This is a genomic window from Streptomyces sp. HUAS YS2, from assembly GCF_033343995.1.
GTDB classification, from domain to species: domain Bacteria; phylum Actinomycetota; class Actinomycetes; order Streptomycetales; family Streptomycetaceae; genus Streptomyces; species Streptomyces solicathayae.
In genome coordinates this window covers 2,219,405-2,262,500 of record NZ_CP137573.1, presented here as the reverse complement: position 1 = coordinate 2,262,500, position 43,096 = coordinate 2,219,405, and the positions used below count along the sequence as shown (strand labels likewise).

30 protein-coding genes, 1 tRNA gene and 2 rRNA genes are annotated in these 43,096 nt (G+C 71.2%); 19 read left to right on the top strand and 14 right to left on the bottom strand.

The features are described 5' to 3' along the window. Positions 1-91: 91 nt before the first annotated feature. From R2D22_RS10120 to R2D22_RS10110, 3 genes are all read left to right on the top strand, one after another. A 23S ribosomal RNA gene (locus R2D22_RS10120) occupies positions 92-3,206 on the top strand. Positions 3,207-3,279: 73 nt separating this feature from the next. After that, positions 3,280-3,396: ribosomal RNA gene (rrf, locus tag R2D22_RS10115) — 5S ribosomal RNA — on the top strand. A gap of 5 nt (positions 3,397-3,401) precedes the next feature. Continuing rightward, positions 3,402-3,474: transfer RNA gene (locus tag R2D22_RS10110), tRNA-Thr, on the top strand. A 113-nt stretch (positions 3,475-3,587) separates the two neighbouring features. Here the strand turns inward: R2D22_RS10110 and R2D22_RS10105 are convergent. Beyond that, positions 3,588-6,242: a SpoIIE family protein phosphatase gene (locus tag R2D22_RS10105; protein WP_318102762.1), complete on the bottom strand. Its 2,655-nt coding sequence runs from the start codon at positions 6,240-6,242 to the stop codon at positions 3,588-3,590. A gap of 286 nt (positions 6,243-6,528) precedes the next feature. Between R2D22_RS10105 and R2D22_RS10100 the strand changes: the two genes are divergently transcribed. The 9 genes from R2D22_RS10100 to R2D22_RS10060 all read left to right on the top strand — a co-directional run bounded on the left by R2D22_RS10100 (position 6,529) and on the right by R2D22_RS10060 (position 20,767). Further along, the gene (locus R2D22_RS10100) at positions 6,529-12,018 is read left to right on the top strand and encodes a HAMP domain-containing protein (protein ID WP_318102761.1); all 5,490 of its coding nucleotides are present in this window, start codon (positions 6,529-6,531) and stop codon (positions 12,016-12,018) included. A gap of 322 nt (positions 12,019-12,340) precedes the next feature. Beyond that, positions 12,341-13,015: a response regulator gene (locus tag R2D22_RS10095; RefSeq protein ID WP_318102760.1), complete on the top strand. Its 675-nt coding sequence runs from the start codon at positions 12,341-12,343 to the stop codon at positions 13,013-13,015. Between the two features lie 125 nt (positions 13,016-13,140). After that, positions 13,141-15,954: a DNA translocase FtsK gene (locus tag R2D22_RS10090; RefSeq protein WP_318102759.1), complete on the top strand. Its 2,814-nt coding sequence runs from the start codon at positions 13,141-13,143 to the stop codon at positions 15,952-15,954. Positions 15,955-16,168: 214 nt separating this feature from the next. Continuing rightward, entirely contained in the window at positions 16,169-16,990 is an 822-nt protein-coding gene (locus R2D22_RS10085) for a helix-turn-helix domain-containing protein (RefSeq protein ID WP_318102758.1), read from the top strand. A gap of 131 nt (positions 16,991-17,121) precedes the next feature. Continuing rightward, positions 17,122-18,612, top strand: coding sequence for a 30S ribosomal protein S12 methylthiotransferase RimO (rimO, locus tag R2D22_RS10080; protein ID WP_318102757.1), 1,491 nt, complete (start codon positions 17,122-17,124; stop codon positions 18,610-18,612). Then, the gene (gene pgsA, locus R2D22_RS10075) at positions 18,609-19,286 is read left to right on the top strand and encodes a CDP-diacylglycerol--glycerol-3-phosphate 3-phosphatidyltransferase (protein WP_318102756.1); all 678 of its coding nucleotides are present in this window, start codon (positions 18,609-18,611) and stop codon (positions 19,284-19,286) included. Before rimO ends, pgsA begins: the two co-directional genes overlap by 4 nt. Further along, entirely contained in the window at positions 19,283-19,792 is a 510-nt protein-coding gene (locus tag R2D22_RS10070) for a CinA family protein (RefSeq protein WP_318102755.1), read from the top strand. The genes pgsA and R2D22_RS10070 overlap by 4 nt, the downstream gene beginning before the upstream one ends. A gap of 109 nt (positions 19,793-19,901) precedes the next feature. Further along, a complete protein-coding gene (locus tag R2D22_RS10065) occupies positions 19,902-20,285 on the top strand; it encodes a helix-turn-helix domain-containing protein (protein ID WP_318102754.1) in 384 nt (127 codons plus the stop codon). 212 nt (positions 20,286-20,497) lie between these two features. Next, positions 20,498-20,767 (top strand): hypothetical protein, encoded by a 270-nt coding sequence (locus tag R2D22_RS10060; RefSeq protein WP_318102753.1) that lies wholly within the window; start codon positions 20,498-20,500, stop codon positions 20,765-20,767. Here R2D22_RS10060 and R2D22_RS10055 read toward each other — a convergent pair. Genes R2D22_RS10055 through R2D22_RS10045 form a run of 3 tightly spaced genes read right to left on the bottom strand, consistent with a single transcriptional unit; the run spans position 20,715 to position 26,966 of the window. After that, a complete protein-coding gene (locus tag R2D22_RS10055; RefSeq protein ID WP_318102752.1) occupies positions 20,715-21,479 on the bottom strand; it encodes an SDR family NAD(P)-dependent oxidoreductase in 765 nt (254 codons plus the stop codon). The two genes, R2D22_RS10060 and R2D22_RS10055, sit on opposite strands and share 53 nt — an antisense overlap. Before the next feature lie 36 nt (positions 21,480-21,515). Further along, positions 21,516-22,322, bottom strand: coding sequence for an Fpg/Nei family DNA glycosylase (locus R2D22_RS10050; protein WP_318102751.1), 807 nt, complete (start codon positions 22,320-22,322; stop codon positions 21,516-21,518). Positions 22,323-22,340: 18 nt separating this feature from the next. Continuing rightward, positions 22,341-26,966 carry an ATP-dependent helicase gene (locus R2D22_RS10045; RefSeq protein ID WP_318102750.1) on the bottom strand — a complete coding sequence of 1,542 codons (4,626 nt, stop codon included), beginning with the start codon at positions 26,964-26,966 and terminating at the stop codon, positions 22,341-22,343. A gap of 97 nt (positions 26,967-27,063) precedes the next feature. On the opposite strand from R2D22_RS10045, the gene R2D22_RS10040 reads away from it, so the two are divergent. The 3 genes from R2D22_RS10040 (at position 27,064) to R2D22_RS10030 (ending at position 29,055) form a co-directional block, all read left to right on the top strand. Then, complete coding sequence (locus tag R2D22_RS10040) at positions 27,064-27,894, top strand: AraC family transcriptional regulator (RefSeq protein WP_318102749.1); 831 nt, start codon at positions 27,064-27,066, stop codon at positions 27,892-27,894. A gap of 103 nt (positions 27,895-27,997) precedes the next feature. Then, on the top strand, positions 27,998-28,741 hold the full coding sequence (locus R2D22_RS10035; RefSeq protein WP_318102748.1) for an AzlC family ABC transporter permease: 744 nt from the start codon (positions 27,998-28,000) through the stop codon (positions 28,739-28,741). Continuing rightward, positions 28,738-29,055 (top strand): AzlD domain-containing protein, encoded by a 318-nt coding sequence (locus tag R2D22_RS10030; RefSeq protein ID WP_318102747.1) that lies wholly within the window; start codon positions 28,738-28,740, stop codon positions 29,053-29,055. Before R2D22_RS10035 ends, R2D22_RS10030 begins: the two co-directional genes overlap by 4 nt. A 30-nt stretch (positions 29,056-29,085) precedes the next feature. Here the strand turns inward: R2D22_RS10030 and R2D22_RS10025 are convergent, their stop codons facing one another. Continuing rightward, complete coding sequence (locus R2D22_RS10025; RefSeq protein WP_318102746.1) at positions 29,086-30,039, bottom strand: hypothetical protein; 954 nt, start codon at positions 30,037-30,039, stop codon at positions 29,086-29,088. A gap of 80 nt (positions 30,040-30,119) precedes the next feature. Between R2D22_RS10025 and R2D22_RS10020 the strand changes: the two genes are divergently transcribed. Beyond that, the gene (locus R2D22_RS10020) at positions 30,120-30,314 is read left to right on the top strand and encodes a DUF3046 domain-containing protein (protein WP_318102745.1); all 195 of its coding nucleotides are present in this window, start codon (positions 30,120-30,122) and stop codon (positions 30,312-30,314) included. A 247-nt stretch (positions 30,315-30,561) separates the two neighbouring features. Next, complete coding sequence (locus tag R2D22_RS10015; RefSeq protein WP_411977132.1) at positions 30,562-31,704, top strand: AI-2E family transporter; 1,143 nt, start codon at positions 30,562-30,564, stop codon at positions 31,702-31,704. A gap of 33 nt (positions 31,705-31,737) precedes the next feature. Here R2D22_RS10015 and R2D22_RS10010 read toward each other — a convergent pair whose 3' ends face one another. The 5 genes from R2D22_RS10010 to R2D22_RS09990 form a co-directional block, all read right to left on the bottom strand. Continuing rightward, positions 31,738-32,502: a cytochrome d ubiquinol oxidase subunit II gene (locus tag R2D22_RS10010; protein ID WP_318102743.1), complete on the bottom strand. Its 765-nt coding sequence runs from the start codon at positions 32,500-32,502 to the stop codon at positions 31,738-31,740. A 12-nt stretch (positions 32,503-32,514) separates the two neighbouring features. Then, positions 32,515-33,801 carry a cytochrome ubiquinol oxidase subunit I gene (locus tag R2D22_RS10005; protein ID WP_318102742.1) on the bottom strand — a complete coding sequence of 429 codons (1,287 nt, stop codon included), beginning with the start codon at positions 33,799-33,801 and terminating at the stop codon, positions 32,515-32,517. Between the two features lie 142 nt (positions 33,802-33,943). Continuing rightward, positions 33,944-34,609, bottom strand: a complete 666-nt coding sequence (locus R2D22_RS10000; RefSeq protein WP_318102741.1) for a response regulator — start codon at positions 34,607-34,609, stop codon at positions 33,944-33,946. Beyond that, positions 34,606-35,811 carry a sensor histidine kinase gene (locus tag R2D22_RS09995; protein ID WP_318102740.1) on the bottom strand — a complete coding sequence of 402 codons (1,206 nt, stop codon included), beginning with the start codon at positions 35,809-35,811 and terminating at the stop codon, positions 34,606-34,608. The genes R2D22_RS10000 and R2D22_RS09995 overlap by 4 nt, the downstream gene beginning before the upstream one ends. 138 nt (positions 35,812-35,949) lie before the next feature. After that, positions 35,950-37,977 carry a calcium-binding protein gene (locus tag R2D22_RS09990; protein ID WP_318102739.1) on the bottom strand — a complete coding sequence of 676 codons (2,028 nt, stop codon included), beginning with the start codon at positions 37,975-37,977 and terminating at the stop codon, positions 35,950-35,952. 339 nt (positions 37,978-38,316) lie between these two features. On the opposite strand from R2D22_RS09990, the gene recA reads away from it, so the two are divergent. Further along, on the top strand, positions 38,317-39,456 hold the full coding sequence (recA, locus tag R2D22_RS09985) for a recombinase RecA (protein ID WP_318102738.1): 1,140 nt from the start codon (positions 38,317-38,319) through the stop codon (positions 39,454-39,456). Positions 39,457-39,460: 4 nt separating this feature from the next. Next, entirely contained in the window at positions 39,461-40,027 is a 567-nt protein-coding gene (gene recX, locus R2D22_RS09980; RefSeq protein ID WP_318102737.1) for a recombination regulator RecX, read from the top strand. Positions 40,028-40,201: 174 nt separating this feature from the next. Here recX and R2D22_RS09975 read toward each other — a convergent pair whose 3' ends face one another. The 4 genes from R2D22_RS09975 to R2D22_RS09960 form a co-directional block, all read right to left on the bottom strand. Continuing rightward, positions 40,202-40,609 (bottom strand): rhodanese-like domain-containing protein, encoded by a 408-nt coding sequence (locus R2D22_RS09975; RefSeq protein WP_318102736.1) that lies wholly within the window; start codon positions 40,607-40,609, stop codon positions 40,202-40,204. Beyond that, positions 40,606-41,124 carry a cupin domain-containing protein gene (locus R2D22_RS09970; protein ID WP_318102735.1) on the bottom strand — a complete coding sequence of 173 codons (519 nt, stop codon included), beginning with the start codon at positions 41,122-41,124 and terminating at the stop codon, positions 40,606-40,608. Before R2D22_RS09970 ends, R2D22_RS09975 begins: the two co-directional genes overlap by 4 nt. Positions 41,125-41,206: 82 nt before the next feature. Beyond that, a complete protein-coding gene (locus tag R2D22_RS09965) occupies positions 41,207-41,278 on the bottom strand; it encodes a putative leader peptide (RefSeq protein WP_309544753.1) in 72 nt (23 codons plus the stop codon). A gap of 47 nt (positions 41,279-41,325) precedes the next feature. Next, on the bottom strand, positions 41,326-42,978 hold the full coding sequence (locus R2D22_RS09960) for an FAD-dependent monooxygenase (RefSeq protein ID WP_318102734.1): 1,653 nt from the start codon (positions 42,976-42,978) through the stop codon (positions 41,326-41,328). Positions 42,979-43,096 lie beyond the last annotated feature (118 nt).

Below are 43,096 nucleotides of genomic sequence, written 5' to 3'. Positions count from 1 at the left end.
CGATGCCGGCCCCAGTGAACTTGCTGCTTGCAGCAGGGTGATGGGTGGCTGGTCGTTGCTTGAGAACTACACAGTGGACGCGAGCATCTGTGGCCAAGTTTTTAAGGGCGCACGGTGGATGCCTTGGCACCAGGAACCGATGAAGGACGTGGGAGGCCACGATAGTCCCCGGGGAGCCGTCAACCAGGCTTTGATCCGGGGGTTTCCGAATGGGGAAACCCGGCAGTCGTCATGGGCTGTCACCCATGCCTGAACACATAGGGCATGTGGAGGGAACGAGGGGAAGTGAAACATCTCAGTACCCTCAGGAAGAGAAAACAACCGTGATTCCGGGAGTAGTGGCGAGCGAAACCGGATGAGGCCAAACCGTATGCGTGTGATACCCGGCAGGGGTTGCGCATGCGGGGTTGTGGGATCTCTCTTTCACAGTCTGCCGGCTGTGAGGCGAGTCAGAAACCGTATGGATAGGCGAAGGACATGCGAAAGGTCCGGCGTAGAGGGTAAGACCCCCGTAGCTGAAATCTGTACGGCTTGCTTGAGAGACACCCAAGTAGCACGGGGCCCGAGAAATCCCGTGTGAATCTGGCGGGACCACCCGCTAAGCCTAAATATTCCCTGGTGACCGATAGCGGATAGTACCGTGAGGGAATGGTGAAAAGTACCGCGGGAGCGGAGTGAAATAGTACCTGAAACCGTGTGCCTACAAGCCGTGGGAGCGTCGGACGTGCTTGCACGTCTCGTGACTGCGTGCCTTTTGAAGAATGAGCCTGCGAGTTTGCGGTGTGTTGCGAGGTTAACCCGTGTGGGGAAGCCGTAGCGAAAGCGAGTCCGAATAGGGCGATTCAGTAGCGCGCTCAAGACCCGAAGCGGAGTGATCTAGCCATGGGCAGGTTGAAGCGGAGGTAAGACTTCGTGGAGGACCGAACCCACCAGGGTTGAAAACCTGGGGGATGACCTGTGGTTAGGGGTGAAAGGCCAATCAAACTCCGTGATAGCTGGTTCTCCCCGAAATGCATTTAGGTGCAGCGTCGTGTGTTTCTTGCCGGAGGTAGAGCACTGGATAGGCGATGGGCCCTACCGGGTTACTGACCTTAGCCAAACTCCGAATGCCGGTAAGTGAGAGCACGGCAGTGAGACTGTGGGGGATAAGCTCCATGGTCGAGAGGGAAACAGCCCAGAGCATCGACTAAGGCCCCTAAGCGTACGCTAAGTGGGAAAGGATGTGGAGTCGCAGAGACAACCAGGAGGTTGGCTTAGAAGCAGCCACCCTTGAAAGAGTGCGTAATAGCTCACTGGTCAAGTGATTCCGCGCCGACAATGTAGCGGGGCTCAAGCGTACCGCCGAAGTCGTGTCATTGCAGCAATAGGGCCAACGCCCGCTGTGATGGGTAGGGGAGCGTCGTGTGCCGGGTGAAGCAGCCGCGGAAGCGAGTTGTGGACGGTTCACGAGTGAGAATGCAGGCATGAGTAGCGATACACACGTGAGAAACGTGTGCGCCGATTGACTAAGGGTTCCTGGGTCAAGCTGATCTGCCCAGGGTAAGTCGGGACCTAAGGCGAGGCCGACAGGCGTAGTCGATGGACAACCGGTTGATATTCCGGTACCCGCTTTGAAACGCCCAATATCGAGCCCATTAATGCTAAGGCCGTGAAGCCGCCCCGGAGCCTTCGGGCAAAGGGGAGTGGTGGAGCCGCTGACCCAAGGTGGTAGTAGGTAAGCGATGGGGTGACGCAGGAAGGTAGTCCAGCCCGGGCGGTGGTTGTCCCGGGGTAAGGGTGTAGGGCGCTGTCTAGGCAAATCCGGACAGCACGTAGCCTGAGACCTGATGCCGAGCCGATTGTGGTGAAGTGGATGATCCTATGCTGTCGAGAAAAGCCTCTAGCGAGTTTCATGGCGGCCCGTACCCTAAACCGACTCAGGTGGTCAGGTAGAGAATACCGAGGCGTTCGGGTGAACTATGGTTAAGGAACTCGGCAAAATGCCCCCGTAACTTCGGGAGAAGGGGGGCCACGTCTGGTGATGAGTCTTGCACTCTGAGCTGGGGGTGGCCGCAGACCAGCGAGAAGCGACTGTTTACTAAAAACACAGGTCCGTGCGAAGCCGTAAGGCGATGTATACGGACTGACGCCTGCCCGGTGCTGGAACGTTAAGGGGACCGGTTAGCTCTGTTTCGACAGGGCGAAGCTGAGAACTTAAGCGCCAGTAAACGGCGGTGGTAACTATAACCATCCTAAGGTAGCGAAATTCCTTGTCGGGTAAGTTCCGACCTGCACGAATGGCGTAACGACTTCTCGACTGTCTCAACCATAGGCCCGGTGAAATTGCACTACGAGTAAAGATGCTCGTTTCGCGCAGAAGGACGGAAAGACCCCGGGACCTTTACTACAGTTTGATATTGGTGTTCGGTTCGGCTTGTGTAGGATAGGTGGGAGACTTTGAAGCAGCCACGCCAGTGGTTGTGGAGTCGCCGTTGAAATACCACTCTGGTCGTGCTGGATGTCTAACCTCGGTCCGTGATCCGGATCAGGGACAGTGTCTGATGGGTAGTTTAACTGGGGCGGTTGCCTCCCAAAGGGTAACGGAGGCGCCCAAAGGTTCCCTCAGCCTGGTTGGCAATCAGGTGTTGAGTGTAAGTGCACAAGGGAGCTTGACTGTGAGACCGACGGGTCGAGCAGGGACGAAAGTCGGGACTAGTGATCCGGCGGTGGCTTGTGGAAGCGCCGTCGCTCAACGGATAAAAGGTACCCCGGGGATAACAGGCTGATCTTCCCCAAGAGTCCATATCGACGGGATGGTTTGGCACCTCGATGTCGGCTCGTCGCATCCTGGGGCTGGAGTCGGTCCCAAGGGTTGGGCTGTTCGCCCATTAAAGCGGTACGCGAGCTGGGTTTAGAACGTCGTGAGACAGTTCGGTCCCTATCCTCTGTGCGCGCAGGAATATTGAGAAGGGCTGTCCCTAGTACGAGAGGACCGGGACGGACGAACCTCTGGTGTGCCAGTTGTCCTGCCAAGGGCATGGCTGGTTGGCTACGTTCGGGAGGGATAACCGCTGAAAGCATCTAAGCGGGAAGCCTGCTTCGAGATGAGTATTCCCACCTCCTTGAGAGGGTAAGGCTCCCAGTAGACGACTGGGTTGATAGGCCGGATGTGGAAGCCCAGTAATGGGTGGAGCTGACCGGTACTAATAGGCCGAGGGCTTGTCCTCAGTTGCTCGCGTCCACTGTGTTAGTTCTGAAGTAACGAACTCCCTTTGCCGGTTGAGTTCAACTTCATAGTGTTTCGGTGGTCATAGCGTTAGGGAAACGCCCGGTTACATTCCGAACCCGGAAGCTAAGCCTTTCAGCGCCGATGGTACTGCAGGGGGGACCCTGTGGGAGAGTAGGACGCCGCCGAACAACCCGCCCTTTTAGCTCAGTCGGTAGAGCGTCTCCATGGTAAGGAGAAGGTCAACGGTTCGATTCCGTTAAAGGGCTCAGAGAGAAGGCCCCCGCCAATTGGCGGGGGCCTTTTTCGTTTTGTGCCTCCGATACGACCGCCGGCGAAGGCCGACGTCCCTCGGACGTCGGCCTTCACTCGTTCAGTCCGTTCAGTCGCCCTTGACCGGCTCCGGGAGGCGCATCGCCAGGATGGCCATGTCGTCAGAGGCCGGCTCGACCGCGAAGCGTTCGACTGCCCGGAGGATGCGCGCGGCGACCGCGCCGGCCGTCAGGCCCGTACAGGTCGTCAGGACTTCGGCGAGGCCGTCGTCGCCCAACATCCGGGTGCCCTCGCGGCGTTCGGTGATGCCGTCCGTGACGCAGAGGAGGACATCGCCCGGGTCGAGCGTGACGGTCTGCTCGTACAGCTCCAGGTCCTCCATGACGCCGAGCAGCGGCTGCGGGTCGGCGGCGGGTTCGACCGTGCCGTCCTGGCGGAGGCGGAGCGGGAGCGGGTGGCCGGCGCAGACGACCTTGAGGATCGCCGAGCCGTCCTCCTGCGGCCACATCTCTCCGTAAAGGAGCGTCAGGAAGCGGCTGCGGTCGCCCTCGTCGAGGATCGCCGCGTTGAGCCGCTCCAGGACCGCCGGGCCGCCGAAGCCCTCGCGGGCCAGCAGACGCAGGGCGTGCCGGGCGAGGCCGGTGACCGCGGCGGCCTCCGGGCCCGTGCCGCAGACGTCGCCGATGGCGAAGCCGTACACGCCGTCGCGGATCGGGAAGACGTCGTAGAAGTCGCCGCCGACCTCGTTGCCCTCGCCCGCGGCGCGGTAGATGACCTCGACCTCGACGCCCGGGATCTGCGGCATGCCGGGCGGCAGCAGACTGCGCTGCAGGGAGCGGCTGATGGCCATGCGTTCCGAGTACAGGCGCGCGTTGTCGAGGGCGAGTGCCGCTCGGCGGGAGAGGTCCTCGGCGAGTTCGAGGATCTCCTGACGGAAGTGGTCGTCGGAGGGTTTGCCGAGGGTGAGCATGCCGATGACGCGGTTGCGGGCGAACAGCGGCAGGACGACGGTCTCGCCGCCCACGGCAGCCGCAGTGGCCAGCGTCGTACCGATGCCGGAGGACAGCAGGCCAGGGTGCCCCTGGCCGAGTTCCTCCATGGACGTGGCGAGCGCGGCGCGGTGCGCGGCGTCGGCCGGTGCGTGCCATACGCGGGCGCCGGGTGTGGGCACCGGGTCCGGCGGGTCGATCGAGGAGAGCAGGGCCTTGAGGCCGTCGATGCGGTCCTCGTCCTCGTGCAGCACGTACGAGAGGGCCGGCTCCGAGGTCTGGTCGGCGATCGTGTAGACGGCGCACCAGGTGGCGAGCGTCGGCACGGTCATCTGGGCCATGAGCGCGAGGGTCTGGTCACGGTCGAGGGTGCCGGCCAGCAGGTCGGATGCCTCGACGAGGAAGCTCAGCGAACCGCGGCGCAGCCGTTCCAGCTCGCCGAGCCGGGCCGATTCGACGGCCAGCGCGATCCGGTCGGCGGCGAACTGGAGGCGCAGGGCCTCCTCGTTGGAGTACCGGCCGGAGCCTTCGGCTGCGACGCCGAGGGAGCCGGTGAGCCGGCCCTCGACCTTGAGGGGGACGGTGACGACGGAGCGCATGCCGGTGCCCTCGAGCAGCGGGACGGCGCCGGGGACGGCGGCCAGGTCCTCGTGGACGGCGGGCATGCGGGCGGATCCGTACCGGCCGGCGCCGGCCTCGACCGGGACGCGGGCGAAGCGCTGGCGGGCGGAGGGCAGGCCCGTGGTGGCCCGTACCTCCAGTTCTGTCTCGTCGTCGGTGGCGAGGAGGAGGAACGCCGAGTCGCCGTCGAGCATGTCCCGGGCGCGCTCGACGGTCCGCTGGAGCAGGCCGTCCAGGTCGTCGGGGGCGGGGGAGCCGATGAAGACCTCGAAGGGGTCCGTGGCGTGGTTCTCGGAGCCGGGGTCGGCGACCGGCGGGCGCAGCGGCGTCTGGAGGACGGCGCGCTCGTGGTCGCGTACCAGGAGGCAGACGGTGGAGGGGATGCCGTGGGTGTCGCGGACGCGGAGGTGGGAGGCGTACACGGGGACGACCCGGCCGTCCTCTCCGCGGACGCCGTAGCTGCCCTCCCAGCGGGAGAGCTGGAGGGCCTCGGCGAGGCCGGTGCCGGTGCCGGGGGTGTGGGGCCAGGCGGCGAGGTCGCCGAGCGGCTTGCCCATCACTTGCTCGGGTGAATACCCGAAGAGATGTTCGGCATCCTCGTTCCAGGATGTGATGGAGCCCACGGGGTCGATCTGCGCGACGGCCACACGGACGCGGTCCTCGGTCGAGGGCAGCAGGTCGACGGGGAGCACGGGGCCGGCGGTGCGGGTGCCCACGGCGCGTTCGGGCAGGTCGAGTTGGAACCAGACCTGCTTGTGCGTCGGGGTGTACTCGACGCCCCAGCGGCTGGCGAGCGCGGCGCAGAGCAGCAGGCCACGGCCGTTCTCCCGGTCGGGGCTGCCGAAGTTCTGGCCGCCCTGCAGCGGGATCTCGCGCTCGGGGTAGTGGTCGGAGACCTCGACGCGTACGCCGTGCTCGGTGCGCAGGCACAGCACGTCGGCGGTGGTGCCCGCGTGGACGACCGCGTTGGTGACGAGTTCGCTGGTCAGGACGACGGCGTCGTCGACGACGTCGCCGTACCCCCAGCCCTGCAGGGTGTCCCGGACGAAGGCGCGGGCGGTCGCCACGGACCGTCCGACCGGGTCGAAGCTGGCCGCAGCCCGCGCGGTGATCACAGAACTCCTCGTACGCGTCTCGACACCCGGCTCTGCCATGGTCGGCCTGCCCCTCCCGGTGCCCGGTGGTCGTGCTGCGCGTCACACTGCCCCAGCCGGGCAGCACGGGGCGGTTGGACAGTCGGATGCCAGGTTACTTACCTTCGCTGTCCGGGCGGGTGCCGGTCGTCACTGTTTCCGTCCCCAGGAGTCGGGGACGCTATGCGAAGCTGCCGAACTGTTATGGCCTGGTTCGGCTGCGGTGAAACACTGGGAAGGCTTCTGCGGACGGCGGAAGCGGTGCTGCCCCGGCGCAGCAACGGTCGACCCCTGCGGGAGGGACACGGTGGAGTCTGGCGTGACGGCGCGACGCGGCAGCGGTACGCGCGCGAAGGGCGGACGGTCCCGGAGCAGTGGGACGGTGCAGGTGGACGCGGCGGCGCTGCAGCGCCTGCTCGCGGCGCTGGTGTCGATGCGGGACGGGAACTTCCGCCGGCGGCTGACCGTGAACGGCGACGGCGTGATGTCGGAGATCGCCGCTGTGTTCAACGAGGTTGCGGACCGGCAGCTGCACCTGACCGGGGAGCTCTCCCGGGTGCGCCGGATGGTGGGCCGGGAGGGGAAGCTCTCGGAGCGGCTGGAGGTCGGGCCGAGCGAGGGGACCTGGGCCGCGGCCGTCGAGGCCGCGAACCAGCTGGTCGACGACCTGACACGGCCGGTGTCCGAGGTGGGCCGGGTGCTGTCCGCGGTGGCGGAGGGCGACCTGGAGCAGCGGATGGAGCTGCGCTCGGAGGGGCCCGAGGGAGCGGTACGGCCGCTGCGCGGCGAGTTCCTGAAGGTCGCCCGAACGGTGAACAACCTGGTCGACCAGCTGTCGGCGTTCACCGACGAGGTGACGCGGGTCGCGCTGGAGGTCGGCACCGAGGGCAAGCTGGGCGGTCAGGCCCAGGTGCGCGGGATGTCCGGTTCCTGGAAGGACCTGACGGACTCCGTCAACACGATGGCGTACCGGCTCACCGCGCAGGTGCGGGACATCGCGCTGGTGACGACGGCGGTCGCGAAGGGCGATCTGTCGCGGAAGGTCACCGTCCATGTGGACGGCGAGATGCTGCAGTTGAAGAACACCGTCAACACGATGGTGGACCAGCTGTCCGCCTTCGGTTCCGAGGTGACCCGGGTGGCCCGCGAGGTGGGCACCGAGGGCGAGCTCGGCGGTCAGGCCGAGGTGCCGGGCGTGGCCGGCGTGTGGAAGGACCTGACGGACTCCGTCAACACGATGGCGGGCAACCTGACCTCGCAGGTGCGGGGCATCGCCGAGGTGACGACGGCGGTCGCCAACGGCGACCTGTCGCAGCAGGTGCGGGTGAGCGCGCGCGGCGAGGTCGCGCAACTCGCCGACACGATCAACCAGATGACCGAGACGCTGGCGACGTTCGCCGACGAGGTGACCCGGGTCGCCAGCGAGGTCGGCGCCGGCGGCGTGCTGGGCGGTCAGGCGCAGGTGCCGGGTGCGGCGGGTACGTGGAAGGACCTCACGGACTCGGTGAACACGGCGTTCCGGAACCTGACGGGTCAGGTGCGGGACATCGCGCAGGTGACGACGGCGGTGGCGAACGGCGACCTGTCGCAGAAGGTCACGGTCGACGTCGCGGGCGAGATGCTGGAGCTGAAGAACACCGTCAACACGATGGTGGACCAGCTGTCCGCCTTCGGTTCCGAGGTGACCCGGGTGGCCCGGGAGGTCGGCGTCGAGGGCCGCCTCGGTGGTCAGGCGCAGGTGTCGGGTGCGGCGGGTACGTGGAAGGACCTCACGGACTCGGTGAACACGGCGTTCCGGAACCTGACGGGTCAGGTGCGGGACATCGCGCAGGTGACGACGGCGGTGGCGAACGGCGATCTGACGCAGAAGGTCACGGTCGATGTCGCGGGCGAGATGCTGGAGCTGAAGAACACCGTCAACACCATGGTGTCGCAGCTGTCGAACTTCGCCGACCAGGTGACCCGGATGGCCCGGGACGTGGGCACCGAGGGCCGCCTCGGCGGCCAGGCCCGCGTCGACGGCGTCTCGGGTACCTGGAAGGAACTCACCGACTCCGTCAACTTCATGGCCGGCAACCTGACGTCGCAGGTGCGTCAGATCGCGCAGGTGACGACGGCGGTGGCGCGGGGCGACCTGTCGCAGAAGATCGACGTGGACGCGCGCGGCGAGATCCTGGAGCTCAAGAACACCATCAACACCATGGTCGACCAGCTCGGCGCGTTCGCCGAGCAGGTGACCCGGGTGGCCCGGGACGTGGGCACCGAGGGCCGCCTCGGCGGTCAGGCGCAGGTGCCCGGCGTTGCCGGTGTGTGGCGGGACCTCACGGACTCCGTGAACGGCATGGCCGGCAACCTCACCGCCCAGGTCCGCAACATCGCCGGGGTCGCCACCGCGGTGGCGCGCGGCGACCTGTCGCAGAAGATCGACGTGGACGCGCGCGGCGAGATCCTGGAACTCAAGAACACCCTGAACACGATGGTCGACCAGCTGTCGAACTTCGCGGAGCAGGTGACGCGGGTGGCCCGTGAGGTGGGCACCGAGGGCATCCTGGGCGGCCAGGCCGAGGTGCAGGGGGTCTCCGGCACCTGGAAGGACCTCACCCAGTCGGTGAACTTCATGGCGAACAACCTGACCAGTCAGGTGCGCAACATCGCCGAGGTGACGACGGCGGTCGCCAAGGGCGACCTGTCGAAGAAGATCACGGTCGACGCCAAGGGCGAGATCCTGGAGCTGGTCACCACCGTCAACACGATGGTCGACCAACTGTCGAACTTCGCCGACGAGGTGACCCGGGTGGCCCGCGAGGTGGGCACCGAGGGCATCCTCGGCGGCCAGGCCCGGGTCCGGGGTGTGACGGGTACCTGGAAGGACCTGTCCGACAACGTGAACCTGATGGCCAACAACCTGACCGGTCAGGTGCGGAACATCTCCCGGGTGTCGGCGGCGGTCGCCAACGGCGATCTGACGAAGAAGGTGACGGTCGAGGCGCGCGGCGAGGTCGCCGAACTCGCCGACACCGTCAACACGATGGTGACGACCCTGTCCCAGTTCGCCGAGCAGGTCACCATGGTGGCCCGCGAGGTGGGCACCGACGGCATCCTCGGCGGCCAGGCCCGCGTCCCCGGTGTGTCCGGCACGTGGAAGGACCTCACCGACTCGGTGAACGGCATGGCCGACAACCTGACCGGCCAGGTGCGGCAGATCGCCACCGTCACCACCGCGATCGCCAAGGGCGATCTCACCAAGAAGATCGACATCGACGCGCGGGGCGAGATCCAGGAGCTGAAGAACACCATCAACACGATGGTCGACCAGCTGTCCAACTTCGCCGAGGAGGTCACCCGGGTGGCCCGCGAGGTGGGCACCGACGGGCAGTTGGGCGGCCAGGCCCGGGTACGGGACGTCGACGGTACCTGGCGGGACCTGACCGAGTCGGTGAACGAGATGGCCGGGAACCTGACCCGGCAGGTGCGTGCGATCGCCGCCGTCGCCACCGCGGTGACCCGCGGCGACCTCAACCTGAAGATCGACGGCGTGGACGCGGCCGGCGAGATCCAGGCGCTCCAGGACAACATCAACACGATGATCGTCAACCTGCGCGACACCACCCTCGCCAACGAGGAGCAGGACTGGCTGAAGGGCAACCTCGCCCGTATCTCCGGTCTGATGCAGGGCCGCCGGGACCTCGACGACGTCGCCTCGCTGATCATGAGCGAGCTGACCCCGGTCGTCTCGGCGCAGCACGGCGCGTTCTTCGTGGCGATGCCGACCGGCGCGGCCAGCGCCGCCGATCTGGGGGAGCAGGAGGAGGGCCAGTACGAGCTGCGGATGCGCGGCAGTTACGGCTACTCCGCCGGGTCGATGCCCACCTCGTTCCGGCCGGGCGAGACGCTGATCGGGACGGCCGCGGAGGAGAAGCGGACGATCCAGGTCAACGTTCCGCCGGGGTACCTGAAGATCTCGTCCGGGCTCGGCGAGGCCTCGCCGGCCCATGTGATCGTGCTGCCGGTGCTGTTCGAGGGGAAGGTGCTCGGCGTCATCGAGCTGGCGTCGTTCCAGCCGTTCACGCAGATCCAGCGGGACTTCCTCAACCAGCTCGCCGAGCTGATCGCGACGACGGTGAACACGATCAGCGTCAACACCAAGACCGAGGTGCTGCTCACGCAGTCGCAGGAGCTGACCGAACAGCTGCGGGAGCGGTCCGCGGAGCTGGAGCACCGGCAGAAGGAACTCCAGGGCACCAACGCGGAGTTGGAGGAGAAGGCGGAGCTCCTCGCCCAGCAGAACCGGGACATCGAGGTGAAGAACACCGAGATCGAGGAGGCCCGGCAGGTGCTGGAGGAGCGGGCCGAGCAGCTCGCCGTCTCCATGCGCTACAAGTCCGAGTTCCTGGCCAACATGTCGCACGAGCTGCGCACCCCGCTCAACTCGCTGCTGATCCTGGCCAAGCTGCTCGCCGACAACGCCGATACCAACCTGACGCCGAAGCAGGTCGAGTTCGCCGAGACCATCCACGGCGCCGGCTCCGACCTGCTCCAGCTGATCAACGACATCCTCGACCTGTCCAAGGTCGAGGCGGGCAAGATGGACGTCTCCCCGACCCGGATCGCGCTGGTCCAGCTCGTGGACTATGTGGAGGCGACGTTCCGGCCGCTGACCGCGGAGAAGGGCCTGGACTTCTCGGTCCGGGTCTCGCCCGAACTGCCCGCCACGCTGCACACCGACGAGCAGCGGCTGCTCCAGGTGCTGCGCAACCTGCTGTCCAACGCGGTGAAGTTCACCGACTCCGGCGCGGTCGAGCTGGTCATCCGGCCGGCCGGGGCGCACGTGCCGCAGTCGATCCGGGAGCAGCTCCTGGAGGCCGGTTCGCTGCGCGACGCCGACGCCGAGCTGATCGCGTTCTCGGTGACGGACACCGGCATCGGGATCGCCGCGGGCAAGATGCGGGTGATCTTCGAGGCGTTCAAGCAGGCGGACGGGACGACGAGCCGCAAGTACGGCGGCACGGGCCTCGGCCTGTCGATCAGCCGGGAGATCGCGCGGCTGCTCGGCGGCGAGATCTATGCGGCCAGCGAGCCGGGCCGCGGATCGACGTTCACGCTCTACCTGCCGCTGCAGCCGAGCGAGCTGCCGCCGAACGGCTATCCGCAGCCCGGCGGGCTCGAGCCGCGGGCGGCCATCGAGGACTCGGCGGCAGGGCAGGGCGCCGACGGGGCCGTACCGCTCGCGCCTGAGCCGCCCACCGCGGCGCTGCCGCCGGCGGAGTCGCGTTCGGGTGCCGGGGCGCTGTTCCGGCACCGCCGCAAGGCGCTGTGGGGCGGGGCGGGGCAGTCGGCCGGGCTGCCGGCCGAGGCCGTACCGGGGCAGGAGGCGTACGGGGCGGCCGAGGACGAGGAGCAGCCGCGCCGCACCTTCTCCTTCGGCGGCGAGAAGGTGCTGATCGTCGACGACGACATCCGCAACGTCTTCGCGCTCACCAGCGTCCTGGAGCAGCACGGCCTCTCGGTGCTGTACGCGGAGAACGGCCGGGAGGGCATCGAAGTCCTGGAGCAGCACGATGATGTGACGGTCGTGCTGATGGACATCATGATGCCCGAGATGGACGGGTACGCGACGACGACGGCGATCCGCCGCATGCCGCAGTTCGCCGGCCTGCCGATCATCGCGCTCACCGCCAAGGCGATGAAGGGCGACCGGGAGAAGGCGATCGAGTCCGGCGCGTCCGACTACGTGACGAAGCCGGTCGATCCCGACCACCTGTTGTCGGTGATGGAGCACTGGATGCGCGGCGAGTGAGCGCAGGCCGCCGGCCCGCGGGTACGCGCGGGTCGGCGGCGGTCGGCGGCGCGCGTCGTGTACGAGGCGGCGGATTGCTGACAGGCTGTGCCGGAAGCGGTGTGGGACGGCGGGATTCGGGGAACCTTCTGGTCTCTCACCGCGTTTCTGCTACGTGCACAGTGACATCGTGGTGACAGGGTGTGGCGACAGGCGGGGTGCGGCTACCATGACCGGCACAAGGACGGACGGCGCATGGGAGTCGTCTTCTGGGGCGGCCCCCGGCGCTTCCCCCGGCTCGACCGGCCGGGAGGAGCCCAAGCCGGGGCGAGGAGGACGGGGCATGGTGCAGAAGGCCAAGATCCTCCTGGTCGATGACCGGCCGGAGAATCTGCTGGCGCTGGAGGCCATCCTCTCCGCGCTCGATCAGACACTGGTGCGGGCATCGTCCGGGGAGGAAGCGCTCAAGGCGCTGCTGACCGACGACTTCGCGGTCATCCTGCTGGATGTCCAGATGCCCGGCATGGACGGATTCGAGACCGCCGCGCACATCAAGCGCCGCGAGCGGACGCGGGACATCCCGATCATCTTCCTCACGGCCATCAACCACGGCCCGCACCACACCTTCCGCGGCTACGCGGCCGGCGCGGTCGACTACATCTCCAAGCCGTTCGACCCGTGGGTGCTGCGCGCCAAGGTCTCGGTCTTCGTCGAGCTGTACATGAAGAACTGCCAGCTGCGCGAGCAGGCCGCGCTGCTGCGGCTCCAGTTGGAGGGCAGTGGCCCCGGCGGCCACGCCAAGGAGTCGGCCGGACTGCTCGCCGAGCTCTCCGCCCGCCTCGCCGCCGTGGAGGAGCAGGCCGAGGCGCTGTCCAAGCAGCTCGACGACGACTCGGCGGACGCCGCGGCCGTCGCCACCGCGGCCCATCTGGAGCGCAAGCTCACAGGGTTGCGCAGGGCGCTCGACGCGCTGGAGCCGGGCACGGGCGGCGCGCCCAGCCTCCCCGCCCAGACCTGACGTCCCGTCACGGGCGGCCCGGCACCGTGAACGGGCGTCAGTTTCCGGTTCCCTGAGGGCGACACGGACGGGTGAAGCGGTGGGCAGGAGTGTTCACCGCCGTCTCCACCGGTAACCTCAGCATCATGGCCTCACGTACGTCCGGCAAAGGTTCCCAGGGCACGGCGGGCACCGCGAAGCCGCGCGCCGGCCGTACGACGGGCGCCGCGAAGAAGGCGGCGCCCGCCAAACCCCCCGCGAAGAAGACCGCGGCCAAGAAGGCCGCGCCCGCGAAGAAGGCACCCGCCCGCAAGACCGCGGCGAAGAAGGCGGCCCCCAAGCCCGCACCGTCCCCCACCGGGGGCGTGTACCGGCTCGCCCGCGGCCTCTGGCTCGGCGTCGCACACGGCGTCGGCGCGATGTTCCGGGGGATAGGGCGCGGCGCGAAGGGGCTCGACCCGGCGCACCGCAAGGACGGCATGGCGCTGCTCCTGCTCGGCCTCGCGCTGATCGTCGCGGCCGGTACCTGGTCCAACCTGCGCGGCCCGGTCGGCGACCTCGTCGAGATGCTGGTCACCGGCGCCTTCGGCCGGCTCGACCTGCTGGTGCCGCTGTTGCTCGGCGCGATCGCGATCCGGCTGATCCTCTACCCGGAGAAGCCGGACGCCAACGGCCGCATCGTCATCGGACTGTCCGCCCTGGTCATCGGCGTGCTCGGGCAGGTGCACATCGCCTGCGGCTCGCCCGGCCGCGCCCATGGCGCCGACGCCATACAGGACGCCGGCGGGCTGATCGGCTGGGCCGCGTCGCAACCCCTGGTCTTCATGATGGGCGAGGTCCTCGCCGTCCCCCTGCTTGTCCTGCTGACCGTCTTCGGTCTGCTGGTCGTCACCGCCACGCCCGTCAACGCCATCCCGCAGCGGCTGCGCGCCCTCGGCGCCCGGCTCGGCCTGGTCGAGCCCGCGTACACGGGCGACGAGGAGGCGGCGGAGGCGTACGACGAGGACGCCTGGCGCGACAGCGAGGCGCGGCGCGCCCCGACCGCCCGCCGCAGGTCCGCCGCGCCCGCCGAGCCGTACGACGCCGACCGCGCCGAGGAGGAGGCGCTCAGCAACCGCAAGCGGCCGCGCCGCGCCTCCGTGCAGCCCGAGTTCGACCGGCCCATGGACGCGGTGGACGTCGCCGCGGCCGCGGCCGCCGCGCTGGACGGGGCCGTGCTCAACGGCATGCCGCCGTCCCCGCTCGTCGCCGGCCTCACCCGGGACGTCACCGCCGACCGCGAGCGGGCCGCCGCCATGGCCGCAGAAGCCGCCGCCGAGGCCGCAGCGGCGGACGAGGCGGAGGCGGGGCGCGCCGGACAGGCCGGCCGCGCCGTACCGCCGGCCCGGGGCGCCGAGCGCCCCGCAGGGGTCCCCGACCTCACCAAGCCCGCCCCCGAGCCCACCGACCTGCCGCCGCGCGCCGAGCAGCTCCAGCTCTCCGGGGACATCACCTACTCGCTGCCGTCGCTGGACCTGCTGGAGCGCGGCGGACCCGGCAAGACCCGCAGCGCCGCCAACGACGCCGTCGTGGACGCGCTGTCCAACGTCTTCACGGAGTTCAAGGTCGACGCCGCCGTCACCGGCTTCACCCGCGGCCCGACGGTCACCCGGTACGAGGTCGAACTCGGCCCCGCCGTGAAGGTCGAGAAGATCACGGCGCTGACCAAGAACATCGCCTACGCCGTCGCGTCCCCGGACGTCCGGATCATCTCGCCGATCCCCGGCAAGTCCGCGGTCGGCATCGAGATCCCGAACAGCGACCGCGAGATGGTCAACCTCGGCGACGTGCTGCGCCTCGCGGACGCGGCCGGCGACGAGCACCCGATGCTGGTCGCGCTCGGCAAGGACGTCGAGGGCGGCTACGTGATGGCCAACCTGGCGAAGATGCCGCACGTCCTGGTGGCGGGCGCCACCGGCTCCGGCAAGTCCTCGTGCATCAACTGCCTGATCACCTCGGTGATGATAAGAGCGACCCCCGAGGACGTCCGGATGGTGCTGGTCGACCCCAAGCGGGTCGAGCTCACCGCGTACGAGGGCATCCCGCACCTGATCACCCCGATCATCACCAACCCCAAGCGGGCCGCCGAGGCCCTGCAGTGGGTGGTGCGCGAGATGGACCTGCGCTACGACGATCTCGCGGCCTTCGGCTTCCGGCACATCGACGACTTCAACGAGGCCATCCGCAACGGCAAGGTCAAGCTGCCCGAGGGCAGCGAGCGCGAGCTCCAGCCGTACCCGTACCTGCTGGTCATCGTCGACGAGCTGGCCGACCTGATGATGGTCGCCCCGCGCGACGTCGAGGACGCCATCGTCCGCATCACCCAGCTCGCCCGCGCCGCCGGCATCCACCTGGTGCTGGCCACCCAGCGGCCCTCCGTCGACGTCGTCACCGGCCTGATCAAGGCGAACGTGCCCTCCCGGCTCGCCTTCGCCACGTCCTCGCTCGCCGACAGCCGGGTCATCCTCGACCAGCCCGGCGCGGAGAAGCTGATCGGCAAGGGCGACGGCCTGTTCCTGCCGATGGGCGCGAACAAGCCGACCCGCATGCAGGGCGCTTTCGTCACCGAGCACGAGGTGGCCGCGGTCGTCCAGCACTGCAAGGACCAGATGGCGCCGGTCTTCCGGGACGACGTCACCGTCGGCACCAAGCAGAAGAAGGAGATCGACGAGGACATCGGCGACGACCTCGACCTGCTCTGCCAGGCCGCCGAGCTGGTCGTCTCCACCCAGTTCGGCTCGACGTCGATGCTCCAGCGCAAGCTGCGCGTCGGCTTCGCGAAGGCCGGCCGGCTGATGGATCTGATGGAGTCCCGCAACATCGTGGGACCGAGCGAGGGGTCCAAGGCGAGGGATGTTCTGGTGAAACCGGACGAGCTGGACGGAGTGCTCGCCGTGATCCGCGGGGAGTCTCACTCGTAGGGATTTCCAGGGCAACCGTTTCCCTTGGCCGTACGTCAAGTTGGAGGGGAGGACAGATGTCCCCCGCACCCTCTCTCCGTACGACCACCCTTCCGGTGGGCGCGCTCGGCCATTCCGATGGCGTACAGATCGCGGCCGCCCGGTTGCCCCACCCTTTCGTACCACCCATAGACTGAACCTCCAGCAGGTGGCTACACGCTCGAAAGGCGCCCTCGTGTCCATCGGCAACTCCCCCGAAGACGACCGGAACTCGCCGGCAGACGACCGGCCTTCCATCGGTCGCGTGCTCCAGCAGGCCCGCATCGCCGCCGGTCTGACCGTCGAGGAGGTCAGCTCCTCCACCCGGGTCCGCGTCCCGATCGTGCACGCGATCGAGGAGGACGACTTCTCCCGCTGCGGAGGGGACGTCTACGCGCGCGGCCATATCCGCACGCTCGCCCGCGCGGTCGGCCTCGACCCCGCCCCGCTGGTCGACCAGTACGACGCCGAGCACGGCGGCCGGCCCGAGCCGACCCCCGCCGCTCCGCTGTTCGAGGCGGAACGCATCCGTCCCGAGCCGCGCCGGCCCAACTGGACCGCCGCCATGGTCGCCGCCATCGTGGCCGTCGTCGGCTTCGTCGGCTTCACGGTGTTCAGCGAGAACGACACCGAGGGCCGCGGCGCCGTCGCCGAGGCGCCGGGCCCGGAGAAGAAGCCCACCAGTGCCAAGCCGGCGCCGAGCAAGCCCGTCGACCCCAAGCCCGTCCCGTCCGAGAGCGCCATCGCGGCGGTCCCGGCGGACAAGGTCACGGTGATCCTGGTCGCCGACGACAAGAGCTGGATGTCGGCCAAGGCCAAGGACGGCAGGACGCTCTTCGAGGGCTTCATCGAGCAGGGCGAGAAGAAGACCTTCCAGGACGACGATCGCATCGACCTGGTCCTCGGCAACGCCGGCCCGATCGAGCTCTGGGTGAACGGCAAGAAGATCGACGAGAAGTTCGAGGACGGCGACGTCGAGCGGCTCTCGTACGGCAAGGGAGACCCGGCGGCCGGCTGAGTCCGGCCCCGGGTCCCGCCCGGGTCCTGCCCGGCCCTGCGCCTCCGGGTGACGGCCGGGGCGGCCCGACCCGTCGGGCCGGTGAACCCTGCGCGGCGGGGCAGCGGTCGGGACGAAGTAGTCTTGAGTCCATGCCCGAACGCCGTACCGTCGCCCTTGTCACTCTTGGCTGCGCCCGTAACGAGGTGGACTCGGAGGAGCTGGCAGGCCGCTTGGCAGCGGACGGCTGGCAGCTCGTCGAGAACGCCGAGGACGCGGACGTCGCCGTCGTCAACACCTGTGGATTCGTCGAGGCCGCCAAGAAGGACTCCGTCGACGCCCTCCTCGAAGCCAATGATCTGAAGGATCACGGCAAGACCCAGGCCGTGGTGGCCGTCGGCTGTATGGCCGAGCGGTACGGCAAGGAGCTCGCCGACGCCCTGCCCGAGGCGGACGGCGTGCTCGGCTTCGACGACTACGCCGACATCAGCAACCGGCTCCAGACCATCCTCAGCGGCGGCAGCGTCGAGGCGCACACCCCGCGTGACCGGCGCAAGCTGCTGCCGCTGTCCCCGGTGGAGCGCCAGCAGGCCGCCGCGGACGTGGCCCTGCCCGGGCACGGCGCGGCCGAGGCCCCCGCCGAGGCGCCGGCCGACCTTCCCGACGGCGTCGCCCCGGCCTCCGGCCCGCGCGCCCCGCTGCGCCGGCGGCTCGACACCAGCCCCGTCGCCTCCGTGAAGCTCGCCTCCGGCTGCGACCGCCGCTGCTCGTTCTGCGCCATCCCGTCCTTCCGCGGCTCCTTCGTCTCCCGGCGTCCCTCCGACGTCCTCGGTGAGACGCGCTGGCTCGCCGAGCAGGGCGTGAAGGAGATCATGCTGGTCTCCGAGAACAACACCTCGTACGGCAAGGACCTCGGCGACATCCGCCTCCTGGAGACGCTGCTGCCCGAGCTGGCGGCCGTGGACGGGATCGAGCGGGTCCGGGTCAGCTACCTGCAGCCCGCCGAGATGCGCCCGGGCTTGATCGACGTGCTGACCTCGACCGAGAAGGTCGCCCCGTACTTCGACCTGTCCTTCCAGCACAGCGCGCCCGACGTGCTGCGGGCGATGCGCCGCTTCGGCGACACCGACCGGTTCCTGGAGCTGCTCGAGACCATCCGCACCAAGGCCCCCACGGCCGGTGCCCGGTCCAACTTCATCGTCGGCTTCCCCGGCGAGACCGAGGCGGACTTCGCCGAGCTGGAACGCTTCATCACGCACGCCCGTCTCGACGCCATCGGCGTCTTCGGCTACTCCGACGAGGACGGCACCGAGGCCGCCACGTACGAGCACAAGCTCGACCAGGACGTCGTCGACGAGCGTCTGGCCCACCTGTCCCGGCTCGCCGAGGAGCTCACCGCGCAGCGCGCGGAGGAGCGGCTCGGAGAGACCCTGGAGGTACTGGTCGAGGCCGAGGACGAGGAGGACGGCTGGATCGGCCGGGCCGCGCACCAGGCGCCCGAGACCGACGGCCAGGTGTACCTCACGATGGACTCCACCGAGGATCTCGACCTGGTCCCCGGCCGTATGGTCAGGGCCAAGGTCGTCGGCACCGAGGGCGTCGACCTGGTGGCCGAGTGTCTCTTCGAGGAGGCGGGCAGATGACCGGAGTGCCGGCATCCGCGACGGGCGGGACCGGTAGGCCGGCGCCTCGCGGCAAGCTGGGCGCTGCGGCCGTCAACGAGGCCAGCCTGTGGAACATCGCCAACATCCTCACCATGATCCGGCTCGTCCTCGTGCCCGGGTTCGTGGTGCTGCTGCTCCAGGACGGCGGGCACGACCCGGTCTGGCGGGCCTGGGCGTGGGCGGCCTTCGCCGTCGCCATGATCACGGACGTGTTCGACGGGCACCTGGCCCGGACGTACAACCTGGTCACCGACTTCGGGAAGATCGCCGACCCGATCGCCGACAAGGCGATCATGGCCGCCGGTCTGATCAGCCTTTCGGCCCTGGGTGACCTGCCGTGGTGGGTGACCGGGGTGATCCTCTTCCGGGAGCTCGGGATCACGCTCATGCGGTTCTGGGTGATCCGGCACGGAGTGATCCCGGCCAGCCGCGGCGGCAAGATGAAGACGCTCGCGCAGGGCACCGCGGTCGGGATGTACGTCCTGGTGCTCACCGGGCCGCTCGCGACCCTGCGCTTCTGGGTGATGGCGGTCGCCGTCGTGCTGACGGTCGTCACCGGTCTGGATTATGTGCGACAGGCGGTGGTCCTGCGCCGCAGGGGACTGGCCGAGGAGCGCGCGGCCGCCGCCGCGGAGGCGGGGCCGGAGGCATGAGCGAGGCCGCCCGGGTCCTGGCACTGCTCGCGGAGCGTGGCGGCACGCTGGCGGTCGCCGAGTCCCTCACGGGCGGTCTGGTGGCCGCGGAGCTCACCGGGGTACCCGGGGCATCCAAGACGTTCCGCGGGTCCGTGACGGCGTACGCCACGGCCCTGAAGGAGCAATTGCTGGGGGTCGACGGGACGCTCCTGGCGGCCCGCGGGGCGGTCGACCCCGAGGTCGCGCTGCAGATGGCGGCGGGTGTACGGGTCCGGTTGGGCGCCGACTGGGGGATCGCGACCACGGGCGTCGCGGGTCCGGATCCGCAGGACGGACAGCCCGTCGGAACGGTCTACGTGGCCGTCGCCGGCCCGGCCGGGGCTGGGAAAGTGGCCTCGTTGCGGTTGAACGGCGACCGTGCGGAAATCCGTAGAGAGAGTGTACGGAGCGTGCTGGAACTGCTCGGTGGCGAACTCTCCGGAAATGCGCGGGCACAGGATACGGAACAGAACGGGGGGAATTGATGTTTGCAGCCCTGAGTGAACACGACATCGCTCCCCGCACGGCCGCGGCGCGAGGCGGTACGGTGGGGCGTGAAGGATGCGGCTACGCGGTCCGAGGAGGGAGCCACCGATGATTCTGCTCCGTCGCCTGCTGGGTGACGTGCTGCGTCGGCAGCGCCAGCGCCAGGGCCGTACTCTGCGCGAAGTCTCCTCGTCCGCCCGAGTATCGCTCGGCTATCTCTCCGAGGTGGAGCGGGGGCAGAAGGAGGCTTCCTCCGAACTGCTCTCCGCGATCTGCGACGCGCTTGACGTACGGATGTCCGAGCTCATGCGGGAAGTGAGCGACGAGTTGTCGCTGGCCGAACTGGCCGAGTCTGCGGCGTCGAGCGAGCCGGTGCCCGCACCGGTCCGCCCCATGCTCAACTCCGTATCGGTGACGTCGGTGACAGGTGTGCCGACCGAGCGGGTGACCATCAAGGCGCCCGCGGAAGCGGTGGACGTCGTCGCCGCCTGATCCGTGACAAGGGGATTGCCCCGGTCGACGCCCCACGAGGGCGGCGACCGGGGCTTTTCCGTGCGGGGGTGTGCGAGGTCGTGCGGGGTCGCGCGGGTCGTGTCATGGTGAAGTGAAAGGACCTGACGGTCGCGCCGTGCGCCGGGAGTGCAACGGGTGCGCCCTGCCGGGGGACGGGCGGGGCGGTTTAGCGTCGTCCGGAGGAGGCGGCCATGGTACGGCGACGGGTTCCGCTGACGGTGCTCGCTGTGGTCGTGGGCTGCCTGTGGTTCTGGGCGGTGCTGCGGCTGCTGCTGGCACCCGGTCAGGCGGGGCTCGTCGAGGGGGCTGTCGCGGCCGGCGGCTGGGGGCTGAGTCTGCTGCCGGTGCATGTGGCGGGAACACCTGCGGAGCGTGCGGGGCCGGTCGGGGCGGCCCCGCGGGGGCGGGTCACCACGGCATCGCGACGCCGCCGTTGGGGCGGAGGATCTGACCCGTCGTGAACGAGGACGCGTCGGAGGCGAGGTGGAGGACCGCGTGCGCGATGTCCTCGGGTTCGCCGACCCGGCCCAGGGGGGAGATCCGGACCATGGCCGCCTCGGCCTGTTCCTGCGCGGCCGGCTCGTGACGGTCGGTCATGGGGGTGCGGATCCAGCCCGGGGCGATCGCGTTGACCCGGATGCCGTGCCGGCCTACCTCGGTGGCCAGCGTCTTGGTCAGCTGGACCACCGCCGCCTTGGCGACGCTGTAGCAGAGCAGGCCGGGGCTCGCGGAGTCCATGGCGCCCGAGGCCATGGTGACGACCGAGCCCCGGACGCCTGAGTCGATCATGGCGGCGGCGGCCGACCGGGCGGCGTGGAAGACGCCCTTGAAATTGACCGCCAGGACCCGGTCGAGGTCCTCCTCGCGGGTCTCCAGGACGGAGCTCGTGTGCATGATGCCCGCGATCGCGGCCATGACGTGCAGCGGGCCGGCCGCGCGGACCGCGGCGTCGACGGCGGCCGCGTCCGTGACGTCCAGGGGGACGGCGTGGGCCGTGCCGCCCCGGTCGGCCACCAGCGCGGCGGTCTTCTGCAGGCCGACCTCGTCGAGGTCCGCGCAGTGGACGGTGGCGCCCGCCTCGGCCAGCAGGGCGGCGGCGGCCCGGCCGATCCCGCTCGCGGCGCCGGTGACGAACGCGGTGCGGCCGGTGAGGTCGTACGCGGTGAGGAGCATGAGCGGACGGTACGACCCGATCTGACGGGTCGTCAATTAGCTGGGCGGGCTTTGTGGCAGTGGGCCCTGCTGACAGCCGGGGCACCAGTACGTGATCCGGTCGCCGGACTCGTCCTTCCGGACGGGCGCCCCGCAGCGCAGACAGGGGCGGCCCCCGCGGCCGTACACGTACAGCCCGCCGCCCCGCACCGAACGGGTCGTCGTCGTACGGCGGTCGGGGCGGTCCTTGTTCGCCTCCAGAAGGCGGTGGGCGGTGGCGACGAGGCGGGCCGGGACGTCCGGGCCGAGCTCGCCGACCGGCAGCCACGGGCTCGCGGCGGCAAGGAACGCCAACTCGCACTTGTAGACGTTGCCGATTCCGGCCAGGTTGCGCTGGTCCAGCAGGGCCTCGCCAAGCGGGCGGGCGGGGTCCGCCGTGAGCCGGCGCGCGGCCTCCACGGCGTCCCAGTCCGGGCCCAGCAGGTCGGGGCCGAGGTGGCCGACGACGTCCGGCTCGTCCGCGGTGCGGATCAGCGCGAGGACGGGCAGCCGGTAGCCGACGGCGACCGCCTCCGTGTTGCCGAGGATCGCGCGGATCTGGTGGGTCGGGCCGCCCCGCCAGTGTACGCCCGGGGCGTACACGTGCCAGGCGCCCTCCATCCGCAGATGCGAGTGGAGGGTCAGACCCCCTTCGACGCGGGTGAGCAGGTGCTTTCCACGCGGGGTCACGTCCAGCACGCCGCGGCCGGTCAGATCCGCCGTCGCGAAGCGGGGGACGCGCAGGTCGGACCGGGTCAGCACCCGGCCGGCCAGCGCGCCGTGCAGGCGGCGGGCGGTCTGCCAGACGGTGTCTCCCTCGGGCATGGCCTCCTCCCGTCCCCGCTACGGGCGCAGGCGCAGGCCGCGCGGGGTGGCGTGGAATCCGGCCGCCTCCAGGGCGCGGGACAACGGCGAGGTCAGGGCCGTCGCGCCGTTGATTCGTTCCACCGTGACCGTGCCGAGGTGCCCGGCCCGGGCGGACGCCGCAAGGGCCTCCGCGGCGGCCGTCAGGGCCGGGTCGTCGGGGTCGGCGGGCCAGGACAGCAGCGTCTTGCCGCCGCGCTCCATGTAGAGCGTGAGCTCGCCGTCGACGAGGACGACCATCGACCCCGCCTTGCGGCCCGGCTTGTGCCCCGCTCCGTCCGGCGGCTCCGGCCAGGAGAGCGCCGCACCGTACGCGTTCGCCGGGTCCGCGGCCGCCAGGACCAGCGCGCGCGGGCCGGCGCCCGCCTCGGCGCCGCGGTCCTTGGCCGTCGCCGCCGCCCGCAGCCGGTCCACCGCGCCGTCCATCGCGAACTGGGCCGCGCCCAGACCCTCCACCACGTAGCCGCGGCGGGCCTGGCCGCTGTCCTCGAACGCCGACAGGATCCGGTACGTCGCCGAGAACCCGCCCTCGACGCCCTCGGCCGCCACCGCGCCGCGGGTCACCACGCCGTGCCGGTCGAGCAGGGTGCGGGCCAGGGCGTGGGCGCGGTGCGTCGGATCGGGCTCGGTGGGCGGCAGCAGCGACCATCGCCCGCTGACCGTCGGAGGGCCGGACCGCGACGCGGGGCGCGCGGCGGCGGTCAGGGTGCCGTACCGGCCGCGCGGGATCGTACGGCGGGCGCGGTGCGCCGTCGAGCCGGCCGTGCGGCCGGAGCCGAGCAGCGAACGCAGCGGCGAGAGCGTGTCGTTGGTCAGGCGGCCGGACCACGCCAGGTCCCACAGGGCGTCGGCCAGCTGCGGATCGGTGGCGTCCGGGTGCGTGGTGGCCCGGACCTGGTCGGCGATCTGACGGAAGAACAGGCCGTAGCCGCCGGCGAGCGCGGTGAGCACCGACTCGTGCAGCGCGGTGAGTTCGAGCGGATGTGCCGGGGGGAGCAGCAGCGGTGCCGCGTCCGCCAGGTACAGCGACACCCAGCCGTCCTTGCCGGGGAGCGCCCCCGCGCCGGCCCACAGGACCTCGCCGGTGGTGGTGAGTTCGTCGAGCATCGCCGGGTCGTAGTTGCCGACCCGGGACGGCAGGATCAACTTCTCCAGCGCCGAGGCGGGCACCGGCGCGCCCTGCAACTGCTCGATCGCGCGGGCCAGTCCGTCGATCCCGCGCAGCCCGCCGCCGCCCAGGTGCTGCCACTGGGGGAGGAAGGTCGCGAGCGCGGCCGGTGGCACCGGCTCCAGTTCGTGCCGCAGCGCCGCCAGGGAGCGGCGGCGCAGCCGGCGCAGCACCGACGCGTCGCACCACTCCTGTCCGATCCCGGACGGGTGGAACTCGCCCTGGACGACCCGGCCGGACGCGGCCAGACGCTGCAGCGCCCCGTCGGTGACTGCCGCGCCCAGACCGAAGCGGGCGGCGGCCTCGGCGGACGTGAACGGGCCGTGCGTACGGGCGAACCGGGCGAGGAGATCGCCCAGCGGGTCCTTCACCGGTTCCGTGAAGGCCTCCGGGACGCCCACCGGCAGGGCCGTGCCCAGCGCGTCGCGGAGTCGTCCGGCGTCCTCGATCGCGGCCCAGTGCTCGGCGCCCGCGATCCGGACCCGGATCGCGCGGCGGGCCCGGGACAACTCCTCGGCCCAGCCCGGCTCCGCGCCCCGCTCGGCCAGCTCGGCGTCGGTCAGCGGACCGAGGACCCGCAGCAGGTCGGCGACTCCCTCCACGTCCTTGACCCGGCGGTCGTCGGTGCGCCACTGCAGCTCGCGCTCCAGCTCGGCCAGCACGTCCGCGTCGAGCAGCTCGCGCAGCTCCGCCTGGCCCAGCAGCTCCGCGAGGAGCCGGGAGTCCAGCGAGAGGGCGGCCGCGCGCCGCTCGGCCAGCGGCGAGTCCCCCTCGTAGAGGAACTGGGCGACGTAGCCGAAGAGCAGGGAGCGGGCGAACGGGGACGGCTCGGGGGTGGTGACCTCGACCAGGCGCACCCGCCGCGACTCCAGGTCGCCCATCAGCTCGGTCAGGCCCGGCACGTCGAAGACGTCCTGCAGGCACTCGCGCACCGCCTCCAGGACGATCGGGAACGAGCCGAACTCGCTCGCCACCTGGAGCAGTTGCGCGGCCCGCTGGCGCTGCTGCCACAGCGGCGTCCGCTTTCCCGGGTTCCGCTTGGGCAGCAGCAGGGCGCGGGCCGCGCACTCGCGGAACCGGGAGGCGAACAGCGCCGAGCCGCCGACCTGGTCGGTGACGATCTGGGAGACCTCGCCCTTGTCGAAGACGACGTCCCCCGCCCCGACCGGTGCCTGCTCGGAGTCGTACGTGCTGTCCAGGTGCACGGGATCCTGGTCGAGGAGGTCCAAGCCCATCAGGTCGGCGTCCGGCAGCCGCAGCACGATGCCGTCGTCCGCGTGCATCACCTGCGCGTCCATGCCGTACCGCTCGGACAGCCGGGCGCCCAGCGCCAGAGCCCACGGGGCGTGCACCTGCGCCCCGAAGGGGGAGTGGATCACGACCCGCCAGTCGCCCAGCTCGTCGCGGAACCGCTCCACCAGGATCGTGCGGTCGTCGGGTACGTGGCCGCAGGCCCGTCGCTGCTCGTCCAGGTAGGCGATCACGTTGTCCGCCGCCCAGGCGTCCAGGCCCGCGGCGAGCAGCCGCAGCCGGGCGTCCTCCTCGCTCAGCGAACCGACCTCGCGCAGGAACGCGCCCACCGCGCGGCCCAGTTCGAGCGGCCGGCCCAGCTGGTCGCCCTTCCAGAACGGCAGCCGCCCGGGCACGCCGGGGGCGGGCGAGACCAGGACCCGGTCGCGTGTGATGTCCTCGATCCGCCACGAGGTGGTGCCCAGCGTGAAGACGTCCCCGACTCGGGACTCGTAGACCATCTCCTCGTCGAGCTCGCCGACCCGGCCGCCGCCCTTCTTCGGGTCGGCACCGGCGAGGAACACGCCGAACAGGCCCCGGTCCGGGATCGTGCCGCCGGACGTGACCGCGAGCCGCTGCGCCCCCGGCCGGCCCGTGACCGTCCCGGCGACGCGGTCCCACACCACCCTCGGCCGCAGCTCCGCGAACGCGTCCGAGGGGTAGCGGCCGGCCAGCATGTCCAGGACGGCGGTGAACGCCGACTCGGGCAGTGAGGCGAACGGCGCCGCCCGCCGGACCGCCGCCAGCAGGTCGTCGACCTGCCACGTGTCCAGGGCGACCATCGCCACCAACTGCTGCGCCAGCACGTCCAGCGGGTTGGCGGGGATCCGCAGCGACTCGATCGAGCCGGTCCGCATCCGCTCCGTCACCACGGCCGCCTGCACCAGGTCGCCCCGGTACTTCGGGAACACGACGCCCGTGGAGACCGCGCCCACCTGGTGGCCCGCGCGGCCCACGCGCTGGAGGCCGGAGGCCACCGACGGCGGCGACTCGACCTGGACGACCAGATCCACCGCTCCCATGTCGATGCCCAGCTCCAGACTGGACGTGGCGACCACCGCGGGCAGCCGGCCCGCCTTCAGGTCCTCCTCCACCAGGGCCCGCTGCTCCTTGGAGACCGAGCCGTGGTGCGCCCGGGCCAGCAGCGCGGGAGCGCCCTGCGCCGCCCCGGACTGCGCCATGATCTCGGCGGGCGGCTGCCCGTCGGGCATGGCCTCGCCCGTGGCTCGCTCGTACGCGATCTCGTTCAGCCGGTTGCACAGCCGCTCGGCCAGCCGGCGCGAGTTGGCGAAGACGATCGTCGAGCGGTGCGCCTGGACCAGGTCCGCGATGCGTTCCTCGACGTGCGGCCAGATTGACGGCTTCTCGCCGCCCTCCCGCTCCTCGGAGGCCGGCGAACCGCCCAGCTCGCCCAGGTCCTCCACCGGGACGACCACCGACAGGTCGAACTCCTTGCCGGACTTCGGCTGGACGATCTCCACCCGGCGCTGCGGCGACAGATAGCGGGCCACCTCGTCGACCGGCCGGACCGTCGCCGACAGACCGATCCGGCGGGCCGGCCGCGGCAGCAGCCCGTCCAGCCGCTCCAGGGAGAGCGCCAGATGCGCGCCGCGCTTCGTCCCGGCGACCGCGTGGACCTCGTCCAGGATCACCGTCTCGATCCCGGAGAGCGCCTCCCGGGTGGCCGAGGTGAGCATCAGGAACAGCGATTCCGGCGTGGTGATCAGGATGTCCGGCGGGCGTGTCGCCAGCGCCCGCCGCTCCGCCGGCGGGGTGTCGCCGGACCGGATCCCCACCTTCACCTCCGGCTCGGGCAGGCCGAGCCGGACCGCCTCCTGCCGGATCCCGGTCAGCGGGGAGCGCAGGTTGCGCTCCACGTCGACCGCGAGCGCCTTCAGCGGCGACACGTACAGGACCCGGCAACGCTTCTTCGCCTCGGCGGGCGGCGGCACGGAGGCGAGGCGGTCCAGGGCGGCCAGGAACGCGGCCAGCGTCTTGCCCGAGCCGGTCGGGGCCACGACCAGTACGTCCGAGCCCTCGCCGATCGCCTTCCAGGCGCCCTCCTGCGCGGCGGTGGGCGCGTGGAAAGCCCCGGTGAACCAACCACGGGTCGCGGGGGAGAACGAGTCGAGCGCAGAGCCGGCCATGCCCCCCATCCTGCACCCGGTCACCGACAACGGCCCGGACCTGCGGAAACGCCGGGCCGCCGGGCCCGCGGGCGGACCTCTGACGCAGAATGGAGGCATGGCGGCACGCGAACGGGCACGGTACTGGCAGTACGCCGAGCTGCCCGGCGTCGACCTGCTGCACGCCCACTACATCCGCAAGACGTTCTCCCGCCACACCCACGAGACCTTCGTCTACGCGGCGATCACCGAGGGCGTGGAGGACTTCCACTACCGCGACGAACTCGTCAGCGCCGGCCCAGGCCAGCTCGCCCTGGTCAACCCCGACACCCCGCACACCGGCCACGCCGGCGTCCCCGAGGGCTGGACGTACCGGACGATCTACCCGGACGCCGGGCTCGTCCAGTCGATCGCCGCCGACATCCTGCCCGTGCGCGGCGCGGTCGGCTTCACCCAGCCAGTCGTGGACGACCCGTACGCCGCGCAGCTCGTCGTCGGCGTCCACCGGGCCGCCGAGGAGGGCAACGCGCTGGCCGCGGACAGCCTGTTGCGGCTGGTCACCGCCCGGATGCTGCGCAGCCACGGCGGCCTGGCGCAGCCGCTGCGCCCGCCGCGCTCCGCCGGCGCCCGCGACGCGGCCCGCGCCCGGGCGCTCCTGGAGGAGCGGATGACCGAGCCGCCGACCCTGGAGCGGCTCGCCGCCGAGCTCGGCACCAGCCCCTTCGCGCTGCTGCGCGCCTTCCGCGAGACGTACGGCATGCCCCCGCACACCTGGCTCACCGACGCCCGGGTCCGGCGGGCCCGGCGGCTCCTCGACGCGGGCACGCCCCCGGCGGAGGCGGCCGTCGCCGTCGGCTTCACCGACCAGCCGCATCTGAACCGGCACTTCACGCGCAGCGTCGGCGTGCCGCCGGGGGCGTATCAGCGGGAGCGCGGCGTACGGGGCTGACCACCGCGCGGGACTGACCGTGCCAGGCAGGCCGTAACGGGCCGACCGTGCGGCGCAAGAACGTACAAGACCGGCCGGGGACGGCCACGTAACGTCGTCCGACGTGGCAGAACAGACAGCACCCCCCGTCATACGGGAGCAGCCCGGACCGGCCAAGCCCGACGCCGCCGTCGTACGCGACGCGCTCGGTGTCGGCGTCGCCGTCGGGCTCTCCGGCTTCGCCTTCGGCGTGACCGCCGCCGGCTCCGGCCTCAGCCTGCTCCAGACCTGCGCGCTCAGCCTGCTGGTCTTCACCGGCGCCTCGCAGTTCGCACTGGTCGGCGCGCTCGCTGCGGGCGGGAACCCGTTCACCGCGGCCGCCGGGGCCTTCTTCCTCGGCACCCGCAACGCCTTCTACGGACTGCGGCTGTCCCAGCTGCTCGCGCTGCCGCGCGCCGTCCGGCCGTTCGCCGCGCACTGGGTCATCGACGAGACCACCGCCGTCGCCCTCGCCCAGCCCACCCGGCGGGCGGTCCGCCTCGGGTTCACCGTCACCGGCCTCACCCTGTACGTGCTGTGGAACCTCACCACCCTGCTGGGCGCGCTGGGCGCGGAGGCGATCGGCGACACCGCCGCCTGGGGCCTGGACGCCGCCGGGCCGGCCGTCTTCCTGGCGCTGCTCGCGCCGATGCTGCGCACCACCACGGAGCGGGCGACGGCCGGGATCGCCGTGCTGCTGGGGCTCGGGCTGCTGCCCGTACTGCCGGCCGGCGTGCCGGTCCTGGTCGCGGCGCTGGCCGCGCCCGCCGTGCTGTGGGCACAGGGCCGCCGGGCGGCGGCCCGGGAGAAGCGGGAGGACGCGCGATGAACCCCACGACCGTCTGGATCGCCATCGGCCTGACCGTCGTCGGCTGCTACCTGGTCAAGCTGCTCGGCCTGCTCGTCCCGGCCGAGACCCTGGAGCGCCCCGTCGTCCGGCGCCTGGCCGCCCTGATGCCCGTCGCGCTGCTCGCCGCCCTGACCGCGCAGCAGACCTTCAGCGCGCAGGGATCCCTGGTGATCGACGCCCGAGCCGCCGGCGTCGCCGCCGCGGCCGTCGCCCTGGTGCTGCGTGCCCCGTTCCTCGTCGTGGTCGGCGCCGCGGTCGCGGTGACCGCCGGCGTACGGGCCCTCGGCGGCTGAGGGCCCGCACCGCACCGGGGACCGGCCGGCTCAGTCGATCTTCCGCCCGTGCGCCCGCAGGGTGCGCAGCGCCTCGATCGTCACCACCGGCCGCCACTCCAGGGACGGGCCGGGCGCCCACTCGCGCCAGAGCAGCGGCCAGCCGCCGTCCTCGCGCTGCGCCGCCTCCAGATGGTCGAGCGAGCGGGCCATCTCCTCGTCCGTGAACCACTGCCGGGCGAGCGAGTCCGGCACCCGCGCGTAGTCGTACGGGTAGTGGTGCTCGCCCGGCGCGTACCCCGGTGCCACGGGGTACGCCTCCGGGCGCTCCGGGTCCAGGACCACGAGGCGCTGCTCTCGGACCAGCCGGCCCAGCCGGTCGGCCGCCTTCTCGGCGCGGGAGCGGTCCGGGACGCCGTCCAGGAAGGCGACCGCGGCCTGTACTTCGTACGGATGGGAGGAACTCAGGTTCTCGACGGCGGCCCAGCAGAAGTCCGTGGCGCGGAACAGCCACGCGTGCCACACCTGGTTGCGGTGCAGCAGTCCGACCACCGGCCCGGTGGCGAGCAGCTCGCTCGGCGGGTGGTCGACGACCGGGACGAAGGGAGCCGTCGGGTAGCCGCGCTGGGACGGGTGGACCGCGGGGAGCGCCCCGTCGTGGGTGGACACGTCGGTGAGGTAGCGGCAGATCCGTTCGACCCGCAGCCCTCCGCAGCGTCCGACGGAGTCCAGCACCCGCAGCGCGTGCGCGGTGTGCAGCGGCTGGCTGACCGGGCCGCGCAGATCGGGTTCGAGGGCGTGGCCGTAGCCGCCGTCCTCGTTGAGGTAGGCGGTGAGCGCGGCCTCGACGGGCTCGGCGCCGCCGCGCAGGAAGTGGTAGGCGAACCGCCGCTGTTCGAGCACGCGGGCGGTCAGCAGGACGAACTGCTCGGCACGGGCGAGCGGGGTGCCGAGGGGAGTGCCGAGCGAAGCGCCGAGGGAAGATGCGGAAGGATTTCCAGCCATGGTCCGACGGTAGGACGTATCCGGCCCTTCCGACCCCGTACCCGACCCGGCTGCACTCTCAGGAGCGGGATACTGGTGGCATGCGGTTGACGATTTTCTGGGAACGGATGGCCGACCACTTCGGTGAGTCGTACGCCGACTCCTTCGCGCGGGACCATGTGATGGCGGAGCTGGGCGGCCGTACGGTGCGTGAGGCACTGGACGCCGGCTGGGAGACGAAGGACGTCTGGCGCGCGGTCTGCGCCGCTGTGAACATCCCCGCCGACAAGCGCTGACCGCACGGGCGGGGCGCGGGGGCGGCGGAGGTTTGTCCGCACGGTGCGCGAGACTGGCGGGGTGGCCCCGACTGACGAGACCGACCAGACCGACCGACAGACCCCGGAGAAGAGCGCCGAGAACGCTGCGGCGAACAGCGCCGAGAACGCTGCCGTCCCTGCGACCGCTCCCGGCACCGCCGCCGTCCCCGGCCCCACCGTCGCCGGCCCCAGACAGGCGGGGGACGGCACCGCAGCCCCCGCGCGAATGCCGCGCTGGCTGCCGCGGGCCATGCTGCTCGGCCTCGCGCTCTACGCCTGCTTCCAGCTCGGCAGCTGGGCCTTCCACCAGCTCGTCGGGCTGCTGGTCAACGTCCTGATCGCCTTCTTCCTCGCCCTCGCCATAGAGCCCGCGGTCGGGCGCATGGCGGCCCGCGGCATGCGGCGCGGACTCGCCACCTTCTTCGTCTTCCTCGGCGTGGCGGTCGTCGGCATCGGCTTCGTCGTGCTGCTCGGCTCCATGCTGGCGGGCCAGATCGTCGACATGGTCGAGGACTTCCCGCAGTACCTCGACTCCTTGATCAACTGGATCAACCAGACCTTCCACACCGAGCTGTCCCGGGTCGAGGTCCAGGACAGCGTGCTGCGCTCGGAGACGCTGCGGAAGTACGTCCAGAACAGCGCGACCGGCGTCCTCGACGTCTCGGCCACCGTCCTGGGCGGGCTCTTCCGGCTGCTGACGATCTTCCTGTTCTCGTTCTACTTCGCCGCCGACGGCCCCCGGCTGCGCCGCGCGCTCTGCTCGGTGCTGCCCCCGGCCCGGCAGGCCGAGGTGCTGCGCGCCTGGGAGATCGCGGTCGACAAGACCGGCGGCTACCTCTACTCGCGCGGCCTGATGGCGCTGATCTCCGGCGTCGCGCACTTCGTCCTGCTGGAGATCCTGGGCGTGCCGTACGCACCCGCGCTCGCCGTCTGGGTCGGCCTGGTCTCGCAGTTCATCCCGACCATCGGTACCTACCTGGCGGGCGCGCTGCCGATGCTGATCGCGTTCACCGTGAACCCCTGGTACGCGGTGTGGGTGCTCGCCTTCGTGGTGCTGTACCAGCAGTTCGAGAACTACGTCCTGCAGCCCAAGCTGACCTCCAAGACCGTCGACATCCACCCCGCCGTCGCCTTCGGCTCGGTCGTCGCCGGCACGGCACTGCTCGGCGCGGTCGGTGCGCTGATCGCCATCCCGGCGGTGGCGACCCTCCAGGCGTTCCTCGGCGCGTACGTGAAGCGCTACGACGTCACGGACGACCCGCGGGTGCACGGCCACCGGCGGTACGGCCAGGCGGTCGTCGCCCGACTCCAGCATGCCCTGCACCACAAGAGGGAGGAGGAGGCGTCGGCCGCGGACGACGACGCGTGACGTGGCCGCCCCCGGCCCCTTCCGCACGCGTGCTCAGCGCGCGACTCGGTGCCGGAAGGTCCACCAGGTCCAGGCCTGGGCGGCGACCAGCAGCGGGGTGACGACCAGCAGCGCGGGCACGAGCACCGCGAGCGTCGTCCCGTCGGCCGCCTCGGCGGCCAGCGGCAGCGACAGCCCGGCCGCCACGGGCAGCGCGGCCATCAGGACCCCGGTGAACGCGAACGACTGCCAGGAGCGGGTCCGCCCGACGAGCCGGCGGGCCCGCTCGTACGGTGTGCCGGTCAGCCGGAGGGTCGCGAAGCCGAGGCCGTGCGCGGCGAACAGTGCGGCCGTGGCCAGGGCGGTGACGCCGGCGACGGCGCCGCCCGCCGGGGCGTACGGCGTGCCGGTGAGCGGCCCGGACAGCAGCCACCCCCAGGCCAGGGCGACCGTCCAGCTGCCGCACACCACCGCCCCGTCGCAGAACGCGCGCCAGCGCGGGCCGGGGCCGCGCCCCCGCGACCACAGGCCGGCGTCGCGGACGATCCAGCCGGTGAGCAGGGCGACGAGGACCGGGAACTGCCCGGTCAGCAGTTCCCCCTCCAGGTCGGGGAAGCAGCCGACCAGAACGCCGGCGGTGGCGATCAGCCACACCTCGTTGCCGAGGAAGAACGGCGCGAACGAGGCGAGGACCAGCCGCCGTTCACGGCTCGTGCGGCCCAGGTACGGGGTGAGCATCCCGGCCCCGATGTCCGCGCCGGCCAGCACGAAGTAGCCGGTGGCGAAGAAGGCGAGCAGGGCGAGGGCAAGGGTGTCCACGGTGGTCGCTCCTCAGTAGCGCGCGGCGGGCAGGGCCTCGGCGGGGTCGTCGTCGGGTTCCGTGCGGTCGTCGTGGCCGAGGCCGGATTCGACCGGGCCGCGGCGGGCGTGCCGGGCCAGCAGCCAGGTGTTGAGCACGGCGAGCAGCGCGAAGAGGGTGGTGAAGACGATCAGCGAGGCGCGCATCGTGCCGGGGGAGAGGTCCGAGACGGCGTCCTCGGTGCGCAGCAGCCCGTACACGACCCAGGGCTGCCGGCCGGCCTCCCGGAACACCCAGCCGCCGATCATCGCGAGGTACGGCAGAGGTACCGCGGCCATCAGCAGGAGGTGCCAGAGCCGGAAGCGGTACACGGCCTTCTTGAAGCAGGCCAGGACCGCCCCGCCGAGGCTCAGGTACATCATCAGCGCGAAGGCGATCAGCATCACCAGACCGCCGCCGCGGGTCCACGCCTCGGAGGGCACGTAGTCGCCGGGACCGAACCGGGCGACCATGTCGGCCTGGATCTGCGCGATCTCGGCCGCCTGGGCGCTGAAAACGGCCGACTTCATGGGCTGGAAGTCGCGGAGCACGGAGAACTGCAGCCCGCCCAGCGTCGCCGTCACCATCAGCGCGGGCACGGACAGGTAAACCCCGATCCGCAGACTGCGCCCGAAGAACTCCCACTCGGGCGTGCGCCGGAACAGGTGGTACGCGCTCACCCCGGCGACGAAGAAGCCCGCGGTCAGCAGCGCCCCGCCCGCGATGTGCCCGAACGCCAGCAGCGCCGACGGGTTGGTGAGCACCGCCACCGGGTCGTCCAGGACGAGCTTCCCGCCCTCGGTCCGGTGTCCCACCGGATGGTTGAGGAAGCCGTTCGAGACGAGGATCCAGTACGCCGACAGATACGCGGTCAGCGTCACCACCCAGATCATCGCGAGGTGTACCCACTTGTCGAAGCGGTGCCAGCCGAAGATCCACAGGCCGAGGAAGGTCGACTCGACGAAGAACGCGACGATCGTCTCCACCGCGAGCGAGGCCCCGAAGACGTTGCCCGCGTAGTGCGTCAGCCCGCTCCAGCTCATCCCGAACTGGAACTCCATCACGATGCCCGTGACGATGCCGACCGCGTAGTTGATCACGTACAACCGGCCCCAGAAGCGCACAAGGCGGGCGTCGATCGCCCGGCCGCCGAAGGTGGCCCTGGTCTGCAGGACGGCCACCACCGTCGCGAGCCCCAGGGTGAGGGCGACGAAGAGGAAGTGGCCGCCCGCGGTGAGGGCGAACTGCAGCCGCGCGAGATCGAGGACGTCGTCATTCACCCCGACAGCGTCGGCTTACGCCTATGGAGCAGGCGTCGGCCCGCGGTGGTCAGCGGGTCTACCCCACAAGTTGTGACCCCGCCCGCCGGCGTACCCCGCGGGTTGCGGACACGGGCCCCCGGCCCCTAGGGGTGGCTTCTGGTCAGGCCAGCCAGCCCGGCGTGATCATCCCCGACTCGTACGCCAGGATCACCAGCTGAGCCCGGTCGCGGACGTCCAGCTTCGTCATGATCCGGCTGACGTGCGTCTTCGCCGTGGCGGGGGAGAGCACGAGCCGCTGGGCGATCTCGTCGTTCGTCAGACCCGCCCCGACCAGGCCCATCACCTCCCGCTCGCGCTCGGTGAGGGCGTTCAGCCGCGGACTCGGGTCGGGCTGCTTCGCGCGCCCCGCGAACTCGGCGATCAGCCGGCGCGTGACGCCCGGCGCGATCAGCGCGTCACCGCGCGCCACCACCCGTACGCCGTGCAGCAGTTCCATCGGCTCGGTGTCCTTCACCAGGAACCCGGACGCACCGGCCCGCAGCGCCCCGTACACGTAGTCGTCCACGTCGAAGGTGGTCAGGATGACCACCCGGACCCCGTCGAGCCGGGCGTCCTCGGTGATCCGGCGGGTCGCCTCCAGACCGTCGAGCCCCGGCATCCGGATGTCCATCAGAACCACGTCCGGGCGCAGTTCGCGGGCGAGCGCGACCGCCTGCTCGCCGTCCGCCGCCTCCCCGACCACGTCGATGTCGTCCTCGCCGGCCAGGATGGAACGGAATCCGGCCCGGACGAGCGTCTGGTCGTCGGCGAGCACGACACGGATCATCGAAGGTCCCCCTCGGAAACAGTGAGCGGCAGTCGGGCGTCCACCCGGAAGCCGTCGGTGGTGTTCGCGGCGGTCAGTTCGCCGCCGAAGGCACGGGCGCGTTCGGCCATTCCCCGGATGCCGCTGCCCAGCGGCCGGTCCTCCGGAGCGCCCTCGCCGTCGTCGTCGATCCGCAGCCGCAGTTCGCGCGGCCCCCAGTCCATCGTCACCAGCGCCGAACGGGCCCCGGAGTGCCGGGTGACGTTGGTGAGCGACTCCTGCACGATCCTGTACGCGGCGAGATCCAGCGGCGGCGGCAGCGGTACCGGTGTCCCCTCCACCCGGGTCCGTACGTCCAGTCCGGCGGCCCCGGCCCGCCCCACCAGCTCGTCGAGGAGTCCGAGGCCGGACGCGGGCGAGGTCGGCGCGGCCTCGTCGGCCTGCCGCAGCACGCCGAGCGTGGCCCGCAGTTCTCGCAGCGCGTCCTTGCTCGTGGCCTTGACCGCCTCCAGCGCCTCCTCGGCGGCGGCCAGCGCGACCTCCGGCTCCGGCTTCTTGCTCAGCCGGTGCAGCACCGCGCCCGCCTGGACGTTGATCAGGCTGATGCTGTGCCCGAGCACGTCGTGCACCTCACGGGCGATCCGCAGCCGCTCCTCCGTCGCGCTCTGCCGGGCCCGCGCCTGCTGTTCGCGCTCGGCGGCCAGGGCCCGCTGCGCCACTTCGTGCAGATACGCGGTCCGGGTGCGCTGCGCGCGGCCGATCGCGACCAGGCTGATCAGCCAGCCCGCCAGCATCGCCAGTGAGGTGTCGTCGATCTGCCGGTGACCGGGCTGCTGGCGGATCTCGCCGAGCCCGACGGCGAGCAGTGTGACGGCGGCGAGCGCGACGGCCGCGGCGAACCGGCCCTCGGCGGCCGTGGTGTAGAGCGCGATCGCGAAGGCGATCATCAGCGGCCCGTCGTACACGCTCAGCGGGTAGTAGACCGCGCAGGCCAGCAGGGTCACGACGGCGACCGTGACGGGCATCCGGCGGCGGAAGAACAGGGCCCCGCAGCCGACGGCGATCAGCAGCCAGCCGTAGACGGTGTGGGACGTGGGCTCGCTCTGGTGCCGGCTCTGGATCAGCGTCCAGACCACCACGATCAGCGCCACGACCACGGCCACGACGGCGTCGGCCGCGCGTGGGGACAGGCGGCCGCCGCGCAGACGGGAGGGGAGGGCCATGCCAGGAAGGATAGGTCGCGGCGGGCGGCCGGCGTGGACCGTCGGCGGCGCGCACGACGGAGCGCCGTGGCCTGCGGGGTGTGCGCGGGCCACGGCGCTCGGCTCGTGTGGGTGCTTCGGGGCTATCTCGTCGGGGACCTACGGGCAGTTGTAGCGGTAGTCGTTGGCGTCGGTGGTGCAGGTGTCGAGGCCGGCGCCGCCGTCGACGGCGTCGTTGGCGCCGACGCCGTCCTGGGAGTTGAGGTTGTCGTTGCCGCTCTCGCCGGCGAGCCAGTCGTTGCCGGCCTGGCCGAAGAGCCGGTCGGTGCCGAGGCCGCCGCTGATGTAGTCGTTGCCGGCGCCGCCGTAGACCGTGTCGTTCCCGGCGTTGCCGTAGACGGTGTCGTTGCCGCTGAGGGCGCAGATCACGTCGTTGCCGGCGGTGCCGTTGATCGTCTCGAAGTTGCTGGTGCCGACGATGGTGCAGCCGCGGGAGTTGTTGACGGTGGTGGCGGCGTTGGCGTTGTTGTTGGCCGGGTTGGGGTCGGTCTCGACGGCCGCGGTGGCGACCCAGTCGGTCAGCGTGCCGGTGGCACGGGGTTCGGCCACGACGGTGACGGTGGCGGAGGCACCGGGAGCGAGATTCCCGAGCCGGCAGGTCATGGTGGTCGGGTTCACGGTGCAGGGACCGCCCTGGCTCGCCGTGGCCGACAGGATCGTTCCGGACCCGCCGGTGAGCGTGTCGGAGATCGAGACCGCGGTCGCCGTGGTGGTGGTGCTGTTGTTCGTCACCCGGATCGTGTACGTCGCGCTGTCACCCAGACTCACGGTGGCGGGACCGGTCTTGGTCACCGCGAGGTCGACCGTGGCCGGCGGCGGGGTGTTGTCGATCCGGTAGCGCGCCACGGCCTGGTCGTCGCCGTCCTGGCCGGACACGACGATCTTGCCGTCGGACTGCAGCGCCACGGCGTAGGCCTCGTCGAAGAAGGTCGAGAAGTCCGTGGTCACCAGGCCGTCGCCGCTGAAGGTGGTGTCCAGGGAGCCGTCCGTGTTGTAGCGGGCGAGGGCGAAGTCGAGGGCGGCGCCGCCCACGACGACGATCTTCCCGTCCGCCTGGGTGGCCATGTCGTGTGCGATGGCGCTGTTCGCGCCGAAGGCGGTGGTCACGGTGCCGTCACCGCCGCCGAAGGCCGTGTCCAGATTCCCGTCCCCGTCGTAGCGGGCCACGGCGAAGCGGGAACCCGTCCCGTCGCCGCTGGATCCTGCGGCGACGAACCCGCCGACCACCTGCTCGACGCTCCGGATCTCGTTGCCGAACGGGGTGGCCACCTTGCCGTTGTCGCCGAACGTCGTGTCCGTGCCGCCGAACTCCTGGAAGAAGCGCATGAGCCCGAAGCCGGCGGGGCTGCGGCCGGCCGCGAGGTACGCGTCGCCGCCGGACGGCGTCAGGTCGTAGATCGCCGAGTTGCCGCCCGCGTACGTGAAGACGGTCTTGCCCGAGTTGTCGTCGCCCCAAGGAGCCTCGGGGTTACCGGTGGGGGTGAAGGCGGCCACCATCGCGTTGCCGCCCAGGGAGCCGCCGATGATGATCCTGCCGTCGGTCCCCATGATCACCGTGTTCGCCACGGATCTTTCGGTCTGTCCGAAGTCGGTGACGACCTTGCCGTCACCGCCGAAGGTGGTGTCCAAGGAGCCGTTCGTGTTGTAGCGGGCCATCGCGACCTGCGGCAGGTCGGTGCCTGTCACCGCCGCGGTGCTGCCCACCACGACGAGCTTGCCGTCGCCGTCCTGCACCAGCGCCAGGGCATCGTCCTGGCTGCCCGAGTCGAAGTCGGTGAACAGGACGCCGTCACCGTCGCCGAATGTGGTGTCCAGGGTGCCGTCGGCGTTGTGTCGTACGAGGATGAAGTCGTTCGGCTCCTCGAAGTTGGAGCCGCTGCCGAGCGTGACGATCTTGCCGTCCGCCTGGACGAGCACATCCGAATTGAATTCGGCGTTGGCGACGTTGATGGTGATCTTGCCGTCGCCGCTGAAGGTGGAGTCCAGATCGCCCGGTGCGGCCGCAGCGCTCCCGGGCAGGCCCAGGATCAGCGACAGGGACAGGCCCGCGACGAGCGCGACCGAGGCGCGTCCGCCGCGCCGACCTGCTCCGCGCACCCTTCCGGGACGAGGAATGATGGTGGACATACGTACCTCTCCGCAGCCGACCGCCCTGGGTCGGTCACCGCCAGTGACGGCGCCCAGCTTCGGGCCACGGCCGCGCCGGGGCCGGAGCGGCTCGCGGGGCGCTGGGCCCGCTGGGTGAGGAGAGCCCACTCGCGTGGGTGAGAGGAGGGCGCCGGTGTCGTGCGTGGCGCGCTTGACACCGAAATCGAACATCCATTCTCATGGAGTTCCGGACCCTTGGAATCACGGGCTCGAAGCCGCGTTGTCCACAGGTCGGAAGGACGCCGGGGCCCATTGTCAGTGGCAGGGGTTAGCGTCTTTCCCATGAAGCGATCGACTCAAGCAAACCGGGTGGAACCCATGGCAGGAACCGACCGCGAGAAGGCACTCGACGCCGCGCTCGCACAGATTGAACGGCAATTCGGCAAGGGTGCCGTGATGCGCATGGGCGACCGCACCCAGGAGCCGATCGAGGTGATCTCCACCGGGTCGACCGCCCTCGACGTCGCCCTCGGCGTCGGCGGCCTGCCGCGCGGCCGCGTGGTGGAGATCTACGGCCCGGAGTCCTCCGGTAAGACGACCCTGACGCTGCACGCCGTGGCGAACGCGCAGAAGGCCGGCGGCCAGGTCGCCTTCGTCGACGCCGAGCACGCGCTCGACCCCGAGTACGCCAAGAAGCTCGGTGTCGACATCGACAACCTGATCCTGTCCCAGCCGGACAACGGCGAGCAGGCGCTGGAGATCGTCGACATGCTCGTCCGCTCCGGTGCCCTCGACCTCATCGTCATCGACTCCGTCGCCGCGCTCGTCCCGCGTGCGGAGATCGAGGGCGAGATGGGCGACTCGCACGTGGGTCTGCAGGCCCGACTGATGAGCCAGGCGCTCCGGAAGATCACCAGCGCGCTCAACCAGTCCAAGACCACCGCGATCTTCATCAACCAGCTCCGCGAGAAGATCGGCGTGATGTTCGGCTCGCCGGAGACCACGACCGGTGGCCGCGCCCTGAAGTTCTACGCCTCGGTCCGTCTCGACATCCGCCGTATCGAGACCCTCAAGGACGGCACGGACGCGGTCGGCAACCGCACCCGCGTCAAGGTCGTCAAGAACAAGGTCGCGCCGCCCTTCAAGCAGGCCGAGTTCGACATCCTCTACGGCCAGGGCATCAGCCGCGAGGGCGGTCTGATCGACATGGGCGTGGAGCACGGCTTCGTCCGCAAGGCCGGCGCCTGGTACACGTACGAGGGCGACCAGCTCGGCCAGGGCAAGGAGAACGCCCGTAACTTCCTGAAGGACAACCCCGATCTCGCCAACGAGATCGAGAAGAAGATCAAGGAGAAGCTGGGCGTCGGTGTCCGTCCCGAGGCCCCGGCTGCCGAGCCGGGCGCGGACGCCACCGGCGCGGCGGCGGTCACGGCGGGCGCGGACGAGGCGGCCAAGTCCGTCCCGGCCCCGGCGACGAAGGCCGCCAAGGCGACCAAGGCCACGGCGGCCAAGAGCTGACGCGGTGACCGGTCGTACCGAATGGCCGGGTGACAGCCCCGACTCGTCGAGGGCCGAGAAGGAGCTGTCGCCCCAGGATCCGGCTGAGCGGGCGCGGGCGATCTGCCTGCGCCTGCTCACCGGGACCCCCCGCACCCGCAAGCAGCTCGCCGACGCCCTGCGCAAGCGCGAGATCCCGGACGAGGTCGCCGACGAGGTCCTCTCCCGCTTCGAGGACGTGGGGCTGATCGACGACGCCGCGTTCGCGGACGCCTGGGTGGAATCCCGGCACCACGGCCGCGGCCTGGCCCGCCGCGCCCTCGCGCGCGAGCTGCGGACGAAGGGCGTCGACACGTCGCTGATCGACGAGGCGGTCGGCCGGCTCGACTCCGAGCAGGAGGAGGCCACCGCGCGCGAGCTCGTCGCGCGCAAGCTCCGCGCGACCCGGGGCCTCGAGCGCGACCGCAGGCTGCGCCGCCTCGCGGGCATGCTCGCCCGCAAGGGATACCCGGAGGGCATGGCCCTGCGGGTGGTCCGCCAGGCCCTGGAGGCCGAGGGCGAGGACACGGAAGGCCTCGACGAGCCGTTCTAGCCGGCGCACGCGGGCCGACCGGGGCAGCCTGGCCGGGCAAGGCCACCCGAGCCGGGGCCGCGCGGCCGACGATGTCGGCCGGGCAGACCGGCCCGGGCGATCAGCCGGGGCGGACCGGCCTGCTCAGCTCGACCGGCGCGAGCCGGGTCGAGCCCGACAGTCCTCGCCCCGCCCTCAGCCGTGGGCTTCCGGAGGCAGGACGGGGAGGCCCGCCGCCTTCCACGCCTGGAAGCCGCCGATCATGTCCGTGGCGCGGTGCAGGCCCAGCTGACGCAGGGACGCCGCCGCCAGGGACGAGGCGTACCCCTCGTCGCAGAGCACCACCACGTGCACGTCGTGGCTCACCGCCTGCGGGAGCCGGTGGCTGCCCAGCGGGTCGAGCCGCCACTCCAGTTCGTTGCGCTCGACGACCACCGCGCCCGGGATCAGCCCGTCCCGCTCGCGCAGCGCCGCGTAACGGGTGTCGACCAGAAGCGCGTCGCCCGCCTCGTACGCGGCGAACGCCTCCCGCGCGCCGATCCGGTCCAGGCCCGCCCGGACCTGCTCCAACAACTCGTCGATGCCGATCCGCTCGCCGCTCACTGCCAGTCCTCCGGACGCTCGACCTGCTCAAGACGGAGCACCGCGCCCGACCGGCTGAAGCGCCGGATCAGCGGGAGCGGCGGATAGTACGCGTGCACCGAGACGGCATGCTCGGTGCGGGACTCGTTGAACACCTCGTGCACATGGTGCCGCCCGAACGCGCGGCCCTGACCGGCCGTCAACTCCCGTTCCCGGTCCACCCCGTCCGCCAGCTCCAGGGTCTTCCACCCGCTCGCGGGCAGCCGCACGGCGAGCGCGTTCTCCCGGAGCGTGCCGTGCGCGGTGGCGAACGCCCCCTGCGACTCCGCGTGGTCGTGCCAGCCGGTGCCCGTACCGGGCGGCCAGCCGATCAGCCAGGCCTCACTCCCGCCCGGCCCGTCGAGCCGCACCCAGGTACGGCCCTCCGGATCGAGGGGCAGCGAGTCGATCAGTTCGGTGTCCGCCGCCGCGCGGCGGACGAAGTCGAGAAGTTCGGGCGCGGAGACGCGCGGGGTCGCGGAAGTGCGCTGGAGCACGGAAAACCGTCCTGGAGTTCGCGGGAGCGCGCGCGACTGCAACGGCCGACGGCCGGGCGCGCACGCAAGGAAGGGGGCGAATTCAGCAGGACGGCCGACACACGCAGCCCGCGTAGCGGACGAGGTCCATATGGACCCTCCGCCACAGGCGCACATCGGTGTCGATCACGCTCCGGAGTAGACCATGCGCGCCCGGGACGGTCAATTCACGTCCGCTGTGCGGTCGCTGCCCCGGAGCACCTCCGACCGGGCCGCCGGGCCCGACCGGCCGGACCCGCCCGGCCCGGCGGCCGCGCCGCCGCACGCCGCGTCCGCCGCCGCGTGCAGTTCCGCCGGCCGTACGCCGGAGAACGCCGCCACCAGGTGCCCGTCCGGCCGTACCAGCAGCACACTGTGCGCGGCGGCGCCCGGGTACGCCTCGGTCACCAGCAGCTCCGCCTTCGCCGGCAGCGCGTCCACGGCCGCGGCCAGCTGCGGCATCACCCCGGCGGACTTCCAGTGCCGCCGGTCCCACACCGCGGTCCCCGGCGCGACCAGCACGACCAGGAGCCGCCCGCGTCCCAGCCGGTCCCTGAGCCGTACGGTCGTGTCGTCCGGCGCGGTCACCCGGACGTCGTCCACCGGCGCGCCGTCGTCCGTGCCGACCGCGATCCGGCCCTCCCCGGCGTCCGGAGGCGCGAGGGGGGAGTGCGGGTACGCGGGCGGCGCGCCGAGCGGGCCGCGCCCCAGGTGCCCGTCCGTCAGCAGACTGTCGTGCCCGCGGGCGCTGCCCGGGAGGTACGTACGCAGCCCGCCGCTGCTCCGCAGCACCGGCAGCGACTGGTCGGCGGCCCGCAGCCGGGACGCGACGGCCGCCCGCCGCTCGCTCTGGTAGCTGTCGAGGAGCCGCTCGGAACCCCCGTGATGCCAGGCCCGGGCCAGCTTCCACGCCAGGTTGTCCACGTCACGGAGCCCCTCGTCGACTCCCTGCGTGCCGACCGCCCCCAGCAGATGAGCCGCGTCGCCGGCGAGGAACACCCGGTCCACCCGCCAGCGCCGGGCGAGCCGGTGGTGCAGCGTGTGGACCCCGGTGTCGATCAGCTCGTACTGCGGCGTCGAGTCGTCGCACCAGCCGCTCAGCGTGTCCCGGACACGGGAGACCAGCGTCTCCGGGGTCACCAGCTCGCCGCGCGGCGGCAGCAGCCAGTCGATCCGCCACACGCCGTCCGGCAGCGGACGGGCGGTGATCTCGTCCCCGCTGCCCCGCCACGGCGGCTGACGGTGCAGCAGGGCCTCGCCGGGCCAGGGCAGTTCGGTCCGCAGCGCGGCGACCGCGTGGCGTTCCACCGCAGTACGCCCGGGGAAGCGGATGCCGAGCAGCTTGCGCACGGTGGACCGGGCGCCGTCGCAACCCACCAGGTGGCTGCCGCGCCACCAGGTCGCGCCGGGGCCGCGGGTGTGCGCGACGACGCCGTCGCCGTCCTGCTCGATCGAGTCCAGCCGGGCCTCGTGGACGAGCCGCACCAGCTTCTGGCCGGCGATCGCGTCCCGCAGCCCGCGCGCGAGGGCGTGCTGCGGGAGGTGCAGCGGCGCGTTCAGCCCACCGTCCCCGGTGAGCTCGATGTGCCGCATCTGCTGCCTGCGCCGCAGGGAGCGCCAGCCGGCCCACCTGACCCCTTCGTCACGCACGGTGGCGCAGCCGAGCCGCTCCACCATCGCCGCCATGTCCGGCCGCAGCACCACGGTGCGGGCCGGCCGGGGTTCCTCCTTGCCGCCGCCCTCGTCCAGGACGACGCTGGGTACGCCCTGGACGGCCAGGGAAAGGGAGAGCGCAAGGCCCACGGGCCCTGCGCCGACGATGATCACCGGGTCCACGGCGCGACTCCAGAAGCCCGTTCGGTCAGGCGGAATGCACGAAGGCGAGTGGCGCGAGCCCGGTGTCTGGTCACAGAACGTATGCAACCCAGTGCGGGTGCGTGCGTCAAGCGACGGG

Coding starts and splice junctions, on each gene's coding strand:
- R2D22_RS10105 (WP_318102762.1), bottom strand. CDS start 6,242: ATGGCAGAGCCGGGTGTCGAGACGCGTACGAGGAGTTCTGTGATCACC.
- R2D22_RS10095 (WP_318102760.1), top strand. CDS start 12,341: ATGGTGCAGAAGGCCAAGATCCTCCTGGTCGATGACCGGCCGGAGAAT.
- R2D22_RS10090 (WP_318102759.1), top strand. CDS start 13,141: ATGGCCTCACGTACGTCCGGCAAAGGTTCCCAGGGCACGGCGGGCACC.
- rimO (WP_318102757.1), top strand. CDS start 17,122: ATGCCCGAACGCCGTACCGTCGCCCTTGTCACTCTTGGCTGCGCCCGT.
- pgsA (WP_318102756.1), top strand. CDS start 18,609: ATGACCGGAGTGCCGGCATCCGCGACGGGCGGGACCGGTAGGCCGGCG.
- R2D22_RS10070 (WP_318102755.1), top strand. CDS start 19,283: ATGAGCGAGGCCGCCCGGGTCCTGGCACTGCTCGCGGAGCGTGGCGGC.
- R2D22_RS10065 (WP_318102754.1), top strand. CDS start 19,902: ATGATTCTGCTCCGTCGCCTGCTGGGTGACGTGCTGCGTCGGCAGCGC.
- R2D22_RS10060 (WP_318102753.1), top strand. CDS start 20,498: ATGGTACGGCGACGGGTTCCGCTGACGGTGCTCGCTGTGGTCGTGGGC.
- R2D22_RS10055 (WP_318102752.1), bottom strand. CDS start 21,479: ATGCTCCTCACCGCGTACGACCTCACCGGCCGCACCGCGTTCGTCACC.
- R2D22_RS10050 (WP_318102751.1), bottom strand. CDS start 22,322: ATGCCCGAGGGAGACACCGTCTGGCAGACCGCCCGCCGCCTGCACGGC.
- R2D22_RS10045 (WP_318102750.1), bottom strand. CDS start 26,966: ATGGCCGGCTCTGCGCTCGACTCGTTCTCCCCCGCGACCCGTGGTTGG.
- R2D22_RS10040 (WP_318102749.1), top strand. CDS start 27,064: ATGGCGGCACGCGAACGGGCACGGTACTGGCAGTACGCCGAGCTGCCC.
- R2D22_RS10030 (WP_318102747.1), top strand. CDS start 28,738: ATGAACCCCACGACCGTCTGGATCGCCATCGGCCTGACCGTCGTCGGC.
- R2D22_RS10025 (WP_318102746.1), bottom strand. CDS start 30,039: ATGGCTGGAAATCCTTCCGCATCTTCCCTCGGCGCTTCGCTCGGCACT.
- R2D22_RS10020 (WP_318102745.1), top strand. CDS start 30,120: ATGCGGTTGACGATTTTCTGGGAACGGATGGCCGACCACTTCGGTGAG.
- R2D22_RS10015 (WP_411977132.1), top strand. CDS start 30,562: ATGCCGCGCTGGCTGCCGCGGGCCATGCTGCTCGGCCTCGCGCTCTAC.
- R2D22_RS10000 (WP_318102741.1), bottom strand. CDS start 34,609: ATGATCCGTGTCGTGCTCGCCGACGACCAGACGCTCGTCCGGGCCGGA.
- R2D22_RS09995 (WP_318102740.1), bottom strand. CDS start 35,811: ATGGCCCTCCCCTCCCGTCTGCGCGGCGGCCGCCTGTCCCCACGCGCG.
- R2D22_RS09990 (WP_318102739.1), bottom strand. CDS start 37,977: ATGTCCACCATCATTCCTCGTCCCGGAAGGGTGCGCGGAGCAGGTCGG.
- recA (WP_318102738.1), top strand. CDS start 38,317: ATGGCAGGAACCGACCGCGAGAAGGCACTCGACGCCGCGCTCGCACAG.